The 55,184-nt window shown below is 72.5% G+C and carries 59 protein-coding genes and 1 riboswitch (2 of these 60 cut by a window edge); of the genes, 9 read left to right on the top strand and 50 right to left on the bottom strand.

Features of this window, described 5'->3' with window-relative positions:
* The 5 genes in view from carA to pyrR are tightly spaced (at most 5 nt apart) and all read right to left on the bottom strand, a layout consistent with a single transcriptional unit that may run on beyond the window.
* Positions 1–748 carry the 5' portion of a glutamine-hydrolyzing carbamoyl-phosphate synthase small subunit gene (carA, locus tag ACIP37_RS19720; RefSeq protein WP_363583144.1) on the bottom strand. 470 nt of this gene lie to the left of the window's left edge, so only the first 748 of its 1,218 coding nucleotides appear in the window; the start codon lies at positions 746–748; its stop codon lies off the left edge, out of view.
* Complete coding sequence (locus tag ACIP37_RS19715; protein ID WP_363583142.1) at positions 745–1,311, bottom strand: hypothetical protein; 567 nt, start codon at positions 1,309–1,311, stop codon at positions 745–747. Before ACIP37_RS19715 ends, carA begins: the two co-directional genes overlap by 4 nt.
* Complete coding sequence (locus ACIP37_RS19710) at positions 1,308–2,612, bottom strand: dihydroorotase (RefSeq protein WP_400803561.1); 1,305 nt, start codon at positions 2,610–2,612, stop codon at positions 1,308–1,310. Before ACIP37_RS19710 ends, ACIP37_RS19715 begins: the two co-directional genes overlap by 4 nt.
* Entirely contained in the window at positions 2,609–3,583 is a 975-nt protein-coding gene (locus tag ACIP37_RS19705; protein ID WP_363583140.1) for an aspartate carbamoyltransferase catalytic subunit, read from the bottom strand. The genes ACIP37_RS19710 and ACIP37_RS19705 overlap by 4 nt, the downstream gene beginning before the upstream one ends.
* Positions 3,584–3,588: 5 nt before the next feature.
* Positions 3,589–4,236, bottom strand: coding sequence for a bifunctional pyr operon transcriptional regulator/uracil phosphoribosyltransferase PyrR (gene pyrR / locus ACIP37_RS19700; RefSeq protein WP_363583138.1), 648 nt, complete (start codon positions 4,234–4,236; stop codon positions 3,589–3,591).
* A 330-nt stretch (positions 4,237–4,566) separates the two neighbouring features.
* Between pyrR and ACIP37_RS19695 the strand changes: the two genes are divergently transcribed.
* The gene (locus ACIP37_RS19695) at positions 4,567–5,070 is read left to right on the top strand and encodes a transcriptional regulator (RefSeq protein ID WP_031072501.1); all 504 of its coding nucleotides are present in this window, start codon (positions 4,567–4,569) and stop codon (positions 5,068–5,070) included.
* Between the two features lie 124 nt (positions 5,071–5,194).
* Here ACIP37_RS19695 and ACIP37_RS19690 read toward each other — a convergent pair whose 3' ends face one another.
* The 10 genes from ACIP37_RS19690 to rpmB form a co-directional block, all read right to left on the bottom strand.
* Entirely contained in the window at positions 5,195–6,136 is a 942-nt protein-coding gene (locus ACIP37_RS19690) for a hypothetical protein (RefSeq protein ID WP_363583136.1), read from the bottom strand.
* A 220-nt stretch (positions 6,137–6,356) separates the two neighbouring features.
* On the bottom strand, positions 6,357–7,184 hold the full coding sequence (locus ACIP37_RS19685; RefSeq protein ID WP_363583134.1) for a thioesterase family protein: 828 nt from the start codon (positions 7,182–7,184) through the stop codon (positions 6,357–6,359).
* A 159-nt stretch (positions 7,185–7,343) separates the two neighbouring features.
* A complete protein-coding gene (gene nusB, locus ACIP37_RS19680; RefSeq protein WP_063346766.1) occupies positions 7,344–7,781 on the bottom strand; it encodes a transcription antitermination factor NusB in 438 nt (145 codons plus the stop codon).
* A gap of 4 nt (positions 7,782–7,785) precedes the next feature.
* Positions 7,786–8,349, bottom strand: coding sequence for an elongation factor P (efp, locus tag ACIP37_RS19675; protein WP_350877845.1), 564 nt, complete (start codon positions 8,347–8,349; stop codon positions 7,786–7,788).
* A gap of 79 nt (positions 8,350–8,428) precedes the next feature.
* Positions 8,429–9,535, bottom strand: a complete 1,107-nt coding sequence (locus ACIP37_RS19670; RefSeq protein WP_363583132.1) for an aminopeptidase P family protein — start codon at positions 9,533–9,535, stop codon at positions 8,429–8,431.
* A 90-nt stretch (positions 9,536–9,625) separates the two neighbouring features.
* Positions 9,626–9,799 (bottom strand): 50S ribosomal protein L32, encoded by a 174-nt coding sequence (gene rpmF / locus ACIP37_RS19665; protein WP_063346769.1) that lies wholly within the window; start codon positions 9,797–9,799, stop codon positions 9,626–9,628.
* Positions 9,800–9,852: 53 nt separating this feature from the next.
* Positions 9,853–10,089, bottom strand: a complete 237-nt coding sequence (gene rpsR / locus ACIP37_RS19660; RefSeq protein ID WP_363583130.1) for a 30S ribosomal protein S18 — start codon at positions 10,087–10,089, stop codon at positions 9,853–9,855.
* A 12-nt stretch (positions 10,090–10,101) separates the two neighbouring features.
* Entirely contained in the window at positions 10,102–11,268 is a 1,167-nt protein-coding gene (locus ACIP37_RS19655; RefSeq protein WP_400844160.1) for a CobW family GTP-binding protein, read from the bottom strand.
* Between the two features lie 5 nt (positions 11,269–11,273).
* The gene (gene rpsN, locus ACIP37_RS19650; RefSeq protein ID WP_363583126.1) at positions 11,274–11,579 is read right to left on the bottom strand and encodes a 30S ribosomal protein S14; all 306 of its coding nucleotides are present in this window, start codon (positions 11,577–11,579) and stop codon (positions 11,274–11,276) included.
* On the bottom strand, positions 11,579–11,815 hold the full coding sequence (rpmB, locus tag ACIP37_RS19645) for a 50S ribosomal protein L28 (protein WP_363583124.1): 237 nt from the start codon (positions 11,813–11,815) through the stop codon (positions 11,579–11,581). The genes rpsN and rpmB overlap by 1 nt, the downstream gene beginning before the upstream one ends.
* A gap of 125 nt (positions 11,816–11,940) precedes the next feature.
* Between rpmB and rpmG the strand changes: the two genes are divergently transcribed.
* Positions 11,941–12,105: a 50S ribosomal protein L33 gene (gene rpmG, locus ACIP37_RS19640; RefSeq protein ID WP_363583122.1), complete on the top strand. Its 165-nt coding sequence runs from the start codon at positions 11,941–11,943 to the stop codon at positions 12,103–12,105.
* Positions 12,106–12,218: 113 nt separating this feature from the next.
* Here rpmG and ACIP37_RS19635 read toward each other — a convergent pair whose 3' ends face one another.
* A complete protein-coding gene (locus tag ACIP37_RS19635; RefSeq protein WP_363583272.1) occupies positions 12,219–13,331 on the bottom strand; it encodes a HoxN/HupN/NixA family nickel/cobalt transporter in 1,113 nt (370 codons plus the stop codon).
* A 29-nt stretch (positions 13,332–13,360) separates the two neighbouring features.
* Positions 13,361–13,575: riboswitch (cobalamin riboswitch) on the bottom strand.
* A gap of 81 nt (positions 13,576–13,656) precedes the next feature.
* Here ACIP37_RS19635 and ACIP37_RS19630 point away from each other — a divergent pair.
* Complete coding sequence (locus ACIP37_RS19630) at positions 13,657–14,040, top strand: metalloregulator ArsR/SmtB family transcription factor (protein WP_363583120.1); 384 nt, start codon at positions 13,657–13,659, stop codon at positions 14,038–14,040.
* Between the two features lie 54 nt (positions 14,041–14,094).
* Here ACIP37_RS19630 and ACIP37_RS19625 read toward each other — a convergent pair whose 3' ends face one another.
* From ACIP37_RS19625 to mltG (ACIP37_RS19590), 8 genes are all read right to left on the bottom strand, one after another.
* Positions 14,095–14,904 carry a DNA-formamidopyrimidine glycosylase family protein gene (locus ACIP37_RS19625; protein ID WP_363583118.1) on the bottom strand — a complete coding sequence of 270 codons (810 nt, stop codon included), beginning with the start codon at positions 14,902–14,904 and terminating at the stop codon, positions 14,095–14,097.
* Between the two features lie 80 nt (positions 14,905–14,984).
* Positions 14,985–15,845 (bottom strand): AAA family ATPase, encoded by an 861-nt coding sequence (locus ACIP37_RS19620; protein ID WP_363583116.1) that lies wholly within the window; start codon positions 15,843–15,845, stop codon positions 14,985–14,987.
* Between the two features lie 79 nt (positions 15,846–15,924).
* Complete coding sequence (gene aroQ, locus ACIP37_RS19615; RefSeq protein WP_063350970.1) at positions 15,925–16,353, bottom strand: type II 3-dehydroquinate dehydratase; 429 nt, start codon at positions 16,351–16,353, stop codon at positions 15,925–15,927.
* Positions 16,354–16,361: 8 nt separating this feature from the next.
* Positions 16,362–17,471 (bottom strand): 3-dehydroquinate synthase, encoded by a 1,110-nt coding sequence (gene aroB, locus ACIP37_RS19610; protein ID WP_363583114.1) that lies wholly within the window; start codon positions 17,469–17,471, stop codon positions 16,362–16,364.
* On the bottom strand, positions 17,464–17,985 hold the full coding sequence (locus ACIP37_RS19605; protein ID WP_063346780.1) for a shikimate kinase: 522 nt from the start codon (positions 17,983–17,985) through the stop codon (positions 17,464–17,466). Before ACIP37_RS19605 ends, aroB begins: the two co-directional genes overlap by 8 nt.
* Positions 17,982–19,166, bottom strand: coding sequence for a chorismate synthase (gene aroC / locus ACIP37_RS19600; RefSeq protein WP_350877858.1), 1,185 nt, complete (start codon positions 19,164–19,166; stop codon positions 17,982–17,984). The genes ACIP37_RS19605 and aroC overlap by 4 nt, the downstream gene beginning before the upstream one ends.
* A 209-nt stretch (positions 19,167–19,375) precedes the next feature.
* Positions 19,376–20,206, bottom strand: a complete 831-nt coding sequence (locus ACIP37_RS19595; protein WP_400803590.1) for a shikimate dehydrogenase — start codon at positions 20,204–20,206, stop codon at positions 19,376–19,378.
* A 34-nt stretch (positions 20,207–20,240) separates the two neighbouring features.
* On the bottom strand, positions 20,241–21,716 hold the full coding sequence (gene mltG / locus ACIP37_RS19590) for an endolytic transglycosylase MltG (RefSeq protein ID WP_363627477.1): 1,476 nt from the start codon (positions 21,714–21,716) through the stop codon (positions 20,241–20,243).
* Here mltG (ACIP37_RS19590) and ACIP37_RS19585 point away from each other — a divergent pair.
* The gene (locus tag ACIP37_RS19585; RefSeq protein ID WP_400844154.1) at positions 21,678–22,190 is read left to right on the top strand and encodes a hypothetical protein; all 513 of its coding nucleotides are present in this window, start codon (positions 21,678–21,680) and stop codon (positions 22,188–22,190) included. The two genes, mltG (ACIP37_RS19590) and ACIP37_RS19585, sit on opposite strands and share 39 nt — an antisense overlap.
* 160 nt (positions 22,191–22,350) lie before the next feature.
* Here the strand turns inward: ACIP37_RS19585 and mltG (ACIP37_RS19580) are convergent, their stop codons facing one another.
* The 5 genes from mltG (ACIP37_RS19580) to ACIP37_RS19560 form a co-directional block, all read right to left on the bottom strand.
* Complete coding sequence (gene mltG / locus ACIP37_RS19580; protein ID WP_400844151.1) at positions 22,351–23,613, bottom strand: endolytic transglycosylase MltG; 1,263 nt, start codon at positions 23,611–23,613, stop codon at positions 22,351–22,353.
* Positions 23,614–23,706: 93 nt separating this feature from the next.
* Complete coding sequence (gene ruvX, locus ACIP37_RS19575; RefSeq protein ID WP_063346786.1) at positions 23,707–24,195, bottom strand: Holliday junction resolvase RuvX; 489 nt, start codon at positions 24,193–24,195, stop codon at positions 23,707–23,709.
* On the bottom strand, positions 24,195–26,864 hold the full coding sequence (gene alaS, locus ACIP37_RS19570; protein WP_400844147.1) for an alanine--tRNA ligase: 2,670 nt from the start codon (positions 26,862–26,864) through the stop codon (positions 24,195–24,197). The genes ruvX and alaS overlap by 1 nt, the downstream gene beginning before the upstream one ends.
* The gene (locus tag ACIP37_RS19565; protein WP_363583102.1) at positions 26,864–27,307 is read right to left on the bottom strand and encodes a DUF6167 family protein; all 444 of its coding nucleotides are present in this window, start codon (positions 27,305–27,307) and stop codon (positions 26,864–26,866) included. Before ACIP37_RS19565 ends, alaS begins: the two co-directional genes overlap by 1 nt.
* A 4-nt stretch (positions 27,308–27,311) precedes the next feature.
* Entirely contained in the window at positions 27,312–27,791 is a 480-nt protein-coding gene (locus ACIP37_RS19560) for a DUF948 domain-containing protein (protein ID WP_363583100.1), read from the bottom strand.
* Positions 27,792–28,043: 252 nt separating this feature from the next.
* Here ACIP37_RS19560 and ACIP37_RS19555 point away from each other — a divergent pair, with 252 nt between their 5' ends.
* Together ACIP37_RS19555 and ACIP37_RS19550 are read left to right on the top strand one after the other, a co-directional pair.
* The gene (locus ACIP37_RS19555) at positions 28,044–30,290 is read left to right on the top strand and encodes an ATP-binding protein (RefSeq protein ID WP_400844144.1); all 2,247 of its coding nucleotides are present in this window, start codon (positions 28,044–28,046) and stop codon (positions 30,288–30,290) included.
* A 56-nt stretch (positions 30,291–30,346) separates the two neighbouring features.
* Positions 30,347–30,667 (top strand): tetratricopeptide repeat protein, encoded by a 321-nt coding sequence (locus ACIP37_RS19550; protein WP_380377234.1) that lies wholly within the window; start codon positions 30,347–30,349, stop codon positions 30,665–30,667.
* Positions 30,668–30,777: 110 nt separating this feature from the next.
* On the opposite strand, the gene rpsD is transcribed toward ACIP37_RS19550, so the two are convergent.
* The 3 genes from rpsD to ppk2 all read right to left on the bottom strand — a co-directional run bounded on the left by rpsD (position 30,778) and on the right by ppk2 (position 33,956).
* Entirely contained in the window at positions 30,778–31,392 is a 615-nt protein-coding gene (rpsD, locus tag ACIP37_RS19545; RefSeq protein ID WP_063346792.1) for a 30S ribosomal protein S4, read from the bottom strand.
* Between the two features lie 324 nt (positions 31,393–31,716).
* A complete protein-coding gene (locus ACIP37_RS19540; protein WP_363583096.1) occupies positions 31,717–33,066 on the bottom strand; it encodes a replication-associated recombination protein A in 1,350 nt (449 codons plus the stop codon).
* Between the two features lie 50 nt (positions 33,067–33,116).
* Positions 33,117–33,956, bottom strand: a complete 840-nt coding sequence (ppk2, locus tag ACIP37_RS19535; RefSeq protein ID WP_363583094.1) for a polyphosphate kinase 2 — start codon at positions 33,954–33,956, stop codon at positions 33,117–33,119.
* A 209-nt stretch (positions 33,957–34,165) separates the two neighbouring features.
* Here ppk2 and ACIP37_RS19530 point away from each other — a divergent pair, with 209 nt between their 5' ends.
* Positions 34,166–35,122, top strand: a complete 957-nt coding sequence (locus ACIP37_RS19530; RefSeq protein WP_400803606.1) for a LysR family transcriptional regulator — start codon at positions 34,166–34,168, stop codon at positions 35,120–35,122.
* A gap of 4 nt (positions 35,123–35,126) precedes the next feature.
* Here ACIP37_RS19530 and ACIP37_RS19525 read toward each other — a convergent pair whose 3' ends face one another.
* The 4 genes from ACIP37_RS19525 to ACIP37_RS19510 form a co-directional block, all read right to left on the bottom strand.
* A complete protein-coding gene (locus ACIP37_RS19525) occupies positions 35,127–35,636 on the bottom strand; it encodes an N-acetyltransferase (RefSeq protein ID WP_363583090.1) in 510 nt (169 codons plus the stop codon).
* A 92-nt stretch (positions 35,637–35,728) separates the two neighbouring features.
* A complete protein-coding gene (aspS, locus tag ACIP37_RS19520; protein WP_363583088.1) occupies positions 35,729–37,510 on the bottom strand; it encodes an aspartate--tRNA ligase in 1,782 nt (593 codons plus the stop codon).
* The gene (gene hisS / locus ACIP37_RS19515) at positions 37,507–38,769 is read right to left on the bottom strand and encodes a histidine--tRNA ligase (RefSeq protein WP_063346798.1); all 1,263 of its coding nucleotides are present in this window, start codon (positions 38,767–38,769) and stop codon (positions 37,507–37,509) included. Before hisS ends, aspS begins: the two co-directional genes overlap by 4 nt.
* An 11-nt stretch (positions 38,770–38,780) precedes the next feature.
* The gene (locus ACIP37_RS19510; RefSeq protein WP_063346799.1) at positions 38,781–39,488 is read right to left on the bottom strand and encodes an MBL fold metallo-hydrolase; all 708 of its coding nucleotides are present in this window, start codon (positions 39,486–39,488) and stop codon (positions 38,781–38,783) included.
* A 274-nt stretch (positions 39,489–39,762) separates the two neighbouring features.
* Between ACIP37_RS19510 and ACIP37_RS19505 the strand changes: the two genes are divergently transcribed.
* Together ACIP37_RS19505 and ACIP37_RS19500 are read left to right on the top strand one after the other, a co-directional pair.
* Positions 39,763–40,605 (top strand): peptidylprolyl isomerase, encoded by an 843-nt coding sequence (locus ACIP37_RS19505; protein WP_363583084.1) that lies wholly within the window; start codon positions 39,763–39,765, stop codon positions 40,603–40,605.
* 265 nt (positions 40,606–40,870) lie between these two features.
* Positions 40,871–42,100, top strand: coding sequence for a DUF349 domain-containing protein (locus ACIP37_RS19500; RefSeq protein ID WP_400803612.1), 1,230 nt, complete (start codon positions 40,871–40,873; stop codon positions 42,098–42,100).
* A 62-nt stretch (positions 42,101–42,162) separates the two neighbouring features.
* Here ACIP37_RS19500 and ACIP37_RS19495 read toward each other — a convergent pair whose 3' ends face one another.
* The 14 genes from ACIP37_RS19495 to ACIP37_RS19430 form a co-directional block, all read right to left on the bottom strand.
* On the bottom strand, positions 42,163–44,580 hold the full coding sequence (locus ACIP37_RS19495) for a RelA/SpoT family protein (RefSeq protein ID WP_400330135.1): 2,418 nt from the start codon (positions 44,578–44,580) through the stop codon (positions 42,163–42,165).
* A 190-nt stretch (positions 44,581–44,770) separates the two neighbouring features.
* On the bottom strand, positions 44,771–45,322 hold the full coding sequence (locus ACIP37_RS19490; protein WP_363583080.1) for an adenine phosphoribosyltransferase: 552 nt from the start codon (positions 45,320–45,322) through the stop codon (positions 44,771–44,773).
* Positions 45,323–45,347: 25 nt separating this feature from the next.
* Positions 45,348–46,445, bottom strand: coding sequence for a protein translocase subunit SecF (gene secF, locus ACIP37_RS19485; RefSeq protein WP_363583078.1), 1,098 nt, complete (start codon positions 46,443–46,445; stop codon positions 45,348–45,350).
* Positions 46,446–46,449: 4 nt separating this feature from the next.
* Positions 46,450–48,240 carry a protein translocase subunit SecD gene (secD, locus tag ACIP37_RS19480; RefSeq protein ID WP_400803616.1) on the bottom strand — a complete coding sequence of 597 codons (1,791 nt, stop codon included), beginning with the start codon at positions 48,238–48,240 and terminating at the stop codon, positions 46,450–46,452.
* A 146-nt stretch (positions 48,241–48,386) separates the two neighbouring features.
* The gene (gene yajC / locus ACIP37_RS19475) at positions 48,387–48,794 is read right to left on the bottom strand and encodes a preprotein translocase subunit YajC (protein WP_363583076.1); all 408 of its coding nucleotides are present in this window, start codon (positions 48,792–48,794) and stop codon (positions 48,387–48,389) included.
* 259 nt (positions 48,795–49,053) lie between these two features.
* The gene (gene ruvB / locus ACIP37_RS19470; RefSeq protein WP_363583074.1) at positions 49,054–50,130 is read right to left on the bottom strand and encodes a Holliday junction branch migration DNA helicase RuvB; all 1,077 of its coding nucleotides are present in this window, start codon (positions 50,128–50,130) and stop codon (positions 49,054–49,056) included.
* A gap of 46 nt (positions 50,131–50,176) precedes the next feature.
* A complete protein-coding gene (gene ruvA / locus ACIP37_RS19465) occupies positions 50,177–50,788 on the bottom strand; it encodes a Holliday junction branch migration protein RuvA (protein ID WP_063346808.1) in 612 nt (203 codons plus the stop codon).
* Positions 50,785–51,327 (bottom strand): crossover junction endodeoxyribonuclease RuvC, encoded by a 543-nt coding sequence (gene ruvC / locus ACIP37_RS19460; RefSeq protein WP_363618240.1) that lies wholly within the window; start codon positions 51,325–51,327, stop codon positions 50,785–50,787. The genes ruvA and ruvC overlap by 4 nt, the downstream gene beginning before the upstream one ends.
* 165 nt (positions 51,328–51,492) lie before the next feature.
* On the bottom strand, positions 51,493–52,251 hold the full coding sequence (locus ACIP37_RS19455; protein WP_363583070.1) for a YebC/PmpR family DNA-binding transcriptional regulator: 759 nt from the start codon (positions 52,249–52,251) through the stop codon (positions 51,493–51,495).
* A gap of 80 nt (positions 52,252–52,331) precedes the next feature.
* The gene (gene pdxT / locus ACIP37_RS19450; RefSeq protein ID WP_063350971.1) at positions 52,332–52,949 is read right to left on the bottom strand and encodes a pyridoxal 5'-phosphate synthase glutaminase subunit PdxT; all 618 of its coding nucleotides are present in this window, start codon (positions 52,947–52,949) and stop codon (positions 52,332–52,334) included.
* Between the two features lie 90 nt (positions 52,950–53,039).
* Positions 53,040–53,951, bottom strand: coding sequence for a pyridoxal 5'-phosphate synthase lyase subunit PdxS (gene pdxS / locus ACIP37_RS19445; protein ID WP_063346811.1), 912 nt, complete (start codon positions 53,949–53,951; stop codon positions 53,040–53,042).
* 128 nt (positions 53,952–54,079) lie between these two features.
* A complete protein-coding gene (locus ACIP37_RS19440) occupies positions 54,080–54,580 on the bottom strand; it encodes a hypothetical protein (RefSeq protein ID WP_063350972.1) in 501 nt (166 codons plus the stop codon).
* A gap of 74 nt (positions 54,581–54,654) precedes the next feature.
* Positions 54,655–55,020 carry an isomerase gene (locus ACIP37_RS19435; RefSeq protein WP_363583066.1) on the bottom strand — a complete coding sequence of 122 codons (366 nt, stop codon included), beginning with the start codon at positions 55,018–55,020 and terminating at the stop codon, positions 54,655–54,657.
* A gap of 84 nt (positions 55,021–55,104) precedes the next feature.
* Positions 55,105–55,184, bottom strand: the 3' end of a protein-coding gene (locus ACIP37_RS19430) for a glycosyltransferase family 4 protein (protein WP_363583064.1). 1,105 nt of this gene lie beyond the right edge of the window; 80 of the gene's 1,185 nt are visible here — the last part of the coding sequence; its start codon lies off the right edge, out of view; it ends in the stop codon at positions 55,105–55,107.

Here is a 55,184-nt window from a genome sequence, read left to right as displayed (position 1 = left end):
CGTTGGAGAAGAACACGCCGTCCGGCTGGACCGCGTAGAGGTCCTCCAGGGTGGAGTTGGCCGGCAGCACGTGCACCTCGATGCCGCGCTCGGCCATCCGCTGCGGGGTCATCCCCTTGATGCCGAGGTCCAGCGCGGCGACGGTGAACTCCGCAGTGCCGATGGGCAGGGCTTCGCCGCCGGGACCGATCGCGGGCACGACGTACGCCTCGGTGGTGGCCACCTCGGCGCACAGGTCGGCGCCCTTCATCTCGGGCGACCGCTGCACCCGGGCGAGCAGTTCGGCCTGGTCGGTCAGCGCCTCGCCGGAGAAGATGCCGCAGCGCATCGCGCCGCGCTCGCGCAGGTGGCGGGTGAGCGCCCGGGTGTCGATGCCGCTGATGCCGACGACGCCCTGGCGGACGAGCTCCTCGTCCAGCGAGCGGGTGGAGCGCCAGTTCGACGCCACCCGGGCGGGGTCGCGCACGACGTACCCGGCGACCCAGATCCGCTTGGACTCGTCGTCCTCGTCGTTCCAGCCGGTGTTGCCGATCTGCGGGGCGGTCATCACGACCACCTGGCGGTGGTACGACGGGTCGGTGAGGGTCTCCTGGTAGCCGGACATGCCGGTGTTGAAGACGGCCTCGCCGAAGGTCTCGCCGGTCGCGCCGTAGGCCTCGCCGCGGAAGGTCCGGCCGTCCTCCAGGACGAGCACGGCGGGGGTGCGCTCCCGCCGTCGGCGCTGCGTGGTGGGGGCAGGTGCGGTCATTGAGCGGCCTCTTCCGTCTTCGTCTTCGTACGTGTTGCGAGTTGGGCGATCGCCTCGACCCAGGCGGCGTGCTCGTCCGGGTGGTCGGCCCGGAAGCCCGAGTCCAGCTCGGTGCCCTCGTGCGTCCAGGTGACGACGAGCAGCCCGGCCGGGACGACCTTGCCGGCGATCCCAGAGTCCGTGCGGGCACCGGTCAGGTGTCCGGCCGGGATCCAGAGGTCGACGTCACCGGGGCGCCGCACCAGCAGGCCGTCCTCGCCGAGGGTGAGGTCGGCGCGGCTGCGGGTGCCCAGGCCGTGCGCGACGACGCGGTCGAGCCAGTTCCCGGCGGTGGTGGAGCCGTGGTACCGCCCGCTGGTCTCCAGGATGGTCCGCCCGGCGCCGGCCGGCACGGCGGGCAGCGGCGGGATGCCGGACTGGAGGGTGCGCCGCCAGTTCCAGCCCTGCCGCATCAGCCAGTAGACGAGCCCGATGACGATCAGCAGGCCGACGGCCCAGCCGATGTACCCGGGCCAGTTGGTGACCTTGGCCTGCTCCTGGGCGAGCGCGGCCGGGCCGGTCACGCCGCCCCACCCTGCTCGGCCAGCTCGCCGGCCAGCACGGTGGCGCGCCCGCGCAGGAAGGTGGCGTGCACCCGTCCGGGCAGGTCAAGGCCCTTGTAGGGGGTGTTGCGGCTACGGGTGGCGAAGCTGTCCGGGTTCACGGCACCACGGTACGCGGGATCGAACAGCACCAGGTTGGCCGGCTCACCGACCGAGACGGGACGGCCCTGTCCGGCGAGACGGCCGATCCGGGCCGGGCGGTGCGACATGCGGTCGGCGACGCCCTCCCAGTTCAGCAGGCCGGTGTCCACCATGGTCTGCTGCACGACCGACAGCGCGGTCTCCAGGCCGACCATGCCCATCGCCGCGACGGCCCACTCGCAGTCCTTGTCCTCGTCCGGGTGCGGCGCGTGGTCGGTGGCGACGGCGTCGATGGTGCCGTCCGCGAGCGCCTTGCGCAGCGCCTGGACGTCCTCGGCGGTGCGCAGCGGCGGGTTGACCTTGTAGACCGGGTCGTAGGAGCGGACCAGCTCGTCGGTGAGCAGCAGGTGGTGCGGGGTGACCTCGGCGGTGACGTCCCAGCCCTTGGCCTTGGCCCAGCGGATGATCTCGACCGAACCGGCGGTGGAGACGTGGCAGACGTGCAGCCGGGAGCCGACGTGCGCGGCGAGCAGCACGTCCCGCGCGATGATCGACTCCTCGGCGACGGCCGGCCAGCCGCCGAGCCCGAGCTCGCCGGAGACCTGGCCCTCGTTCATCTGGGCGCCCTCGGTGAGCCGCGGCTCCTGGGCGTGCTGGGCGACGACGCCGTCGAAGGCCTTGACGTACTCCAGGGCGCGGCGCATCAGCACCGCGTCGTCCACGCACTTGCCGTCGTCGGAGAAGACCCGCACGTTCGCGGCGGACTCGTGCATCGCGCCCAGCTCGGCGAGCTTGTTGCCCTCCAGGCCGACGGTGACGGCGCCGACCGGCTGCACGTCGCAGTAGCCGGCCTCCTGGCCGAGCCGCCAGACCTGCTCGACCACGCCGGCGGTGTCGGCCACCGGGGTGGTGTTGGCCATCGCGTGCACGGCGGTGAAGCCGCCCATCGCGGCGGCCCGGGTGCCGGTGAGCACGGTCTCGGCGTCCTCGCGGCCGGGCTCGCGCAGGTGGGTGTGCAGGTCGACGAGACCGGGCAGCACGATCAGGCCGCCGGCCTCGATCTCGATGTCCGCCTCGACCGCCAGGTCGGTGCCGATCGCCTTGATCACACCGTCGGCGAGGTGGAGGTCCTGCGGGGCACCGCCGAGGATCTGGGCGTTGCGGATCAGGTAGGTGGTCACTGAGCGGTCTCCACGGAGTCGGTGCGGGCGTCGTTGAGGGTGGCTCCCCCGAGCAGCAGGTACAGGACGGCCATCCGGACCGACACGCCGTTGGCGACCTGCTCGACCACGGTGCAGCGCGGCGAGTCGGCGACCTCGGCGGTGATCTCCATGCCGCGCACCATCGGGCCGGGGTGCATCACGATGGCGTGCTCGGGCAGCTGGGACATCCGGGTGCCGTTCAGGCCGTAGCGACGGCTGTACTCGCGCTCGGTCGGGAAGAACGCGGCGTTCATCCGCTCGCGCTGCACCCGCAGCATCATCACCGCGTCCGTCTTGGGGAGCACGCGGTCCAGGTCGTAGCTGACCTCGCAGGGCCAGTTCTCGATGCCGATCGGCAGCAGCGTCGGCGGGGCGACGAAGGTCACCTGGGCACCGAGGGTGGTCAGCAGGTGCACGTTGGAACGGGCGACCCGGCTGTGCAGGATGTCGCCGACGATGGTCACCCGGCGCCCGGCGAGGTCGTGGCCCAGCCCGGCGTTGAGGTGGCGGCGCATGGTGAAGGCGTCGAGCAGCGCCTGGGTGGGGTGCTCGTGGGTGCCGTCACCGGCGTTGATCACACTGCCGTGCAGCCAGTCGGACTGGGCGAGACGGGCCGGCGCGCCCGAGGCGTGGTGCCGGACGACGACCGCGTCGGCGCCCATCGCCTGGAGGGTGAGCGCGGTGTCCTTGAGGCTCTCGCCCTTGGAGACGGAGGAGCCCTTGGCGGAGAAGTTGATGACGTCGGCGGAGAGCCGCTTCTCGGCGACCTCGAAGGAGGTCTTGGTGCGGGTCGAGTCCTCGAAGAAGAGGTTGACGACGGTCCGGCCGCGCAGCGTGGGCAGCTTCTTGACGGCCCGTCCGGAGAGCTGGGCCAGCTCCTCGGCGGTGTCCAGGATCAGCAGCGCGTCGTCGCGGGTGAGATCGGCGGCGGAGACGAGGTGGCGCTTCACGCGGGTTACTCCGAAAGGTGCGGTTCGGACGGCTGGGAGGCCAGGGCCTGCGAACCCTGTTCATCGCGCGCGGAGCGCGACGCATCGGTGTAGTCGCGGTCGCCGACCAGCACGGCGTCCACGCCGTCGCTGTCGGACAGGCGCACCTGCACGGCCTCGCGCAGCGAGGTGGGGAGGTTCTTGCCCACGTAGTCGGCCCGGATCGGCAGCTCGCGGTGGCCGCGGTCGACCAGGACGGCGAGCTGGACGGCGCGCGGGCGGCCGATGTCGTTCAGCGCGTCGAGCGCGGCCCGGATGGTGCGGCCGGAGAAGAGCACGTCGTCGACGAGGATGACGAGCTTGCCGTCGATGCCGCCGGACGGGATCTCGGTGTGCTCCAGGGCGCGGGCGGGCTTGAGCCGCAGGTCGTCCCGGTACATGGTGATGTCCAGGGCACCGAGCGGGATCTCGCGCCCGGTGATCTGGGCCAGCCGGCCGTGCAGGCGGCGGGCGAGGTGGACGCCCCTGGTGTGGATGCCGAGCAGCACGACGTCCTCTGCGCCCTTGGCGCGCTCGACGATCTCGTGCGCTATCCGGGTGACGACCCGGGCGATGTCCGTGCCGTCCAGCACCTGGTGCGGCGGTCGCGGCGTCGAATCTTGGTGTGTGGTCATGCCGAAGCGGACCTCCTTCCCCGCCTCACTGGACGGGCCTTAAAGGATGTCTGGGACTGCCCCCGCCGACCGGGCGTGGGCTTCGAGCCATCCTAGCAGCGGGCCGGGAGGCAACCGGACACGCACCATTCCGCTTCGCCGGGTTCACGCCCCGGACGCGCCGCGGATGCGGGCCATTCGCACGACTGCCCCATTCGGCTTGACGCAGCTACCTTACTCTACGTAACCTCACAGTGAGTTACGAGACGGACGTCGAACCCACCGGTAACGGCGTCGGCAATCGTCCGTGACCCACCACTGAACGCGAAGCAATCTCGTCCGGGGAGATCAATGTCCAGCGACTACGCGAAGCAACTCGGAGGCAAGCTCCGAGCGATCCGCACTCAGCAGGGTCTCTCCCTGCACGGTGTCGAGGAGAAGTCCCAGGGGCGCTGGAAGGCAGTCGTCGTCGGCTCGTACGAGCGCGGCGACCGTGCGGTCACCGTGCAGCGGCTGGCCGAGCTGGCGGAGTTCTACGGCGTCCCGGTGCAGGAGCTGCTGCCCGGCGGCACCCCCGGCGGCGCGGCCGAGCCGCCGCCGCGCCTGGTGCTCGACCTGGAGAGACTGACCCAGGTCCCGTCCGAGAAGGCCGGCCCGCTGCAGCGCTACGCGGCGACGATCCAGAGCCAGCGCGGCGACTACAACGGCAAGGTGCTGTCGATCCGCCAGGACGACCTGCGCACCCTGGCGGTCATCTACGACCAGTCGCCGTCGATCCTCACCGAGCAGCTGATCTCCTGGGGCGTGCTGAACCCCGACGCGCGCCGCGCGGTGCGCGAGGAGGAGGCGAGCTGACGCTCGCCGCACCGGCTCCCGCCGGCTCGGTCCGCGGTCCGGGCCACGCCCCGGGCCGTGCAGAAACGTCACGGCGCGGCACCCCGCATCCCGGGGGCCGCGCCGTCGCGCGTCCACGGCCGGCTCAGCAGACCGTCCCCAGGCTGTAGCCGGGCTGCGCCGCCACGCCGTCCAGCCGCACCGGCCCGGCAGCCGGCGCCCAGTCCTGCCCGCCGCTCGACCAGGCCCAGGAGGCCGGCAGGAAGTGCTCGTCGGCGGCTCCGCCACGGGCACCGCCCGCCGCCACCGAGCCCTGCGAGCCGTGCAGCACCGCCACCCCCGGCAGCTCCAGCGCCAATCCGGCGCACAGCACCGCGCAGACCAGCTCCAGGTCCTCGTCGTTGATCCGGACCACGCCGTCCTCCCACTGCAGCACCCGGGCCGCCGCGGTCAGCCGCCCGCCCGGCGCGTCCACCCGCAGCCGCAGCTCGTACACCCCGGCGCCCGCGCCGACCAGCATCCGGCGGAACACCTCGGCGCCGCGCTGGCGGGCGGCGCGCACCCAGCGGGCGTGCTCCTCGTCGACCTCGCCCGCAGCCCCGGACAGGCCGCCGTCCAGCAGCAGGTCGGCGTGGCAGAGCGTCAGCCCGTTCTCCCGGGCCCGGACCAGGCGCGGCACGAAGTCCCCGGCCAGTTCCTCGCCCTGATAGGCCAACAGCTGGGTCTGCAACGGCGGATTGACCAGGTAGCGGTCGCGGGCGAGCGGCTCGGCCGGGTCCAGCCCGTGCAGCACGCAGAACTCCGCGAAGTCCTGCGGGTGGAACATCCGGGCCCGCACGGTGTCGAAGCGCTCCAGGGCGTCGGCCAGCAGCTCGGCGGTCTCGGCCAGGTAGTGCTCGTGGTCGGCGGCGTTCGACAGCCCCCAGGCACGGGCCCGGGCGAAGTCGGCCGCGCTGGTCAGGATCCCGATGACGAACGCCTGCTCGGCCCCCTCGACCCGCCGCCGCTGGTGCGGCGCCCGCACCGTGGGTCGCGGGCCGCCGGCGGTGCAGTCGGAGTTGCGGCGGGCGCGGCCGTTGCGGCTCATGCGCCCACCTCGCTGCGCTCGGCACGGGCCTGCGCCCCTGCGCGCCTCTCGGTGGTTCGCTCGCTGCGCTCGCTCACGGGATGGCTCCTGGCATCGACGGGTACCGTCGGCGGGTGACGGTCAGCGGCCGGCTCGCCGCTGACCGTCTATCTCCCCATCCGCGCGCGCCGCACACGTACGGCGTGTCACAGGAATGTAACCGACGGTAAGACGATGTGATTCACGCCGTCCGCGGCACCCGGGCGAGCTGGCGGGACTGCGCGACCAGGCGGCCGGACTCGTCCCAGACCTCGGCGTCCTCCTCGAAGTACCCGCCGGCCACGTTGCGGGTGGCGTGGGTGACCCGCAGCCAGCCCGGGACCGGCCTGGCCCGCAGGTGGACGGTCAGTTCGACGGTCGGGGCCCACCCGGGCAGGCCCAGGTCGAAGGTCACCGGCGGCAGCGCGTCGGCGACCAGCAGGAGCAGCAGCGGGTCGGGATCGCGGCCGTCGGCGAGCCGGAACCAGCCCTGGATCCGCCCGTTGCCGGACGGCTGCCCGAGCGCCCAGCCGATGGTGGCCGGGTCCAGCCGCAGGTCGAAACGCTCCAGCAGCTCGGCCTGGGCGATCAGCTCCCGGGGCGCGTGCTCGACGCCGACGCACTGGTCCGGCGGCGGCAGCTGCGGCGGCACGGCGCTGGTGCGCACCTCGCCGTCGGCGGTGGAGAGGTCGCCGTGGCTGGCGACCACCCGCAGCCGCTCCACGCCGTCCTGGCTGAGCGAGGCGGTGCCGGTGGAGAGCCCGCGGCCGGTGCGCAGCACCTCGGTGCGGACGGTGGCTGGGCCGGGCGTGGAGGCGGACAGGTAGTAACCACTGATCGACACCGGGTCGGGGTGGTCGCCGTGCTCCAGCGACAGCGCGTGTCCGGCGACGGCGAGCAGCAGCCCGCCGTTGACCCCGCCGCCGATCTGCCAGCCGGCACCGAGTTCGGCCTCGTAGCGGCCGGGCTCGTCAGGGTGCCGGGTCAGGGCGATGCCCTGGTCGAACTCGCTGCGGGTCGCGGTGGTCATGGGGGTGGCCTGCCCTTCACTGCGGGTTTCCGAACGCCAAGTTACTGGCGAGTAGGGCACCACCTTACGCCGCCCGGGTGAAACGCGCGACGGCCGCCGGACCCGGAATCCGGGTCCAGCGGCCGTTCTGCGGGTCTCACCACCGCCGGTGGTCGGGACCTACCGGCGGATGCTCGGCTTCAGCTCCAGGAAGCGGGCGAGCAGGCCGTTGACGAAGGCCGGGGAGTCGTCCGTGGAGAACTCCTTGGCGATCTCCACGGCCTCGTCCAGGACGACCGCGTCCGGGACGCCGTCCTCCCAGATCAGCTCGTAGGCGCCGAGCCGCAGGACGTTGCGGTCCACGATCGGCATCCGGTCGAGGGTCCAGCCCACCGCGTACTGCGAGATCAGGTCGTCGATCCGGCGAGCGTGCTGGACGTACCCCTCGATCAGCTCCATGGTGTACTCGCCGACCTGCGGGGTGCCCTCGTCGGGCTTCGGCTCGCGGGCGCGGGCCACCCAGTCCGCGAGGACCCGCTGCGGGTCGACCCCGCGGTGGTCGGCCTCGAAGAGGATCTGGAAGGCCCGGGTGCGGGCCTTGCTACGTGCGGCCGACACGGACTTACTTCACCCGGCCGAGGTAGCTGCCGTCGCGGGTGTCGACCTTGATCTTCTCACCGGTGACGATGAAGAGCGGCACGGCGATCTCGGCACCGGTCTCCAGCGTGGCCGGCTTGGAGCCGCCGGTGGAGCGGTCGCCCTGGACGCCCGGCTCGGTGTGGGAGATCAGCAGCTCGACGGAGGCCGGGAGCTCGATGTACAGCGGGGAGCCCTCGTACATGGCGACCAGGGCCTCGAAGCCCTCCAGCAGGTACTTGGAGGCGTCGCCGACGACGGCCGGCTCGACCACGATCTGGTCGTAGGTGTCCGTGTCCATGAACACGAAGTTCTCGCCGTCCTTGTACGAGAACTGCATGCCGCGCTTGTCGACGTTGGCGGTCTCGACCTTGGTGCCGGCGTTGAAGGTCTTGTCGACGACCTTGCCGGTCAGGACCTCCTTGAGCTTCGTGCGCACGAAGGCCGGGCCCTTGCCGGGCTTGACGTGCTGGAACTCGACGACGGACCAGAGCTTGCCGCCCTCCAGCTTGAGGACCATGCCGTTCTTGAGATCGTTCGTGGAAGCCACGGGCGCACTTACTCCTGGATATAGCTGTCAAGGAACCAAGGCTTGCGTCCTGCCGCCGACGGCCGACGGGCGGCCGCGGTCACAGGGCGAGGAGCTCCTTGGTGGTGATGGTGAGCAGCTCGGGCCCGCCCTCCTCTGGGGGACGCACCACGAGCGTGTCCTCGATCCGGACACCGCCCTTGCCCGGGAGGTGGACCCCTGGGCCGACGGTGACCGGCACGCGGCTGTCCAGTTTACCCATGTCCGACGGACCGAGGCGCGGCGCCTCCCGGATCTCCAGCCCGATGCCGTGGCCCACCGGGTGCGGGGAGGTCTCGGTGTGGCCGGCCGCCTCCAGGATCTGCCGCGCGGCCCGGTCGGGCACGTACTGCTCCACGCCCGGCCCGAGTGCCTCCCGGGCGGCCCGCTGGGCCCGGAACACCAACCGGTGCAGCTCCACCTGCCAGGGCGCGGGCGCGGCGCCGATCACGAAGGTCCGGGCGGTGGAGACGCCGTAGCCCCGGTACTGGGCGCCCATCACCACGGTGAGGAAGTCGCCCTCCTCCACCCGGCGGTCGGTCGGCTGGTGGGCGGGCTGGCCGGAGTGGCTGCCGGTGCCGACGGACACCGGGTAGGCCGCCCGGTCCGCGCCGTGGTCGATCATCCGGCGTTCCAGCTCCATCGCCAGGTGCCGTTCGGTGCGGCCGACCAGGATCGACTCCAGCAGTTCGCCGAGCGCCTGGTCGGCGATCTCGGCGGCGATCCGCAGGTCGGCGATCTCGTGCTCGTCCTTGACCACCCGCAGCCGCTCGACCACCTGCCCCAGGTCGGCCAGCCGGGCCCCCTCCGCCAGGCCCGCCACCGCGCGGTGGCGGCTGACGGTCAGGTCGTGCTCCTCCACCGCCAGGTCCGCCACGCCCAGTCGCACGGCGGCGGCGGCCGCCGCCAGGGCGGTGTCCGCCGAGGCCGCCACCGGTACCTGGGTGACGTCCGGCGCGATCAGGTGTTCCCCGGTGTCGTCCGCCGGCAGATCGTCCGGCACTGCCAGCAGCACCCGCTCCCGGGTCAGCAGCAGCGTCGCCCCGCAGGGCGCGCAGCCCGTCAGATACCGCACGTTCGCCGCCCGGGTGATCAGCGCCGCATCGGCCCCGGCCGCACTGCAGTGCTCCCTCACCCGCTCCCGCCGACCCGCGTACGCATCAGACATGCGTCGAGCCTACGAACCCCCACTCCGATCCGCCCGCCGAGCACCCCCGACAGGGCGCGCCCCCACCCCCGCACGCCCCCTCCGTGGTCGCTACGCCCCCTCCGGGTCGATCAGGCCGCGGCGGTAGGCGGGGACCAGGTTCTGGGGGACGAGCAGTTCGCGGCCGTTGAGGGTGATCGGGACGAGCTTCGGGGCCTTGCCCTTCCACTGGGCCCGGCGGTGCCGGGTGTTGCTGCGGGACGTCTTGCGCTTGGGGACGGCCATCGGGGGCTCCTTGTCGGGTGGTGACGGTGGTGGCGGTGGTGACGGTGGTCCGGTTACCGGGTGGTGCCGGCGGCGTACGGGAGGAGGGCCATCTCGCGGGCGTTCTTGACGGCCCTGGCCACGGCGCGCTGCTGCTGGACGGTGAGCCGGGTGACGCGGCGGCTCCGGATCTTGCCGCGGTCGGAGACGAAGCGCCGCAGCAGGTCGGTGTCCTTGTAGTCGATGTACTCGATGCCGGCCGTGAACAACGGGTTCGGCCGGGCCTTGGGCGGGTTCGGTCGCTTACGCACAGTGACGGCTCCTCAGTGAACGGGGTCGAGCAGGTCCCGGAAGGCGTCCGGCAGGGCCTTCCAGCCGGGTTCGCCCGCCGCGAGTTCGGCGTCGGTGAGCAGACAGGAGTCGAGCAGCCCGGTGACGCCGTCGACGTCGAGGCCCTCCGCGGTGAAGCTGAGCTGCTGCACCCGGTCGCCGTGCAGAGGGTGCCAGTCGAGGGCGGCGGCGGCCCGGCGGGCGGGCGGGTAGAGCTCCCAGGCGGCGTCGGGCAGGGAGGTGAGCCAGGGGCCGCACTCCTCGACGGCGAGGTTGGCCCCGGCGGCGTCCCAGGCGAGCATCAGGTCGGGCCGGTTGGCCAGCCAGAAGCGGCCGCGGCTGCGCTGGGCGGCGGGGACGAGCAGTTCCAGCGCCCGGTGCAGCCGCTCGGGGTGCAGCGGGCGTCGGCGCTCCCAGACCAGCGTGGTGACGCCGGCCTCGTCGCTCTCCTGCGGGAGCAGCGCGATCGCCGGGTTGACCCGGTCGCGGGCGGCGGCGACGTCGAAGCCGCCGAGGGCGGCCCGGGTGAGCGCCCCGGTGCCGAGCCGGACGACCCGGGCGGTGGGGTGGAGCTGGCGGAGCAACGCGAGCCCGGGCGCGTGCGCCGTCGCGCGCGGGACGGCGAGGGTGGTGGCGTACTCGACCTGGTGGGCGAGCGCCTCCGCGCGGGTCCGCTGGTCCTGGACGGCGGTGTGCTCGCCGTGCTCCACCAGGTCGTCGGAGACGGAGAGTTCGCCGATCAGCCGGTCCGGGTCGACGGCCGTGACCACGCCCGCGAGTTCGACGGCGTCCTCCAGGTGGCGGCCGTCCGCCTCTCCCCCGGCGATCACCTCGACGGCCGGGTGCGGGTCGCTACCGCCCCACAGTTCGACGATCGCGAGCCCGTACCGGCCTTCGTCGGCGATCCGCAGCAGTCGCGGCAGCAGGTCCTCGCGCAGGGCGCAGCAGGGGCAGTCGTTCACCAGCGGGACGTCGGCGGCGTCGAACCCGCCTCCCGCGTCGCGCAGTTCACGGTGGACGACGCCCTGCGAGGCCTCCCGCAGGTCATGGTGGAGGACCACCGCGTCCACCGCTGCCGCCGCCAACTCCCGGACGGCGGCGCGGCGTTCGTCGGCGTGCAGTCCGGCGACGACCACCACGGGCAGTTTGATCCCGTCCACGCCGCTCACCAGCTGGCCTTGCGGACGCCGGGCAGGTGGCCGGCGTGGGCGTGAACGCGGAGGTTGACCCGGGAGAGGCCGAAGGCGCGCAGGTAGCCACGGGGGCGGCCGTCGACGGCGTCGCGGTTGCGGATCCGGGTGGCGCTGGCGTCGCGAGGCTGGCGGGCGAGTTCGGCCTGGGCGTCCGCGCGTTCGGCGGGGGCGGTGCCGGGGTGGGCGATGATCCGCTTGAGCTCGGCGCGGCGCTCGGCGTACCGGGCCACGACGGCGCGGCGCTGCTCGTTCTTGGCGATCTTGCTCTGCTTGGCCATCAGACCTTCCCCCCTCGGGCGCGGATGCGGGCGACGGCGGCCTCGATGCCGATCGTGTCGATGGTGCGGATGCCCTTGGCGCTGAGGGTGAGCCGGACGTACCGGCCCTCACCGGGCAGCCAGTAGCGCTTGTGCTGGATGTTGGGGTCGAAGCGACGGCGGGTGCGGCGGTGCGAGTGCGAGATCGCGTTGCCGAATCCGGGTTGGCGGCCGGTGAGTTGGCAGTGGGCGGACATGGGTGCTCCCTGGCGTCCGGGAATGGGCGGGACGGAGCTCACGTTACACCAGATGAAAATGACTTCCATTTCGGTGTACGGTTTCGCCTCAGCCCCGAACACCCCGCCAACCCGGGAGGACACCCATGGCCCGCAGCGAACTGCGCCCCGTCATCAAGCTCCGCTCCACCGCCGACACCGGCTACACGTACGTGACCCGCAAGAACCGCCGCAACGACCCGGACCGGATGGTCCTGCGCAAGTACGACCCGGTCGCGCGCCGGCACGTCGACTTCCGCGAAGAGCGCTGAACCCCGCCCGCCCGACGACCGGCACCGGCCCGCAGCGACGAAACGGCGCCTCCCCCCGGGATCCCGGGGGAGGCGCCGTCGCTGATCGCTGCCGTCGCTGATCGCAGCCGTCGCTACTCGGCGGCCACCCAGCGCTTCTCCACCCGGGCCAGCTTCCAGTAGGCGATCGCCGCGGCCCAGACCACCACGAACAGCCCGGCGATCGCGTAGCCGACGTTGTCCAGCGAGATGCCCGCGATCCAGCCGGTGACCGGGTCGGTCAGATCGAGCTTCTCGTGCAGCACGCCGACCAGTTCGATGGTGCCGATGACGAAGGCCACCGCGATCGACAGCCCAGTGATCGTCAGGTTGTAGTACACCTTCCGGACCGGGTTCGCGAAGGCCCACTGGTACGCGAAGTTCATGAACGTCCCGTCCAGGGTGTCGAACAGGCTCATCCCGGCCGCGAACAGCAGCGGCAGGCAGACGATCGCGTACCAGGGCAGCCCGGCCGCCGCGCCCGACCCGGCCATCACCATCAGGGTGACCTCGGTCGCGGTGTCGAAGCCCAGCCCCAGCACCATGCCCACCGGGAACATCTGCCCGGGCCGGGTGATCGACCGGGTCGCCCGGTTCAGCACCCGGGCCATGAAGCCGCGCGAGTTGAGGTGCTCCTCCAGCTGCGCCTCGTCGTACGACCCGGCCCGCATCGCCCGGAACACCTTGAGTATGCCGAGCAGCGCGGCCAGGTTGAGCGCGCCGATCAGGTAGAGGAACGCGCCGGAGGCCGTCGTGCCGACCATCCCGAGCCACTTGTGGGTGGCCGAGTCGTCGTCCATCAGCGTGCTGGCCAGCTGCGCGCCGCCCGCCACCAGGGCGGCCATCAGCACCACCATCGAGGAGTGCCCGAGGGCGAACCAGAAGCCGACCGAGACCGGCCGCTTGCCGTCCGCCATCAGCTTGCGGGTGGTGTTGTCGATCACCGCGATGTGGTCGGCGTCGAAGGCGTGCCGCATGCCGAGGGTGTACGCGGTGATCCCGAGGCCCACCCCGAAGACCTGGGTGCCGACCGCGTAGTTGTGGGGCGCGACCAGGAAGACGAGCGTCCCGAAGGCCACCACGTGCATGGCCAGGATCACCCCCATCAACCCGGCCGTGCGGACGGTGTCCTCGCGCTTCCAGCGGAACGTGGGCAGCACGGACGGTGTCGCCGGCGCCTCGGCGGCGGCGGTTTCGGGCAGGGTCATTCGGGTCACGCTCCAGCACCTCGTGGAAACACTTCGTGAGATGCCGTGGCCGGTCTCCTGGCTTACGGGGGTCCCGTACCCGCCTTCCCAGGTGCGCGAGGCTCCCAGTGGCGTCGTGGGTACGGACGTCTCTCCATCGTCGACGATCACGATGGCCCGATCACAGTGGCGAGGGCCGCTCCGGACTGGGACCCCTGAGGATCCGTCACCGGTCTTCCCGAGCACCACGGCGGGGAACACCGTAGGGGCCAGGACCCACCCTTGCAAGGCTGCGCACCTGCGCAGGTGTCCAGGATCACAGGCCCCCTCCTGCAACAATGTGCGCATGCATCTCGTACCGGCCGACCGCGCGGGCCACCGCACCATCGACGGACACCGGGTCTGCGAGGCCATCGCCGCGATCGGCGACCCCGCGCACGTCCGCACCTGGGCCGAGCGGTTCTCCCTGCTCGCCGACCCCGGGCGGCTCGCCCTCCTGCTCGCCCTCCACCGGGCCGGCCCGCTCGCCGTCTCCGACCTCGCCGTCGCCACCGGCATGCGCGACCCCGCCGTGTCCCAGGCCCTGCGGCTGCTCCGCACCGCGGGCGTGGTCACCGGGGACAAGGACGGGCGGATCGTGCGCTACCGGCTCGTGGACGAGGCCCTGCGCCCCCTCCTCGACGCGTGCGCCGCCGCCGAACACCACGAGCCCAGCGCGGCCGTCGTCTGACCGGCTCCTCCGGAGGACGCGCCGGGGCCCGGCCGGAGCAACCCTCGAACGCGGTCAGGCCGCCTGGCAGGCGGGGCACCAGAAGAGGTTGCGCGCGGCGTGCTGCTCCGTCCGGACCTCGGTGCCACAGACCAGGCAGGGCATCGCGGCCCGCCGGTAGACGTACACCTCGCCGCCGTGGTCGTCGACGCGCGGCGGGCGGCCCATCGCCTCGGGGGTGTGCTCGGGGCGGACGGTGTCGATCCGGCCCGCGCCGACGCCCTCGTGCATCAGGGCGACCAGGTCGGCCCAGATCGCGTCCCACTCGCCCCGGGTGAGGTCGCGGCCGGCGCGGTGCGGGTTGATCCCGTGGCGGAACAGCACCTCGGCCCGGTAGACGTTGCCCACCCCGGCCAGCACCTTCTGGTCCATCAGCAGCGCGGCGACGGTCGTCCGGCTGGCCGATATCCGGCGCCAGGCGGCCTGCGGGTCGGCGTCGGCGCGCAGCGGGTCGGGGCCCAGCCGGGCGGCGACGGCGTCCTTCTCCGCGCCGGTGACCAGCGCGCAGGTGTTGGGGCCGCGCAGGTCCGCGTAGCCGTCGTCGTTGGCCAGCCGCAGCCGGACCAGGCCGACCGGCTCGGGCGCGGGCCCGGTACCGAAGGCGAAGCCGCCGTAGAGGCCGAGGTGGACGTGCACCCAGGCGCCCTCCTCGAAGCCGAGGAACAGGTGCTTGCCGACGGCTTCGGCCGCGGTGAGCAGCTGCCCGTCGATGGCCTTGGCCTCGTCGGCGAACCGGCCCTGCGGGCTGGACACCTCGACCGGACGGCCGCCGAAGGCCTTCCGGTTCTCGGCGGCGAGGCGGTGGATGATGTGGCCTTCCGGCACGGGCGTCAGCTCCCCCGGGGTGGTTCGACAGGACCCGCACATCATCGCAGCCGGCACCGACACCGCCGGATCGTCGCAGGTCAGCGCACCGGCATGCCCATCAGCCGGGCCAGGATGACGCGGTCCAGCTCGGCGGCGGTGCCAGCCACGTCCAGGTACGAGTTGTCGATGATCGGCAGCCCGGAGTTGTACCAGCCGGCCATCCGGCCGTGGATCCGCGCCACCTCCTCGTCACCGAGCCGCCGGGTGCCGCCGCGCCGGGCGTTGCGGTGCAGCACGGAGTCCAGGCTGGGCAGCAGCACGACCGGGATCATGCCGGGGCCGATGTGCCGCTTCCAGCCGCCGAGGCCGATGGCCGGGCGGTCCGGGAAGACGGCGTCGTCGATGATGCAGGAGATGCCGTTGGCGAGGTAGTTGCGGCAGGCGAAGCCGCAGGTGCGGCGGGCCAGCCGGTACTGCGCCTCGGAGGCGTTGTTCCAGCCGGACTGCGGGTTGGCGAAGCCGGACTGCACCCACTCGCGGACGTCGTCCAGGCTGATGTGCGCGGTCGGGCTGGGCCGGCGCTCGGCCCAGTACCGGGCGACGGTGGTCTTGCCGGCCCCGGCCGGGCCGATCAGCAGGACGGCGATCGGACTGGTGGGCGCGTGCCGCTGCGGCGGGTGGGCGGGGAGTTGCACGGGCGTGCCGGAGGGCAGCACGAAGTGCCCGGTGGACCCGACGGGGACCGGCGCGCCGGGCGCGGGTGCGGCCGGGGCGGGCGCGGCAACAGGAGCGGGAGCGGGCGGCACCGGAGCGGCCGGAACCGGCGGCGCGGCGGCGGGAACAGGAGCCGGAGCGGGCGGCACCGGCGGCGGCACGGCGGCCCCCGACGGCTGCGGCCCCGGCGGAGCGACGGGACGCGGCGGGACCTGCCCACCCCCGGCGTACTGCGTCACGGTCACCTCCCGACACCTCTCAGCGGGGAGACTACACGGCGGCCCGGCGGCGGGCACAGTCCGCCGCCGGGCCGCTGACCAGGCGTCAGCGCGTGGTGAGTTGCTCGGCCAGGGCGCGCAGGGCCAGCTCGTACGAGCCGAGCCCGAACCCCGCGATGGTGCCGGAGGCCACCGCGGCGATCACCGAGGTGTGCCGGAAGGTCTCCCGGGCGTACGGGTTGGAGATGTGCACCTCGATCAGCGGCGCGGTGCGCTGCGAGGCGGCGTCCCGCATCGCGTACGAGTAGTGCGTGAACGCGCCCGGGTTGATCACCACGGGCACCTTGCCGTCGGCCGCCTCGTGCAGCCACTCCACCATCTGCTGCTCGGAGTTGGTCTCGTGCACCTCGACCTCGAAGCCGAACTCCTTGCCGAGCGCGGTGCAGCGCTCGACCAGCCCGGCGTAGGAGGTGGCGCCGTAGACGTCCGGCTCGCGGCTGCCGAGCCGCCCGAGGTTGGGGCCGTTGAGCACCATGACCCTGGTCACGCCGAGACCTCCGCGTAGGCGGCGACCAGCAGGGACGGGTCGGGGCCCTCCAGGACGGAGGTCTTGCCGAGGCCGTCCAGGACGATGAAGCGGATCAGGTCGCCGCGCGACTTCTTGTCGATCTTCATGGCGTCCAGCAGCTTCGGCCAGGCGTCCGCCTGGTAGCGCAGCGGCAGGCCGACGGAGGCCAGCACGGTGCGGTGCCGGTCCGCCGTCTCGTCGTCCAACCGGCCCGCCAGGCGGCCGAGTTCGGCGGCGAAGACCATGCCGATGGAGATCGCGGCGCCGTGCCGCCACTTGTAGCGCTCGTTGCGCTCGATGGCGTGGCCGAGGGTGTGGCCGTAGTTGAGGATCTCGCGCCGGCCGGACTCCTTGAGGTCCCCGGAGACCACGTCGGCCTTGACCTGGATGGCGCGGCGGATCAGCTCGACGGTGTGCGTGCCGTCCGGGGTCTTGGCGCCCTCCGGGTCGGCCTCGATCAGGTCGAGGATGGCCGGGTCGGCGATGAAGCCGCACTTGATGACCTCGGCGAGGCCGGAGACGTAGTCGTGCTTGGGCACGGTCGCCAGGGTGTCGAGGTCGGCCAGCACGCCCACCGGCGGGTGGAAGGCGCCGACCATGTTCTTGCCCTCGGCGATGTTGATGCCGGTCTTGCCGCCGACGGCCGCGTCGACCATGCCGAGCAGCGTGGTGGGCATGGAGATCCAGCGGACGCCGCGCAGCCAGGTCGCGGCGACGAAGCCGGCCAGGTCGGTGGTGGCGCCGCCGCCGAGGCCGACGACGACGTCGCTGCGGGTGAAGCCGGTCTGCCCGAGCACCGACCAGCAGTACGCGGCGACCTCGGCGCTCTTGGCGTCCTCGGCGTTGGGCACCTGGAGCGCGATCGCCTCGTAGCCCTCGCCGAGCAGGTCCTCGCGGATGGCGTCGGCGGTGGCGGCCAGCGCCTCGGGGTGGATGATCGCGACCCGCTTGGCGCCTCTTGTCCCCAGACTGGGGGGACTGATCAGCGCCGACAGCTCGCCGAGCAGCTGGTGCCCGATCAGCACGTCGTACGGGTCGTGGCCGGCGCTGCCGCCGACGTGAATCCTGACGATGGGGTCAGTCATGGGGGGTCTTCAGCTCCAGTGCTTCCAGTACGGCGTCCGCGACCTGCTCGGGGGTGCGGCCGGCGGTGTCGACGACGGCGGTGGCCACCTCCAGGTAGAGGGGCCGGCGGGCCTCCATCAGCTCGCGCCAGCGGGCCCGCGGGTTGATGGCCAGCAGCGGGCGCGGGGCGTCCAGGCCGACCCGCTTGACCGCGTCCGCCAGCGGGACCTCCAGGAAGACGACCGGCAGCTCGCGCAGCAGGGCGCGGGTGGCCTCGGCCATCACCGCGCCGCCGCCGAGTGCCAGCACGCCGTCGTGCTCCGTGGCGCCCGTGCGCACGGCCCGGACCTCCAGCTCGCGGAAGTGCGGCTCGCCCTCGTCGATGAAGATCTCCGGGATGGGCTTGCCGGCCAGCGCCTCGATGTCGGCGTCGGTGTCCCGGAAGCCGACGCCCAGGCGCTCGGCCAGGGCCCGCCCGACGGTGGACTTGCCACTGCCGGGCGGGCCGACCAGCACAACGACCGGAACGGTCATCGGATGATCAGGTTGTCGAGGTAGCCCTGCACGTTGCGGCGGGTCTCGGAGACGTGGTCACCGCCGAACTTCTCGTTCACCGCGTCGGCCAGCACCAGCGCGACCATCGCCTCGGCGACGATCCCGGCGGCCGGCACGGCGCAGACGTCCGAGCGCTGGTGGTGCGCCTTGGCCGGCTCGCCGGTGCGCACGTCCAGGGTCTGCAACGCCCGCGGCACGGTGGCGATCGGCTTCATGGCGGCACGCACCCGCAGCACCTCGCCCGTGGTCAGGCCGCCCTCGGTGCCGCCGGAGCGGCCGGATGTGCGCTTGACGCCCTCGGGGGTCGGGACGATCTCGTCGTGCGCCTGCGAGCCGGGCACCCGGGCCAGCTCGAAGCCGTCGCCGACCTCGACGCCCTTGATCGCCTGGATGCCCATCAGCGCGGCGGCCAGCCGGGCGTCCAGCCGGCGGTCCCAGTGCACGTGCGAGCCCAGACCCACCGGCACGCCGTACGCGAGCACCTCGACCACGCCGCCGAGGGTGTCGCCGTCCTTGTGGGCCTGGTCGATCTCGGCGACCATCGCCTTCGAGGCGTCGGCGTCCAGGCAGCGGACCGGGTCGGCGTCCAGCCGCGCCTCGTCCGAGGGCAGCGGCAGCACACCGGCCGGGGCCTTGGCGGCGGCCAGCTCGACCACGTGGCTGACGATCTCGATCCCGCAGGTCTCCTTCAGGTACGCGCGGGCGACGGCACCGAGCGCGACCCGGGCGGCCGTCTCACGGGCGCTGGCGCGCTCCAGGATCGGACGGGCCTCGTCGATCGAGTACTTCTGCATGCCGGCCAGGTCGGCGTGGCCGGGGCGGGGGCGGGTGAGCGCCTCGTTGCGGGCCAGACCGGCCAGCACCTCGGGGTCGACCGGGTCGGCCGACATGACCTGCTCCCACTTCGGCCACTCGGTGTTACCGACCATGACCGCCACCGGGCTGCCCATGGTCTCGCCGTGCCGGACGCCGCCGAGGAACGTCACCTCGTCCTGCTCGAACTTCATCCGTGCGCCGCGACCGTAACCGAGCCGGCGGCGCGCCAGCGCGTCGGCCACCACCGCGGTGGTGACCGGTACACCGGCGGGCAGGCCTTCCAGCGTCGCGACGAGTGCGGGGCCGTGCGACTCCCCCGCCGTCAGCCAGCGCAACGTACCCAACGGAGCTCCTTCATCAGCGGACCGGCCTCGGCACCTGCCGGGGCCCGCCCGGGCGTGCCTTTTCCCCTGAATCCTTTCACGTCCCGGCGGCACCCGGAGGCCCAGTCCGCGTGACGGACGGCAACCGGCCAGTCGGCGGGACGGTGGTCGGCACGATTCCGGCCACCCGGCCGGGCGGTGGTCGGCGCGATCCGGCCACCGGCCCGGCCTCAGCGCCCGGCGAGGGCCTTCTCGCCCGCCTCGCGCATCGCCGCCAGCGGCCCCGGCGCCCGCCCGGTGAAGGCCTCGCTCTGCAGCACCGCCTGGTGCACCAGCAGGTCCAGCCCGCCCAGGACGGTCGCCCCGCGCGCGGCGCAGGCCTCGGCCAGCGCCGTCGGCCACGGGTGGTACAGCACGTCGAACAGCGCCCCCGGCGCGGCGGGCAGTGCCCCGGCGAAGGCGTCGGTCGCACCGACCGGCGTGGTCGAGACGGTCAGCGGCCGCGCCAGCGCCTCCGCGCCGCGCTCCCAGTCGGCGGTGCGCACGGCGACGCCCAGCCGCTCGCCCAGCTCGGCCATCTCCCGGGCCCGCTCCGCGCTGCGCACGTAGACGGTCACCTCGCCGGTGCAGACCTGGGCCAGCGCCGCCAGCGCCGAGGAGGCGGTGGCCCCGGCACCCAGCACGGCCGCGGCCGGCACCTCGGTGATGCCCCGCTCGCGCAGCGCGTTCACCAGCCCGGGGACGTCGGTGTTGTCCCCGGTGCGCCGCCCGTCGGCGGTGAACACCACGGTGTTCACCGCGTCCACCGCGCGGGCCGTCGCGCTGACCTCGTCCAGCAGCGGGATGATCGCCCGCTTCAGCGGCATGGTCAGCGACAACCCGGCCCACTCGGCCTCGTCCAGCCCGGTGAGGAAGCCGGGCAGGCCGGCCTCGTCGACCTCGAAGCGGTCGTAGCGCCAGCCGTCCAGCCCGAGCGCCGCGAAGGCGGCCCGGTGCAGGTCCGGCGAGAGCGAGTGGGCGATCGGCGAGCCGAGGACGGCGGCCCGGTGCTTGCTGGTCAACGTTGCTCCTCCGTGAACGGCGGTGCGGTGGCGGCTACTTGGTGGTGCAGTGGAGGCCGACCTTGTCGAAGCCCTGGCCCGCCGCCCGGCAGTACGCCTCGACGTTGGCCGCGTGCTCCTTGTCCGTCTCGGCGAAGAGGGTCTTGATCGGGGACATCGCGATGAAGTACAGCCACTTGCCGTCCGCCGGGTTGAGCACCGCCTTGAGCGCGTCGTCGCCGGGGTTGGAGATCGGCGTCGGCGGCAGACCCGGGTTGATGTAGGTGTTGTACTTGTTGGACCCGTCGTTGATGTCCTTCTTGTCCAGGTCCTTGCGGCCCAGCGAGTACTGCAGCGTGGTGTCCATGCCGAGCGTGTGGCGCACGGCATCGCTCGCCAGCCGGTTCTGGATGGTCCTGGCCATCTTGCCGAAGTCCTCGACGTTGTTGCCCTCGCGCTGCAGGATGCTCGCCTCGATGACCACCTCGTACGCGTTCTTGAGGCCCGCCTTGGACGCGTCGGCGTCCAGCGTCGCGTACTTGTCGGTGGCGTTCTTCACCATCTGCTTGAGCAGGTCCTCGGGCTTCATGCCGTCGGCGATGTTGTACCGGGTCGGCCAGAGGAAGCCCTCGACGTTGCCGTTCGCGTACGCCGGCAGGCCGAGACTGCCGACCTGGGCCTTGGCGACACCCGCCGTGGTGCCCTGCGGCAGCTTCAGCTTCCCGTCGATCAGGGTGTAGATGTCCGCGGCGGTCTTGCCCTCGGGGATGACCAGCGCCGCACCGCCGGCCCCGTTGAGCAGCTCGCTCAGCGCGGTGGCGGCCGGCAGCTCCTTCTTCAGCGAGTAGAAGCCCGGCTGGATGGTCGTGCACTTCGGCTCGGCGGAACAGACCTTGCCGAAGGCGTCGACGCTCTTGACCACGCCGGCGTTCTTCAGCGCCAGGCCGATCTGACCGCCGACCGCACCCGACTTGACCTCGACCTGGACGGGGCTGCCGCCCTCGCCCGTGAAGTCCGGCGGCGGGCCGAAGTGGTCCTGGTAGAAGCCGTAGCCCCACCAGCCGGCCCCGCCCAGGGCGCCGACCAGCACCAGCGCGACCAGCAAGCAGGCCCCGCCGTTGCGGCGGCCGGACTTCTTGCCCTTCTCCTTGCGCTTCTTCTGCGCGTCGCGGGAGGAGTCCTCCTCGCCGAGGAAGCCATCCTGCTCGGCGTGGCCGTCCTCGTCGCGGTGCTCGGCGTCCTCGTGGTGGCCGTCCTCCTGGAAGCCGTCCGGGTGGCCGTCCCACTCGTCGGTCTCGGGCGCGTGCCCGCCGACCGGGTCGGCGCCGGCCTCCAGCGCGGCGGCCTCGGCCTCCCAGTCGATGCCGTCCGGGCCGGGGCCGCTGACGGGCGCGACCGGCTCGGGCTCCGGCGCCGCGCGACGCCGCCGCCCGGGCTGCGCGCCCTGCTGCGGGATGCCCGGCTGCTGCTGCGCACCGGGCTGCTGAAGCTGTTGGGGCTGCTGCGGGGCCATCCCCTGCTGCTGCGCCATGCCCTGCTGCTGCGCCATACCCGGCTGCTGCTGACCGTCCGGGAACCCCTGCTGCTGATACCCCTGCGGGTACCCCTGCTGCGGCATCTGCTGCATCTGCTGCTGTTGCTGCGGGTACCCCTGCTGCGGGTAGCCCTGCTGCTGCATCTGCTGCTGGGGCACCTGCTGCTGCGGGTACTGCTGCTGTCCGCCCGGGAACCCCTGCTGCTGATACCCCTGCGGGTACCCCTGCTGCGGCATCTGCTGCATCTGCTGCTGCGGATACCCCTGCTGCTGCATGTCTCCGTACGGCTGCTGGACCGGCTCGCCCTGCTGCTGGGGATACTGCTGGACCGGCTCGCCCTGCTGGGGATACTGCTGCCACTGGCCGTCCTGCTGGCCGGGGACCGGCTGCTGGCCGCCGTACCCGGGGTCACCGGGGTGCCACGGCTCAGAGCCCTGGGGGCCGTAGCCCCGACCCAGATCGGTCATTGATCCCCTTAACCGACGAAGACGGCCGGAGGATCGGACCGGCCGTCCGGGACGCGGTCCCGGCTGATTCTCGAACCGGCGTGCTAGCGCAGCGCCTGGGAGGAGACGTTACCGTACCGCACACGTGCCCCCGGCAGGGCGGACGTGCCGTCAGTGTCCGACCTCACCCGCCCGTGCTCGGCTCGGGCGCCGGCGCCGGCGGCCCGGAGGCGGGGGCGGACGCGCCGGCCGAAGCCGACGGCAGGGCCGAGGCACTCGGCTTCGCCGACGCCCGGTTGGCGTTGAACTCGGCGACGTTGCGCTGCTGCACGTCGAAGCTGTCGGTGAAGCGGGTGTCCCCCGGTTTCACGGTGACGAAGTAGAGCCAGTCCCCCTGCGCCGGGTCCAGCGCCGCCATGATCGCCTGCCGCCCCGGGTTGGAGATCGGCGTGGGCGGCAGCCCGGGGTGCAGGTAGGTGTTGTACGGGGAGTCCAGCCGGGTGTCGGTGACGGTGGTGTTCAGGGTCGACCGGCCGAGCGCGTAGTTGATCGTGGAGTCGAGCTGCAGCGGCATGCCCTTGGCGAGCCGGTTGTAGATGACCCGCGCCACCTTGCCCATGTCCTCGTTGTTGTCGGCCTCGCCCTGGACCATGCTGGCCACGGTGACCAGCCCGTACAGGCTCTGCCCGAGGTTCTGCGCGACGACGTTCGCGTCGTCCCGGCTGAACTCCTTGCCGGCCCGCTCCACCATCTGTTTCAGCAGGTCGATCGCGGTGGTCCCGTCGGTGACGCTGTACGTCGCGGGGAAGAGGTAGCCCTCGGGGCTGCCCTTGGCGAAGTCCGGCAGGCCCAGTTCGGCTCCCTGCTCCTGGGCGGTGCGCTGGGTGGTGCCCTCCGGCAGGCGCAGCTTGTGGTCGATGGCCACGTAGATCTGGTAGCCGCGCCAGCCCTCGGGGATGGTCAGGCCGTTGGCGTTGGCCGGGTCGATCAGCACGGTCAGCGCGGCCGCGGCCGACATCCGCTGCTTCAGGGTGTAGGTACCGGGCTGGATCCGCCCGGCAGCCGCGGCGCTGCCCTTGGCCGCCCGGGTGAAGGCGAGCGAGCTGGCCACCACCCCGTTGCGGACCAGGGCGGACGCGATCTGGGACAGGCCCGCGCCCTCCGGCACCGAGACCTGGACGCTGCCGGTGCCCTGCCCCGCGTAGTCGGCGGCGGCCGGGGGTGTGCGCTGCCCCTGGAGCCAGGCGTACCCGGCGAGGCCCGCCCCGCCGAACACCGCGACCAGGGCGAGCGCGGTGAGCGCGCAGGCCAGTCCGTTACGCCGTCGGTGCGGATCGGGTGCATCGGGGCGCATGCGGGGCGCGCCCGGCGGCCGGCCCTCCGGCTCCAGCACCGGCGCACCCAGGTGCCCGGGCGTGAGCCCCGGGTGGAAGTCCTGGTCGGTCATGGCTCGCGTCCCCTCGGCAGTGCCGAAACGTTCGAAGGGGTCCGTGCGGACGCGTCCGCACGGACCCCTCGACGGGACGTTAGATCAGGCCGGTCAGCCGACCGCCTCGACGCTCTCACCAGGCGGGTTCCCGCTCACCCGTTCGGACTCAAGGGCGGTCTGCAGGATCACCACCGCGGCGGCCTGGTCGACCACCGAGCGGCCCTTCTTCGCCTTGACGCCCGAGGCGCGCAGCCCGTGGGTGGCGGTGACGGTCGACATCCGCTCGTCGACCAGCCGGACCGGCACCGGGTACAGCCGGTTGGCCAGCCGCGTCGCGTAGGCGCGGACCTTCTCCGCCGCCGGGCCCTCCTTGCCGCTCAGCGAGCGGGGCAGCCCGACGATCACCTCCACCGCGTCGTACTCCTCGACGATGGCGGCGATCCTGGCCTGCGACTTCACCCCGGCCGGAACGGTCTCCACGGGCGTGGCGAGCACCCCGTCGGGGTCGCAGGACGCGACCCCGATCCGGGCGTCACCGACGTCGACGGCGATCCGCCGCCCCCGCCGGAAGGGCCGCTCCACCTGAGGCTCCTCGACCATCAGCTGGCGCGCTCCGCGACCAGGCCGCGCACCGCGGCGACGGCCTCGCCGACCGCAGCCGGGTTGGAGCCGCCGCCCTGGGCGACGTCGTCCTTGCCACCACCGCCGCCGCCGAGGGTCTTTGCGGCGACCCGGACCAGCTCGCCGGCCTTGATGCCGCGGGCGCGGGCGTCCTCGTTGGTGGCGATCACGGTCAGCGGGCGGTCGTTCGCCACGGTGAAGGCGGCGACCACGGCCGGGCGCGAGCCGAGGCGGCCTCGCACGTCCAGCACCAGCTTGCGCAGCTCGTCCGCGCCCACGCCGTCGGCGACCTGCGCGGCGACCACCGAGATGCCGTGCACGTCCTCGGCCGAGTCGGCCAGACCCGCCGCGGCGGCCAGCACCTTCTCGGCGCGGAAGCGCTCGATCTCCTTCTCGGCGTCCTTGAGCTTGGCGAGCATGCCCGAGATCTTCTCCGGCAGCTCCTCCGGGCGCCCCTTGACCAGCTCGGTCAGCTGGGAGACCACGGTGTGCTCGCGGGCCAGGAACTTGTACGCGTCGACGCCGACCAGCGCCTCGACGCGACGCACGCCGGAGCCGATCGAGGACTCGCCGAGCAGCTTGACCAGGCCCAGCTGGGCGGTGTTGCCGACGTGCGTGCCACCGCACAGCTCCTTGGAGAAGTCACCGATGGTGACGACCCGGACCTCGTCGCCGTACTTCTCGCCGAACATCGCGATGGCGCCGGCCTTGCGGGCCTGATCCATCGTCATGACCTCGGCGGTGACGTCGAGTTCGCGGCCCAGCACGTCGTTGATCTTCTGCTCGACGTCGACCAGCACGGTGCCCGGGACGGCGGCGGGCGAGCCAAAGTCGAAGCGGAAGCGGCCGGGGGCGTTCTCGGAACCGGCCTGGGCGGCCGTCGGGCCGAGCGCGTCACGCAGCGCCTGGTGGGTCAGGTGGGTGGCCGAGTGGGCGCGGGCGATCGCCCGGCGGCGCTCGGTGTCGATCGTGGCGTACGCCGAGGCGCCGAGCACGACCTCGCCGAACAGCACCCCGCCGGAGTGCACGATGACACCCGGGACGGGCTGCTGCACGTCGCGGATCTCCACCACCGCGCCGGACTCCAGCCGGATCCGGCCGTGGTCGGCGAGCTGGCCGCCGCCCTCGGCGTAGAACGGGGTGCGGTCGAGGATGATCTCGACCTCGTCGCCCTCGGAGGCGGCCGGCGCCGGAACGCCGTCCACCAGCAGGCCGACGACGCTGGCCTCGCCCTCGGTGAGGTTGTAGCCGGTGAAGACGCTCGCGCCGGACTTGTCGGCGACCTCGCGGTACGCGGCGACGTCGGCGTGGCCCATCTTCTTGGCCTTGGCGTCCGCCTTGGCGCGGTTGCGCTGCTCCTGCATCAGACGGCGGAAGCCGGCCTCGTCCACCTGGAGGCCCTGCTCCTCGGCCATCTCCAGGGTGAGGTCGATCGGGAAGCCGTAGGTGTCGTGCAGCTTGAAGGCCTGGTCCCCGGAGAGGACCGCGCCACCGGCCTGCTTGGTCTCGGTGACCGCGGCGTCCAGCAGGCTGGTGCCGGCCTTGAGGGTCTGCAGGAAGGCCGCCTCCTCGCCGACGACGACCGTCTCGATGCGCTTGCGGTCGCTCTCCAGCTCCGGGTACTGCGGAGCCATCGCCTTGATGGCGATGTCGGTGAGGTCCTTGGCCACCACGCCGGTGGCGCCCAGCAGGCGCATGTTGCGGATGGCGCGGCGCAGGATGCGGCGCAGCACGTAGCCGCGGCCCTCGTTGCCGGGGGTGACGCCGTCGCCGATCAGCATCAGCGCGGTGCGGATGTGGTCGGTGACCACGCGCAGCGAGACGTCCGACTTGAGGTCGGCACCGTAGGTGTGGCCGGTGAGCTCGGCGGCGCGGTCGAGGATCATCCGGCTGGTGTCGATCTCGAAGAGGTTGTCGACGCCCTGGAGGATGGCGGCGAGGCGCTCCAGGCCGAGGCCGGTGTCGATGTTCTTGCTCGGCAGGTCGCCGAGGATCTCGAAGCCGTCCTTGCCGTCGCCGTGGCCGCGCTCGTACTGCATGAAGACCAGGTTCCAGATCTCCAGGTAGCGCTCGCCGTTGACGGCCGGGCCGCCCTCCTCGCCGTACGCGGGGCCGCGGTCGTAGTTGATCTCCGAGCACGGGCCGCAGGGGCCGGGGACGCCCATCGACCAGAAGTTGTCCTTCATGCCGAGGCGCTGGATGCGCTCGGACGGGACGCCGATGACGTCACGCCAGATCAGCTCGGCCTCGTCGTCGTCCTGGTAGACGGTGATCCAGAGCTTCTCCTTCTCCAGGCCGTAGCCACCGTCCGCGACGGAGCTGGTGAGCAGCTCCCACGCGAACTTGATGGCGCCTTCCTTGAAGTAGTCGCCGAAGGAGAAGTTGCCGCACATCTGGAAGAAGGAGCCGTGCCGGGTGGTCTTCCCGACCTCCTCGATGTCCAGGGTGCGCACGCACTTCTGGACGCTGGTGGCGCGCGAGAACTGCGGCTTGACCTCGCCCAGGAAGTAGGGCTTGAACGGCACCATGCCAGCGTTGACCAGCAGCAGGGTGGGGTCGTCGGCGACCAGGGACGCCGACGGAACGACGGTGTGGCCGCGTTCCTCGAAGAAGCGCAGCCAGCGGCGGCGGATCTCAGCCGACTCCATTATTGGTCCTTCCGGTTCGGGGTGCCGCCCCGCTGCGGCAGGGCGCGGCGGGGCGTTTCTTCAATGGCTCGGGTGGTGGTGCGGGCCCCACGGGATACGGGGCGGGGGCCGGACGGGGGCAGGGCGGCGGCCGGGCTGCCGGGCGCCGCCGAGATAGCTCGGTACTGCGGCTCGCCGCGCAGGACCCGGCGGGTGCTCCCGGGCTCGACGACGGCGGTGCCGTGCAGTCCGAGGTCGTCCTTCAGCTGCTCCTCGCGCTCGGCCATGCCGGCCCGCACGTCCTGGGCGAACTGCTTGGCCAGGTCGCCCAGGTGCAGCGCACCGCGCGTGGCGGTGCCGGAGAGGCTGTCCGGGGTGAGCCGGTGCACGGCCTCGTTGGCCTTGTTCATGGCCCACACGGTCGCACCGGCGCCGACCGCCATCCAGAAGACGCGTCGCACCATACCGTCAGCCCCTCACCGCGCGCCGGACCCGGGAGAACAGGCCGTTCCTGGGCGCGGTCGCGGCGCGCACCTCGGCCCGGATCAGCCGGGCCAGCTCCTCGCGCTCGCCGCTCTGCGACGGCACGGACGGCTGGCCGCCCTGCTGCTTGGCGACGGCCTTGCGGACGCCGTAACTGAAGGCCGCGACCTTCACCAGCGGCCCGCCCAGGGTGGCGGCGACGGTGGAGGAGAGCGCGTTGGCGTTGGCGGCGGCGTCCTGCACGTTGGCGGTGATCTCGTCCACCCGCTCCAGCTGCTGGTTGGCACTGCGCACGGCGGCGCCCGCGTCGCTCAGCAGCGGGACGGCCTGCTCGGTGACGGCGGAGACGAGGACAGTGGCCTCCTTCAGCACTCGCGAGAGGCGGACCAGCACCACGGCGAGCAGGGTGACCAGGACCGCCCAGAACACGGCGACGAGCAACCCGGCCAGCTCTCCCACGGACACCTTTGCGCGCTCCCTCGCCTTGCTGTTCTCCAAACGGAACCCTATCGCGCCCACGCCCGGTTTCCGGACCGGGTTGTCGCCGGGCCCCGGGGTCCGCCGTCGCGTCGGCCACCGGCCGAACCGGTCGGATGTGCGAACCGCGCGCGTAACCTACCGGCCGGTCACCTCGTTCTGCCAGGCGGGCCGTCGCCCGTACGGCCCGACGAACGTCCGGGCCCCGACGGTCCGGGCCAGGAACACGGGGAGCAGCGCTTGGCCGGCGACTGGAGAGCACAGTCCGGGGAACCCGCGGCGCGGCCGCGCGAGCCGGAGCCCGGTCGGCTGCCGGCCGAGGTGACGGGCTTCGTCGGGCGGCAGCGGGAGCTGGCCGAGCTGGCGGGCCTGCTGGCCGGCGCCCGGCTGGTGACGGTGACCGGGCCGGGCGGGGTGGGCAAGAGCCGACTGGCCCTGCGCGCCGCCGCCCGGGCGGCCGGCGCCTTCCCGGACGGCACCTGGCTGGTCGAGCTGGCCCCGGTGCAGGACCCGCTGCTGCTCGGCCGCGCGGTGCTGGAGGCGCTGCGGCTGACCGACGGCACCGCCCGCCCGCCGCTCGACCTGCTCACCGAGCGGCTGTCCGGCCGGTGCACGCTGCTGGTGCTGGACGGCTGCGAGCACCTGGTGCAGGCCTGCGCCGAACTGGCGGACGCGCTGCTGCGGGCGCTGCCCAGCCTCCGGGTGCTGACCACCAGCCGCGCCGCGCTGCGGGCCTCGGGCGAGCACCTGCTCACCCTGGCCCCGCTGCCGGTCGACCCGCGGCCGAGCGGTCCGAGCAATCCGGGCGGTCCGAGCGATCCGGGCGGACTGCCGGACGCGGTGCGGCTGTTCGCCGAGCGGGCCCGGGCGGTGCTGCCCTCCTTCGCGCTGACCGAGGCCGACGCCGAGGCGGTGAGCCTGCTCTGCCGCCGTCTGGACGGCCTCCCTCTGGCGGTGGAGCTGGCGGCCGGGCGGCTGCGCGCGCTGTCGGTGGAGCAGATCACCGCCCGGCTGGACGACCGGTTCCGGCTGCTCACCGGCGGCTCCCGGACGGCCCTGCCGCGGCACCGGGCGCTGCGCACCACGATCGGTTGGAGCCATGAGCTCTGCACCGTGCAGGAACGTTTACTCTGGGCCCGCCTGTCGGTCTTCGCCGGCAGTTTCGACCTGGAGGCCGCCGAGTACGTCTGCGCCGGTGACGGCCTGGAGGCCGAGGACGTGCTCGACCTGCTCGACGAACTGGTCGGCAAGTCCGTGGTGCTGGGCGAGGACAGCGCCTTCGGCGTCCGCTTCCGGCTGCTGGACACCCTGCGCGACTACGGCGGCCAGTGGCTGCGGGCCGCCGGCCAGGAGCAGCGGCTGCTGCGCCGCCACCGCGACTGGTACCTGGGCGTGGCCACCTGGGGCGAGGTCGAGTGGTTCGGGCCCCGGCAGGCCGAGACCGCCGAGCGCACCGAACTCGCCCACCCCAACCTCCGCGCGGCGCTGGAGTTCTGCCTCGCCGAGCCCGGCGAGGAGCAGATCGCCCTGCTGCTGGCGGGCACGCTGTGGTTCTACTGGGTCGGCTGCGGCCACCTCGGCGAGGGGCGGCACTGGCTGGACCGCGCGCTCGCCCTGGACCGCGAGCCGACCGAGGCCCGCGCCAAGGCCCTCTGGGTGACCGGCCATCTGGCCACCCTGCAAGGCGACCTGGAGACGGCCCGCCCGGCACTGGAGGAGTGCCGCCGCCAGGCCCTGGACACCGGCGACGACCGGGCGCTCGCCTACGCCGTCCACCGGCAGGGCAGCGCGGCCCTGATCGGCGACGAGCCGGACCGCGCCGCCGAGCTGTTCGAGGAGGCGCTCTGGCACTACCGGACGATCGGCGAGCTCAACAGCAACGTCGTGCTGGCCATGGTCGAGCTGGGCCTCGCGCACCTCTTCCAGGGGGATCCGGAGAGCGGGGAGCTCTGGTTCGGCCAGGCCCGCGAGCTGTGCGAGGAGCACGGCGAGCAGTGGGCGTACGCGTACGTGCTGTACGCGATGGCGTACGCGCACTGGATGGACGGCGCCGTCCGGGCGGCCCGCGCCCTGGCCCGGGAGGGCCTGCGGCTGAACCACCTGTTCCACGACCTGCTGGGCATCGCGCTGGCGATCGACCTGCTGGCGCTGCTGGAGACCGAGCCGGGCGGCCCGGGCGCGCCGGGCGACCTGGGCGGGGCCCGGGTGCTGCAGGGCGCCGCGCACCGGATCTGGGGCGCGGTCGGCCTGCCCTTCCTGGGCTCGCGGTCCTTCTTCGGCCCGCACCAGGAGTGCGCGGAGCGGGCCCGGGCGGGGCTGACCGCGCAGGAGTACGAGCGGTGCTACCAGGCCGGGGCCCGGCTCGACCTGGACGCGGCGGTCTCCCGGGCGCTGGGCGGCAGCGGGTCGGCGGGCGGCCCGGAGCCCGGGTCCGGGCCCTGCTCGGTGCCGTCTGCACCGACGCCCGCACCGGCCAGGAATAGCTGAAACTTGCCGATTGCTTGAGGAGGCAAGGAACCACCCGGAAGGAGCACCCCGTGGCCGTGACCACCGCCGCCGACGAGTACCGCCTCGCGACGTTCCACTTCGAGTCCAAGGCCTACGCCGACGCCGCCCGCATGCTGGAGGGCGTGCTGGCCGAGGAGCCGGCCAACCTCTCGGTCCGGCTGCTGCTGGCCCGCAGCTACTACCACTCCGCCCAACTCGGGCGCGCCGAGGCCGAGTTGCTCCGGATCCTGGACACCGACCCGGCCGAGGACTACGCCCGGCTGATGCTCGGCCGCACCCTGGAGCGCCAGGGCCGCGCCGAGGAGGCCCGCCCCCACCTGCGGCTGGCCGCGGCGATGACCGGCGAGAACCGCTAGGTCCTGTCCGACCGGCACCAGGAGCTGCCACCGGAAAAGGGGCGAGCCCCCGCCGCCTCGAAAGGCGACGGGGGCTCGCTGAGGTACCGCAGATGCGGAACCGCCGCGGGTCAGCGCGAGTAGTACTCGACCACCAGCTGCTCGTCACAGATCACCGGGACCTCCTTGCGCTGCGGCGCACGGTCCAGGCGGAAGGCCAGGGCCTTCAGGTTGACCTCGAGGTACTTCGGGGTCTGGCCCTCGCCCGCGTAGCCACCCTCACGGGCGACCTGGAACGGGACCTTCTCCTTGCTGCGCTCGCGGACGGTCACCACGAAGCCCGGCTTCATCTGGTACGACGGCTTGTTGACCTTGCCACCGTTGACCTCGATGTGGCCGTGGACGACCATCTGGCGGGCCTGGTAGATGGTGCGGGCAATGCCCGAACGCAGCACCAGCGAGTCCAGACGGGTCTCCAGCTCGGCGACGAGCGCCTCACCGGTCTTGCCCTCGGCCTTCTTCGCGCGGTCGAACGCGCGCGCCATCTGCTTCTCGCTCAGGTCGTACTGGGCGCGCAGACGCTGCTTCTCGAGCAGACGGACCTTGTAGTCCGAGTTCTGCTTGCGACCACGGCCGTGCTGGCCGGGCGGGTACGGGCGGGCCTCGAAGTACTTGACGGACTTCGGGGTCAGCGGCACGCCGAGCGCACGCGCGATCTTGACCTTGGGACGCTTCTGGTTCGCCATGAACCAAACCTTCCTTGCTTACGAATACGGCTTCACCAGGTGTTGACGGAGGTCGCATCTCGCGACCCGGAGACAACCCATCGCCGAGGCGATGCGGTCAGCCGCTCTCCGGAGCCGGGCACAAAAGTGCTGGTCACACGGAACAGCCCGGAAACCCGGGCCGTCCGCGACACCGAAACGGTGCGCGACGCTCCTGGTGCGGGCCTCCCGGAGGAGGCCTACGGCCGATGCCCCGCTGGTGTGGCCGGTCGGTGGGGTCTCCCCCGCCGCCGTCCCGGGACGTGGCACTCCGACCGATTGTACCGGGTGCTCGACCGCCCCTTCTCACTCGCCCCTGAGCCGGCCCCGCGTCCACTCCACGACGTCCGCGTAGCGGGCCTCGCCGCCGCGCCGGGTCGGCTGGTAGTAGTCCTTGCCGTGCACCGCGTCCGGCGCGTACTGCTGGGCCGCGATGCCCTCCGGCAGGTCGTGCGGGTACTGGTAGCCCCGGCCGTGGCCGAGCTTGCCCGCGCCGCCGTAGTGCGCGTCCCGCAGGTGCGGCGGCACCGCGCCCGCGAGCCCCTGCCGGACGTCCGCCAGCGCCGCGTCGATCGCCAGGTAGGCCGCGTTGGACTTGGGCGCCAGGGCCAGCGCGATCGCCGCCTGGGAGAGGATGATCCGCGCCTCCGGGAAGCCGATCAGGGCCACCGCCTGGGCCGCCGCGACCGCCGTCTGGAGCGCCGTCGGGTCGGCCAGGCCGACGTCCTCGCTGGCCGAGATCATCAGCCGGCGGGCGATGAACCGCGGGTCCTCCCCCGCCTCGATCATCCGGGCCAGGTAGTGCAGGGTGGCGTCCACGTCGCTGCCCCGGATCGACTTGATCAGCGCGCTCGCCACGTCGTAGTGCTGGTCGCCGTCCTTGTCGTAGCGCACCGCCGCCTGGTTGACGGCCGTCTCCGTGGTGGCCAGCGTGATGCTCGCCTCGCCCTTCTCCAGCGCCGCCCCGGCCGCGGCCTCCAGCGTGGTGAGCGCCCGCCGGGCGTCACCCCCGGCGAGGCGCACCAGGTGGTCCTCGGCCTCCGCCGTCAGGTCCAACGCGCCCCCCAGGCCGCGTTCGTCGGCCACCGCGCGGCGCAGCAGGGCGCGGACGTCCTCGTCGGTCAGCGACTCCAGGGTGAGCAGCAGCGAGCGGGACAGCAGCGGGGAGATCACCGAGAAGTACGGGTTCTCCGTGGTCGCCGCGATCAGGGTGACCCAGCGGTTCTCCACGGCCGGCAGCAGCGAGTCCTGCTGGGCCTTGGAGAAGCGGTGGATCTCGTCCAGGAACAGCACCGTCTCCCGGCCGGACATGCCGACCGCCCGCCGGGCGCCGTCGATCACCGCCCGGACCTCCTTGACCCCGGCGGTGATCGCGGACAGCTCGACGAAGCGGCCCTCCACGGCCTGGCTGATCACGTGCGCGAGGGTGGTCTTGCCGGTGCCGGGCGGGCCCCAGAGGATCACCGAGCTGGTCGCCGCCGGCCCGCGCGAGCCCGAGACCAGCCGCCGCAGCGGCGACCCGGGCTTCAGCAGCTGCCGCTGCCCGGCCACCTCGTCCAGGGTGCGCGGACGCATCCGTACGGCCAGCGGCGCCCGGCCGGGCTCCCTGCTCTGGCGTTCCTCGGCGGCGGCGGTGAAGAGGTCCGGTTCGTCCACACCGGAAGCCTATGCGAGGCCGCCGACACACCCGCCGGAGCGAGCCGGCCTCATCGCGCCCGGGCCGCCCGCCGATCGAGGCGGGCCGCGTGGTCCGGGACGTACTTCTGCAGGTCGCGCGGGGGCCGCTGGTAGCCGCGCGGGGCCGGGCGGGGCGGCAGGTCGATCTGCGGGGCGGTGATCTCGCGGTACGGCACGGTGGAGAGCAGGTGGGCGATCATGTTGATCCGGGCCCGCCGTTTGTCGTCGCTCTCCACCACGTGCCAGGGCGAGTCCGGGGTGTCGGTGTAGACGAACATCTCGTCCTTGGCCCGCGAGTAGTCCTCCCAACGGGTGATCGACTCGACGTCCATCGGGGAGAGCTTCCAGCGCTTCATCGGATCCTCCAGCCGGTCCCGGAAGCGCCGTTCCTGCTCGGTGTCGCTCACCGAGAACCAGTACTTGCGCAGCAGGACGCCCTCCTCGATCAGCATCCGCTCGAAGGTCGGGCACTGGTGCAGGAACTGCCAGTACTGCTCGTCCGTGCAGAAGCCCATGACCCGCTCGACGCCGGCCCGGTTGTACCAGCTGCGGTCGAACAGCACGATCTCCCCCGCGGCCGGCAGCTGCTCGACGTACCGCTGGAAGTACCACTGGGTCTTCTGCCGCTCGGTCGGGGTCGGCAGCGCCACGACCCGGGCGATGCGCGGGTTCAGGTACTCCGTCACCCGCTTGATCGCGCCGCCCTTGCCGGCGGCGTCGCGCCCCTCGAAGACCACCACCAGCCGGGCGCCCTCGACCCGCACCCACTCCTGGAGCTTCACCAGTTCCTGCTGGAGCCGCAGCAGTTCCCGCTCGTACGGCTTCCTCGCGAGTCGTTCCGGCTTCGCGGTCCGCTGCTCCTCGGCCACCTGGGGTCCTCCGTCCGGCTGCTGCTGATGAGCACTCACCGTAGGCGCTGGAGGCCGCCCCCGCAGGTCGGCGGACGGGTGGGCGGCAGCGGCGGCCCCCTGAACCGCCGCTGCCGCGCTCCCCCGTCCGGTCGGCGTGAACGCCGAACGACCAACCTTGACCCACACCTGCCGGACGGGTCCAATATCCGGTTCCATAACCTTGGGGCATGGATGTCGACACCCGCCTGCTGCGCAGCTTCGCCGCGGTCTGCGAGGAGGGTCAGCTGACCGCCGCCGCGGCCCGGCTGTTCGTCTCCCAGCCGACGCTCACCAAGCAGATCCGCCAGCTGGAATCGCTGCTCGGGGTCGCGCTGTTCGAGCGCTCGCGGCGCGGCATGGCGCCCACCCCGGCCGGGCGGGCGCTGGCGGACTACGCCGGGGCGATGCTGGCCGGCTGGGAGGACGCGCTGCGTGCCACCCGGGCGGCCGCCGCCGAGCAGGGCTCGGTGCTGCGCGTGGGGTTCGAGGGCGGCATCATCAACCTGATGACCCGCAGCACCGTCGCCGACTTCGCCCGGCGGATGCCCGGCTGGCAGGTGGAGCTGCGGCAGAACAACTGGTTCGACCCGACCTCGGGCCTGGCCACCGGCGAGATCGACCTGACGCTCTGGCACGGCCCGGCGTGGCTGGTCGAGCACTACAACGTCGCCGTGCTCGGCGAGGAGGCGCGGGTCGTGGCGCTGCCGACCGGGCACTGGCTGGCGGACCGGGCCGAGCTGTCCGTCGAGGACCTGCTGGACGAGCCGTTCGTGGCGATACCGCACGAGGCCGGGCACTGGCGCGAGTACTGGCTGGCGGGCCGGGAGCGGGGCGGGCGTCCGGTGCGGATCGGCGCGGTGGCGCACAACACCGACGAGTGGCTGGCCGCGGTGGTGTGCGGTCAGGGCGTCGGCTTCGCACCGGAGACGATGAGCCGGCTGGCCGTACGGGATGACGTCGCGTACCGGCCGGTGCGGGGGCTCAGCCCGAGCCTGGTCGGGCTGTACTGGCCGAAGGACCGCGAACTCACGCCGGCGATGGCCGCGTTCGTGCGCAGCTGCCGGGTCACGGTCCCCTTCGGCCGGCTGGGATCGTCGGGTGGGACGGAGCCCCGGGTGGGAACGCGGTCGGTGGAGCCGACCTGACGGTCTACACCGCCACGAAGGCCTCGGGGTAGCGGCAGAGCCCGCGCGGAGCGCCGTCGTACCCGGGCAGCGGCAGCGCCTGGAAGTAGGCGTCCGGCACCTCGAACGGCCCGCTGACCTCGTGCCGACCGGCCGCGCTGAAGCCGAACCGCCCGTAGTACTCCGGGTCGCCGAGGACGACCACGAGCTTCTCCCCCGCCTCCTCGGCCGCCGACAGCGCGGCCCGGACGACGAGTTCGCCGACGCCCTTGCGCTGCCACTCGGGCGCGACGGCGACCGGCGCGAGCGCGAGGCCCGCGCCGTCCTCGCCGACCCGCAGCCGGGTCAGCAGCGCGTGCCCGATCACCAGCCCGGTCTCGTCGACCGCGACCAGCGACAGCCCGGGCAGCCAGGCCGGATCGCGGCGCAGCGCATCGACCAGGTCCGCCTCGTCGGGGCCGGGGAACGCGGCCATGTGGACGCGTCTGGTCGCCGGGGCGTCATCCGGACACTCGACCCTTGTGATCACCTGCATGAGTCAACCCTCCTTGTGTCACACGTCATTGTGGACCGGCCCCGGACGGTGGGTGGACCGTCCGGGGCCGTTGAAGGTTAGCGGATCCGGTGTCAGGCCTCGGACTTCGCGGCGTCCTCGCGCAGCTTCGGCTTGGCGTCCACGCCGGCCTCCCGGCGCTGGGCCGGGGTGATCGGGGTCGGGGCGCCGGTCAGCGGGTCACCGCCGGTGGACGTCTTCGGGAAGGCGATGACGTCGCGGATGGTGTCGTACCCGCCGAGCAGGGTGACGATGCGGTCGAGGCCGAAGGCGACGCCACCGTGCGGCGGCGGGCCGTAGTTGAAGGCGTCCAGCAGGAAGCCGAACTGCGAGGCCGCCTCCTCCTCGGAGAGGCCGATCGCGTCGAACGCCCGCTTCTGCACGTCGCGCTGGTGGATACGGATCGAACCGCCGCCCAGCTCCGAGCCGTTGAGGACCAGGTCGTAGGCGTTGGACAGGGCCGAGCCCGGGTCGGTGTCGAAGGTGGCGAGCGACTCGGCGGTCGGGGCGGTGAACGGGTGGTGCACCGCGTGCCAGCCCTGGAACTCGCCCTTGTCGTCCTCGATCGGCTCGAACATCGGGAAGTCGACGACCCAGAGGAAGGCCCACTGCGACGCGTCGATCAGCTCGCAGCGGCGGCCGATCTCCAGACGGGCGGCGCCCAGCAGCTCCTGCGAGGGGCGCTGCTTGCCGGCCGCGAAGAAGATCGCGTCGCCGTTCCTGGCACCCGCGGCGGCGGCCAGGCCGGCCAGGTGCTCCTCGGACAGGTTCTTGGCGACCGGGCCGCGCAGCTCGCCGGTCTCGGCGTCGATGACGACGTAGGCCAGGCCGCGGGCGCCGCGCGCCTTGGCCCAGTCCTGCCAGGCGTCGAGCGCCTTGCGGGGCTGCGAGGCGCCGCCGGGCATCACCACGGCGCCGACGTACGGGGCCTGGAAGACGCGGAACTCGGTGCCCTTGAAGTACTCGGTGAGGTCGGTGAGTTCCTGTCCGAAGCGGACATCCGGCTTGTCGGAGCCGTAGCGGGCCATGGCGTCCGCGTAGGTCATCCGGGGCAGCGGGTTGGGGAGCTCGTAGCCGTGCACCTCGCGCCAGATCGAGCCGACGATCTTCTCGCCGAGGGCCAGGATGTCCTCCTGGTCGACGAACGAGGCCTCGATGTCGAGCTGGGTGAACTCCGGCTGCCGGTCGGCGCGGAAGTCCTCGTCGCGGAAGCAGCGGGCGATCTGGTAGTAGCGCTCCATGCCGGCCACCATCAGCAGCTGCTTGAACAGCTGGGGCGACTGCGGCAGCGCGTACCAGTGGCCGGGCTGCAGGCGGACCGGGACGAGGAAGTCGCGGGCGCCCTCGGGGGTGGAGCGGGTGAGGTACGGCGTCTCGATGTCGAGGTAGTCGTTCTCCTCCATCACCCGGCGGATGATGTTGTTGACCTTCGAGCGCAGCCGCAGGCCCTTGGCCGGGCCCTCGCGGCGCAGGTCCAGGTAGCGGTAGCGCAGCCGGACCTCCTCGTTGACCGTGCCCGGCTCGTACTCGGCGACCGGGAAGGGCAGCGGGGCGGCCTCGGAGAGGACCTCGATCTCGCTGACGACGACCTCGACCGCGCCGGTCGGGATGTCCGGGTTCTCGTTGCCGTCGGGGCGCACCCGGACGTCGCCGACGACCTTGACGCAGTACTCGGCGCGAAGGCCGTGCACCGAGTCGAGGTCGCGGACCACGATCTGCACGGTGCCGGAGGCGTCGCGCAGATCGATGAAGGCGACACCGCCGTGGTCGCGGCGGCGGGCGACCCAGCCGGCCAGGGTGACGGTGGTGCCTGCGTGCTCCGGGCGGAGCGTGCCCGCGTCGTGCGTGCGGATCACAGCTGCTTCTCCTTCAGGGTGGTGACGAGTGCGTCGAGGGCGACGGGGTTCTGCTCGCCGGTGGTCAGGTCCTTGAGCTGGACGACGCCGTCGGCGAGGTCCCGGTCCCCGGCCACGAGGGCGAAGCGGGCGCCGGACCGGTCGGCGGACTTCATGGCGTTCTTGATGCTCTTGACGCCGAAGGCGAGGTCGGTGGCGACGCCGGCCCGGCGCAGCTCGACCACCTTGGCGAACAGGACGTTCTTGGCCTCCTCGCCGAGCGCGACGGCGTACACGGAGGTCGCGGCGGGCAGGTCGAGGACGATGCCCTCGGCCTCCATCGCCAGGAAGGTGCGGTCCACGCCGAGGGCCCAGCCGACGGACGGCAGCGCCGGGCCGCCGATCATCTCGGACAGGCCGTCGTAGCGGCCGCCGCCGCCGATCGCGGACTGGGCGCCGAGGCCGTTGTGCACGAACTCGAAGGTGGTGCGGGTGTAGTAGTCCAGGCCGCGGACCAGCTTCGGGTCGTCGACGAAGGCCACGCCGTTCGCGGTGAGCAGCTCGCGGACCTTCTCGTCGTACGCCTTGCACTCCTCGCACAGGTAGTCGCGCAGCTTGGGCGCGTCGACCAGCTGGGCCTGCACCGACTCGCGCTTGTCGTCCAGGACGCGCAGCGGGTTGATGTCGGCGCGGCGGCGGGTGTCCTCGTCCAGGTCCAGGCCGGCGAGGAACTCGACCAGGGCGGCGCGGTAGACCGGGCGGCACTGCTTGTCGCCGAGGCTGTTGAGCAGCAGCGAGTAGTCGCGCACGCCCAGCGAGCGGAAGGCGTCGTCGGCGAGGATGATCAGCTCGGCGTCCAGGGCCGGGTCCTCGGCCCCGATCGCCTCGGCGCCGACCTGGGAGAACTGGCGGTAGCGGCCCTTCTGGGCGCGCTCGTAGCGGTAGTACGAGCCGGAGTACCAGAGCTTGACCGGCAGGTTGCCCTGCTTGTGCAGGTTGGCCTGGAGGGCGGCGCGCAGCACCGAGGCGGTGCCCTCCGGGCGCAGCGCGAGCTCGTCGCCGCCGCGGGTGGTGAGGTTGTACATCTCCTTGCTGACGATGTCGGTGGACTCGCCGACGCCGCGGGAGAAGAGCTTCACGTCCTCGAAGACCGGGGTCTCGACGTAGCCGTAGCCGGCCCGGCGGGCGGGCGCGGCGATGCGCTCGCGGATCGCCAGGAAGGTCGCGGAGCTGGGGGGCAGCAGGTCGTAGGTGCCCTTGGGGGCGGTGAAGGTGCTCAACTTCTCTTCCGTCACATTCCTCGTCGCGGGAAAGCCTGGGCGCCGGCCGCCCCTGCTGCCTGTCGGAGGTAGGGGTTGGTGGCGCGCTCGTGGCCGATGGTGGTCTGTCCGCCGTGGCCGGAGAGGACCACGGTGGTGTCGTCGAGGGGCAGACACACCCGGGCCAGCGACCGCATGATCGCCTCGCTGTCCCCGCCCGGGAGGTCGGTACGCCCGATGGAGCCGGCGAACAGCAGGTCGCCCGAGAACAGCACCGGGGGGAGGTCCTCGGCACCGGGCGTCCGGAAGGTCACCGACCCCCCGGTATGGCCCGGGGCGTGGTCCACGGTGAGCTGCAGGCCGGCGAGCTCCAGCACGGCGCCGTCGGTGAGCTCGCGCACGTCGTCGGGCTCGCCGACGGTGAGCTCGCCCATCAGCTGGGTGCCCAGGGCGCGGCCGAGGGCCTTCTCCGGGTCGGACATCATGTACCGGTCCTCGGGGTGGATCCAGGCCGGGACGCCGCGGGCGCCGCAGACCGGGACCACCGAGGCCACGTGGTCGATGTGGCCGTGCGTGAGCACCACGGCGACGGGCTTGAGCCCGTGCTCGCGGACCATCTCCTCGACACCGCGCGCCGCCTGGTGGCCGGGATCGACGATGACGCACTCCTCGCCCGCCGCCGGGGCGACCAGGTAGCAGTTGGTGCCCCAGGCTCCAGCGGGGAATCCGGCGATGAACACGCGCGTCCTTCGTGATGCGGTCGGCAGTGGCGGCTACGGTCGCGGCGGCCGGGTCGGATGCAGCCACCAGTCATGCAGCAAACCAGTGAGGTAAAGGCAGCCTACCGGCGGTGCGGGTGCGGTTGCGAACCAGATAGGGGTGGCGCGCGCGGTTCGCACTGACAGGTTCACCGCGTTCTTACAGGCCCGGTCCCTACACTTGGCCGCCGATGGATGCGATGATCCGCTTCGGTACCCATCCACTTTCCCAGCACATCCGTAGGAGACACGGCCGGTGGTCAGCAGCGAACAGCGGCGGCGGCAGCTCGCCCGAGAGAAGTACGAGCGCCAGATGGAGCGGCGGGTCGCCGCGCGGTCCGCGCGCAGGCGCCGCAACACGATCCTGGGCGCCGCGCTCGCCGTCGTGGTGCTGGCCGGCGGCGGTGCGCTGGTCGGCACCGGCGCGTTCGGCTCGGACAAGGACAAGTCGGCTTCGGCCGCCTCCTCCGCCCAGGCCGCGCCGAGCCAGAGCGCCGAGCCGACCACCCCGACCCGCAAGCCGGTCGAGGGCTGCGCCGATCCGGCGCCGGGCGCGCCGAACGGCAAGCAGTGGCAGGCCGAGCCGGCCATGGCGATCGACGCGGGCGGCTCGTACACCGCGACGCTGGACACCAACTGCGGCAAGGTGACGCTCGCGCTCGACGCGGCCAAGGCCCCGCACACGGTGAACTCCTTCGTCTTCCTGGCCGGGGAGAAGTACTTCGACCACACCAAGTGCCACCGCCTCACCACCGACGGCATCTTCGTGCTCCAGTGCGGCGACCCGACCGCCAGCGCGACCGTCCCGGGCGGCACCGGCGGCCCCGGTTACAAGTTCGCGGACGAGAACCTGACCGGCGCGACCTACCCGGCGGGCACCGTGGCGATGGCCAACTCCGGCCCCGGCACGAACGGGAGCCAGTTCTTCCTGGTCTACAAGGACACCCAGCTGCCCCCGAACTACACCCCCTTCGGCAAGATCACCGGGGGCCTGGACGCGGTGCAGAAGATCGCCGCCGCGGGCACCCTGGAGGGTGCCCCGGACGGCCACCCGATGGCCGACGTCACCTTCAACTCGGTGACCACCGCGAAGAGTTGACATCTCCCGGGGCCGCCCGCAAGGGGCGCCCGAAGCGCCTCGGCGCGGCCCCGGCCCGAAATCGCCCGGCCCGGATGCGGACAGCACCGGGGCTGGTCGCCTATGTTGGCGTTGTATCAGGGTGCCCGCACCCGCCTGGCCGTCACCCTCGGCAGCAAGTCACGGCGGACGGGGACGGCGGACTCATCGGTCCGCCGCACATCAACTGTGGACGACGGACGCGCGCCGCCCCGGCGCGGGCGCGACGTCATGTGGAGGACGCGCTATGAGCAGCGACCCGTGGGGCCGTGTCGACGAGCAGGGCACGGTCTACGTCAGGACGGCCGACGGCGAACACGTCGTGGGTTCCTGGCAGGCCGGCTCGCCCGAGGAGGCCCTCGCCTACTTCGAGCGCAAGTACCAGGGCATCGAGGTGGAGATCGGCCTGCTGGAGAAGCGGGTGCGCACCACCGACCTGGCCGCCAAGGACGCCCAGGCCGCGCTGGACCACCTGCGCGCCCAGGTGACCGAGGGGCACGCGGTCGGCGACCTGGCCGCCCTGGCCAAGCGGCTGGACACGCTCGCCGGCGAGATCGAGAGCCGGCGCGAGGAGCGCAAGGCCGCCCGCGCCAAGGCCCAGGACGAGACCCGCACCGCCAAGGAGACGCTGGTCTCCGAGGCCGAGCAGCTCGCCGAGTCCACCCAGTGGCGGGAGGCCGGGGACCGGCTGCGCGCCCTGGTGGACACCTGGAAGGGCCTGCCCCGGCTGGACCGCAAGAGCGACGACGAGCTGTGGCACCGCTTCTCGCACGCCCGCTCGGTCTTCTCCAAGCACCGCAAGGCGCACTTCGCGACCCTGGACGCCGAGCGCGAGCAGGCCCGGCAGACCAAGGAGGCGCTGGTCGCCGAGGCCGAGGCGCTGTCCTCGTCCACCGAGTGGGGCGACACCGCGGCCGCCTACCGCGACCTGATGGCGCGCTGGAAGTCCGCCGGCCGGGCCCAGCGGGACATCGAGGACGAGCTGTGGGCGCGGTTCCGCGGCGCGCAGGACGTCTTCTTCCAGGCCCGTTCCGCGGTGTTCAGCGAGCGGGACGCCGAGCAGGTGGCCAACCAGAAGCTCAAGGAGGCGCTGGCCACCGAGGCCGAGTCGATCCTGCCGATCACCGACCTGAAGGCCGCCAAGGCGGCGCTGCGCGAGGTCAACGAGCGCTGGGAGGCGATCGGGCACGTGCCGCGCGACGCCCGTCCGAAGCTGGACGGCCGGCTGAACACGGTCGAGCGGGCCATCCGCGAGGCCGAGGACGCCGAGTGGAGGCGCTCCAACCCGGAGGCCAAGGCGCGCGCCGCCGGCATGGTCGGCCTGTTCGAGGCGAAGGCCGACAAGATCCGGGCCGATCTGGACAAGGCCCGCGCCGCCGGCAACGCCGGCCGGATCGCCAAGCTGGAGAACGAGCTGGCCGGCGTGCAGACCCTGCTGGAGCAGGCGCACCGCAGCCAGGAGGAGTTCAGCGGCTGATCCGCCGAACGCGCGAGAGAGGGCCCCGGGATCTCCCGGGGCCCTCTCTCGCGCTCGGGGCGCTACTTGCGGGCCGAGGTGACGCGGTAGACGTCGTAGACGCCCTCGACACCGCGCACGGCCTTGAGCACGTGGCCGAGGTGTTTCGGGTCGCCCATCTCGAAGGTGAAGCGGCTCATCGCGACCCGGTCGCGGGAGGTCTGCACCGCCGCCGACAGGATGTTGACGTGCTGGTCTGAGAGCACCCGGGTGACGTCCGAGAGCAGCCGGGAGCGGTCCAGCGCCTCGACCTGGATGGCCACCAGGAACACCGAGGACTGGGTGGCGGCCCACTCGACGTCGATCATCCGCTCGGGCTGCTGGCTCAGCGACTCGACGTTGACGCAGTCGGCGCGGTGCACCGAGACGCCGTTGCCGCGGGTCACGAAGCCGACGATCGGGTCGCCCGGCACCGGGGTGCAGCAGCGGGACAGCTTGACCCAGACGTCCTCGACGCCCTTGACGATCACGCCCGGGTCGCCCTTGGCCCGGCGGCGCGCCGCCCGGCGGTTGTCGTGCGTCGGGGTCGCGGTCTCGGCGAGGTCCTCGGTGGCGCCCTCCTCGCCGCCGAGCGCCTGGACCAGCTTCTGCACGATGTTCTGCGCGGTGACGTGGCCCTCGCCGATCGCGGCGTAGAGCGAGGAGATGTCGGGGTAGCGCATCTCGTGGGCCAGGGTGACCAGCGAGTCGCCGGTCAGGATCCGCTGGATCGGCAGGCCCTGCTTGCGCATCGCCCGGACGATCGCCTCCTTGCCGTGCTCGATCGCCTCCTCGCGGCGCTCCTTGGAGAACCAGGCGCGGATCTTGTTGCGGGCGCGCGGCGACTTGACGAAGCCCAGCCAGTCCCGGGACGGTCCGGCGTTCTCCGCCTTGGAGGTGAACACCTCGACGGCGTCGCCGTTCTCCAGCGTCGACTCCAGCGGCACCAGCCGCCCGTTGACCCGGGCCCCTATCGTCCGGTAGCCCACCTCGGTGTGCACCGCGAAGGCGAAGTCGACCGGGGTCGCGCCGGCCGGCAGGGCTATCACGTCGCCCTTGGGCGTGAAGACGAAGACCTCGTTGCTGGCCAGGTCGAAGCGCAGCGACTCCAGGAACTCGCCCGGGTCGGCGGTCTCCTTCTGCCAGTCCAGCAGCTGCCGCAGCCAGGCCATCTCGTTGACGGCGCCGGCCTTGTCGTCCTTGCGGACCTGGGTCGGGGTGTCGGTGCGGACCTTGGACGCGCCGGCCACGGCGCGCTGCTTGTACTTCCAGTGCGCGGCGATGCCGTACTCGGCCCGGCGGTGCATGTCGAAGGTGCGGATCTGGAGTTCGACGGGCTTGCCGCCGGGGCCGATCACCGTCGTGTGCAGCGACTGGTACATGTTGAACTTGGGCATCGCGATGTAGTCCTTGAACCGCCCCGGCACCGGGTTCCACCGCGCGTGGATGGTGCCCAGCGCCGCGTAGCAGTCGCGGACGGTGTCGACCAGGACCCGGATGCCCACCAGGTCGTAGATCTCGGCGAAGTCCCGGCCCCGGACGATCATCTTCTGGTAGACCGAGTAGTAGTGCTTCGGCCGGCCGGTGACGGAGGCGGTGATCCGGGCGCCGCGCAGGTCCCCCTGGACCTGGTCGATGACGGTCGCCAGGTACTCGTCCCGCTTGGGGGCGCGCTCGGCGACCAGCCGGACGATCTCGTCGTACATCTTGGGGTAGAGGATCGCGAAGGCGAGGTCCTCCAGCTCCCACTTGATGGTGTTCATGCCCAGCCGGTGCGCCAGCGGGGCGTAGATCTCCAGCGTCTCGCGGGCCTTCTTCTCCTGCTTCTCCCGCTTGAGGTAGCGCATCGTGCGCATGTTGTGCAGGCGGTCGGCCAGCTTGATCACCAGGACCCGCGGGTCCTTGGCCATCGCGACGACCATCTTGCGGACGGTCTCGGCCTGCGCGGCCTCGCCGAACTTGACCCGGTCCAGCTTGGTGACGCCGTCCACCAGCAGCGCCACCGAGTCGCCGAAGTCCTTGCGCAGGGTCTCCAGGCCGTAGTCGGTGTCCTCGACGGTGTCGTGCAGCAGCCCGGCCATCAGGGTCGGGGCGTCCATCCCCAGCTCGGCCAGGATGGTGGCCACCGCCAGCGGGTGGGTGATGTACGGGTCGCCGCTCTTGCGCTTCTGCCCGCGGTGCCACTTCTCGGCGACGGCGTAGGCCCGCTCGATGTCCCGCAGCAGCGCCGGGTCGGCCTTCGGGTCGTTCGCCCGGATCGACCGGAACAGCGGCTCCAGCACGGGGTTGAGCACGCTGGAGCGCTGGCCGCCGAGGCGGGCCAGGCGGGCGCGCATGCCACCCGAGGAGGAGCCGCGCCCGGTGGGGCCGGTCGGTCGCGAGGAGGTCGGCGCCGGGCGTGCCGGGGTGGCCCCCGAGGGCGTGGGACGGTTGTCGGGGGCGGCCGCTTCGGCCGTGGGCACAACCTCGTCGGGCAAGGACTCTCCTCGGGGCACCGGGGCCGACCCCTGCCGCGGCCCGTACGGTCGGACGCAACCGGGAGGGGGTGAATCTTCATGGTACCGAGCCGGGCGCCCCGGCGTTCATCCACCCGGGCCGGAAACGGAAGGGCGGCGGTCGGATGATCCGACCGCCGCCCTTCGTTCAGGTCCCTCAGACCGTGACCAGCGTCTCCAGCGGGGCGCCGTTCAGGTGCCCGGACAGCCGTTCCCGGCCGTCCAGGAAGCCCAGCTCCATCAGCACCACGACGCCCACCAGCTCGGCGCCGGCCTCCTTCACCAGGTCCAGCGAGGCGCCGATGGTGCCACCGGTGGCCAGCACGTCGTCCACCACCAGCACCCGCTCACCGGGCGCGAAGGCGTCGCACTGCACCTCCAGCGTCGCCGAGCCGTACTCCAGCTCGTACGAGCGCCGGAACACCTCACCGGGCAGCTTGCCCTGCTTGCGGATCGGCACGAAGCCGAGCCCGGCCGCGAAGGCCGCCGGAGCCGCCAGCACGAAGCCGCGCGCCTCCAGGCCCACCACCTTGGTCGCCCCGAGCTCCCGCGCCCGGTCCGCCAGCGCCCTGGTGAGGGCGCCGAAGGCCTCGGCGTCGGCCAGCAGCGGCGCGATGTCCTTGAACAGCACACCCGGCTTCGGGTAGTCCGGGACGTCCCGGATCCGGCTGTTCAACAGATCGGCCAGTGCGGTGTCGGCGGTGGTCACGGCGTGTCCTTACGATCGGGTCGGTTCAGCGCTTGGTGGACGGACGGCCCTTGGCACGCGTGGTGCCGGCCGCCCGGCCGCGCTGACCGACCATACCCGCAGGCAGGTCCTCGTCCGCGATCTCCTCGTCCGCCGGCACCTCGCCGGCGGCCTTGGCAGCGGCCGCGGCCCGGTGCTGCAGGACCCGCTTGCGCAGCGCCTTCATCTCCGGCTGCTCCTCCTTGAGCTGCGCCAGCAGCGGAGTGGCGACGCAGATCGACGAGTAGGCACCGGCCGCGAGGCCGATGAACAGCGCCAGCGAGATGTCGTTCAGCGTGCCGGCACCCAGGAGGCCACCGCCGATGAACAGCAGCGCGGCGACCGGGAGCAGGGCGACCACGGTGGTGTTGAGCGAACGCACCAGGGTCTGGTTGAGGCCCGCGTTGGCCGCCTCGCTGTAGGTGAGCTTGTTCTGCTTGGTGAGGTCCTTGGTGTTCTCCTTCACGGTGTCGAAGACGACGACCGTGTCGTAGAGCGAGTACCCGAGGATGGTCAGGAAGCCGATCACCGTACCGGGGGTGACCTCGAAGCCCACCAGGGCGTACACGCCGATGGTGATCAGGAGGTCGTGGATGAGGGCGACCAGGGCCGCCACCGCCATCCGCCACTCGAAGGCGATCGCCAGGTAGACCGTCACCAGGACCATGAAGATGATCAGGCCGGTGAGCGCCTTCGAGGAGATCTGCTTGCCCCAGCTGGGGCCGATCACCTGGGCCTCGACGGTGTCCAGCGGCACGGCCAGCTTCTCGGAGAGCTGAGCGCGGATCTCGTCCGAGCTCTTCGGCTCCTCGGTGCTGACCTGGATGCGGATCTTGCCGTTGTCGGTCGACTGCACCAGCGGGTGCGAGGAGACGATCTTGTCGGACGTCTCCTGCGCCTGCGAGACGGTCAGCCCCGGCTTGGTCACGGTGTAGACCGAGCCGCCCTTGAACTCGATGCCCAGGTGCAGGCCCATCGCCAGACCGATCGCCGCGATCAGCACGATCACGCCGGAGATGGAGTACCAGAGCTTACGGCGCCCGACGAAGTCGAAGCTGACCTCGCCCTGGTAGAGCCGGTGTCCCAGATTGGAGAAGCGTGACACGGTGTCAGGCCTCCTTCACGGCGGCAGAGGAGGGGCTACGGCGACGGCTGCTGCGCAGCGGCGGGCGGGCGCCCAGCCGCTTCGGGTCCAGGCCGGACCACGGGTGACCGTTGGCGAAGAACTTGCGCCGGGCCAGCAGCGTGATCACCGGCTTGGTGAAGAGGAAGATCACCACGACGTCCAGCGCGGTGGTCAGCCCCAGGGTGAACGCGAAGCCCTGGACCTTGCCGACCGAGACCACGTAGAGCACGGCGGCACAGAGGAAGGACACGAAGTCCGACACCAGGATGGTGCGCCGGGCGCGCGGCCAGGCCCGCTGGACCGCCGGGCGCAGCGGGGCGCCCTCGCGGACCTCGTCGCGGATGCGCTCGAAGTAGACGATGAAGGAGTCGGCGGTGATGCCGATCGCGACGATCGCACCGCAGACCGCGGGCAGGTTCAGCGCGAAGCCGATCCCGGCGCCGAGCAGGCTCATGATCGAGTAGGTCAGGGCCGCCGAGACGAGCAGACCGGCGATCGAGACCAGGCCGAGGCCGCGGTAGTAGACCAGCGAGTAGAGCACCACCAGCAGCATGCCGATCACGCCTGCGACCAGACCGGCCATGAGCTGGTCGCCGCCGAGCGCCGGGGAGACGGTGGTGATCTCGCCCTTGCTGAATTCCAGCGGCAGGGCGCCGTAGCCCAGCACGTTGGACAGGTCCTGCGCCTCGGCCTGGCTGAAGCGGCCGGTGATCACGGCACTGCCGCCGGGGATCACGTTCTTGACCTCGGGGTGCGAGACGACCTGGTTGTCCAGCACGATCGCGAACTGGTTGTTCGGCGGGGCCTGGGTGGCGAGCTGGCCGGTGACCTTGGTGAAGGCGTCGGTGCCGGCGCCGTTGAACTGCAGCTGGACCTGCCAGCCGGCACCCGTCTGGGTGTCGAGGCTCGGCTGGGCCTTGGAGACGTCCGAGCCCTTCACGGCGACGGGGCCGAGGACGAGCTTCTCGTAGTAGCCGTTCTCAGGCTTCTGCGAGCAGGCGACGACGGCCTTGTCCTCGGGGCCGGTCTGGGCCGCGCGGGCCTCCGGCTTGGTGCAGTCGAGGTTGGTGAAGGCCGTGGCCAGCTCCGGCGGCACGGTGCCCTGGGTCATCGCGGCGCTGACGTCCGCGGCGCTGGGCGGGGTGGCGGGCGCGGACGGCGTGGTGGCGGCGCTCGGGGCGGTGCTCGCGCCCGTCGCGGCGGCGCTCGGGCTGGCGTCGGCGGCCAGCGCCTCACCGGCCGGGCGGCCCTGCTTGCTGCCGCTCGCGCTGGGCGTGCCGGACGCGCTCGCGCCGGCCGAGGCGGTGGACCCGGCGGACGGGGCCGCGCTCGGGGTGCCGGTGGCCGAGGGGGAGCCGGTGGGCGCCGGCGGCGTGAAGCCGCTGGGCGCCACCGCCAGGACCGGGCGGAAGAACAGCTTGGCGGTGGTACCCACCTGGTCCGCCGCGTTCTGCTGGTTGCCGCCCTTGGGGATGTTCACGATGATCGTGTTGTCGCCCTGGGTCTGCACCTCCGCCTCGGAGACACCCATGCCGTTGACGCGGCGCTCGATGATCCCGGTGGCGATGTCCATGTTGGACTTGGTGATCGCCTTGGGGTCTGTCGACTTCGCGGTCAGCGTGATGCTGGTGCCACCGGCGAGGTCGATTCCGAGCCGGGGCTTGGTGTGGCCCGTCCCGAACATGAGGGCGACCAGTCCGACGGTGACGACCAGGATGAGGGCCAGCGCCCGCCCTGGGTAGCCGTCGCGCGGGCGCGACTTGGGTGTTGCCACCTTGCTCGTTTCTCCCTGTCCATGCCACTCCCCCAACCGGACCCCCGTCCGGCTTGTGGCGGGACGGGGGCATGGCGGTTCTGCGGCCCTGAGGTCCTGTGGGCTCGCGGCACTGGGCCGCGCGGCCGGGCTGGTGCCCGACCGTACTACTTGCTCGCGGGAGCCCCGCCCTCGACGTCGCCCTTGGCGCCGCCGTCCTTGGTGAGCGTCAGCGGCTTGTCCTCGACCGGCTCGGCGTCGGCGTCCTCGGCCTCCGGCTCGGCCAGCTCGTCATCGGCGGGGCGGCCGTTGATGATCGCGTCGTACTCCTGGGGGTCCAGGACAGCGGCGATCGCGCTCTTGGTGAAGTGGGTGACCACGCCGGGCGCGATCTCCAGCTCGATGGTCTCCTCGTTGACCGCCTTCACCTGGGCGTACAGGCCGCCGATGGTGCGCACCCCCGCCCCTGGCTCCAGCGAGGTCTGCATCTGCTGCATCTGCGACTGGCGCTTCTTCTGCGACCGGAACATGAGCACGATCGCGATGATCGGGAGGAGAAGGATGATGAAGTTCACTGCAGCCAGGGTCCTTTACGGGCCGCCGACCGGCGGCCTGTGTGGTATTGGTCGGCCCGTCAGGTGAGCGGGGCGGTCCGGCGGAGTCTAGGCGACCCCGAACTGATCGGACAACGCCAAGCATCGCATCCTGCCGCCAAAAGTGGCGACCCTCCGCCTGCACAGTTTCCCCGGACTTCGCCCCCGGCTCGCACGCGGGCCACTCACCGGGGTGGCGCATCGGACGCCTCCCGGGAACCGGCGGGCGGCGATCACCCGTTCAGCCCTCGTCGGCCCGGAGGAGTTCGGATTGCGCGGGCACGGCGCCCCGGTTGGCCTGGACCGGCGGGGTCAGCCCGAGGTGCTGCCAGGCCGCCGCGGTGGCGATCCGGCCGCGCGGGGTCCGGGCGAGCAGGCCCTCGCGGACCAGGAAGGGCTCCGCCACCTCCTCGACCGTCTCGGACTCCTCCCCCACCGCGACCGCGAGAGTCGACAAACCGACCGGTCCGCCGCCGAACAGCCGCAGCAGCGCGGTCAGCACCGCGCGGTCCAGCCGGTCCAGACCGCGGGCGTCCACCTCGTAGACGTCCAGCGCCCGGGCGGCGATCTCCGCGGTGACCTGGCCGTCGTGCCGCACCTGCGCGAAGTCGCGGACCCGGCGCAGCAGCCGGTTGGCGATGCGCGGCGTCCCCCGCGAGCGGCCGGCGATCTCGGCGGCGCCGGCCGGGTCGATCTCCACGTCCAGCAGGGTGGCCGAGCGGCGCACCACCCGTTCGAGCTCGGCCGGGGCGTAGAACTCCATGTGCCCGGTGAAGCCGAAGCGGTCGCGCAGCGGGGGCGGCAGCAGGCCGGCCCGGGTGGTGGCGCCGACCAGGGTGAAGGGCGGCAGTTCCAGCGGGATGGCGGTGGCGCCCGGGCCCTTGCCGACGATCACGTCGACCCGGAAGTCCTCCATCGCCATGTAGAGCATCTCCTCGGCCGGACGGGACATCCGGTGGATCTCGTCGAGGAAGAGCACCTCGCCCTCGGCGAGCGAGGAGAGGATCGCCGCGAGGTCCCCCGCGTGCTGGATCGCCGGACCGGAGGTGATCCGGATCGGGGCGCCCAGCTCGGCGGCGATGATCATGGACAGGGTGGTCTTGCCCAGCCCGGGCGGCCCGCTGAGCAGCACGTGGTCGGGCGCGCTGCCGCGCTTGCGGGCCGCCTGGAGCACCAGGGACAGCTGCTCGCGCACCCGCTCCTGACCGATGAACTCGTCCAGCACCTTGGGGCGCAGCGCCGCCTCGACCGCCTGGTCCTCCCCGTCGGCGGCGGCCGTCACCAGCCGGTCGCCCGGGTCCGAGTCGTACGGACTCATCAGCACATGCTCCAAAGTCGACAAGAGGACAGATCGCCAGATGGCTTTAGCGGGATCGGTTGAGGCCGCGCAGGGCGAGCCGGAGCAGTGCGCCGACGTCCGGCGTCTGCTGGGCCTCCGCCTCGGGGGTGACGGCCACGACCGCCTCGTCCGCCTCGCGCGGAGCGTAGCCGAGACCGGTCAGCGCCGAGTGCAGCTGCTCGCTCCAGGGGGCCGGACCGCTCGCGATCGGCTTCTGCGCCGGCACCGCGCCGTGCGGGGCTCCCAGCTTGTCCTTGTACTCCAGCAGCAGCTTGGCGGCCTTCGCCTTCCCGATGCCGGGCACGGCCACCAGCGCCTTCTCGTCGCCGCCGGCCACCGCGGCCCGCAGCGCGTCGGGGCTGTGCACCCCGAGGATCGCCTGCGCCAGCTTCGGGCCGACGCCCGGCGCGGCCTGGAGGATCTCGAAGACGGCGCGCTCGTCGTCGTCCGCGAAGCCGAACAGGGTCAGCGAGTCCTCCCGGACCACCAGCGAGGTCGCGAGCCGGGCGGGCTCACCCAGCCGGAGCCCGGCCAGCGTGTTCGGCGTGCACTGCACGGCCATGCCGACCCCGCCGACCTCGACCACGGCGAGTCCGGAGGAGATGGCCGCCACGGGCCCTTGCACGAAGGCGATCACCGGCTGCTTCCTTTCAGGGGGGTGGCGCGGGCCGCCCGTACCGCGGCCTCCAGGCGGTTGACCGCCCCGCCGCGCCAGATGTGGCAGATGGCCAGCGCCAGCGCGTCGGCGGCGTCGGCGGGCTTGGGCGGGGCGTCCAGCCGCAGCAGGCGCTGCACCATGGCCGTGACCTGCGCCTTGTCGGCCCGGCCGGAACCGGTGACGGCGGCCTTGACCTCGCTCGGGGTGTGCAGGGTGACCGGGATGCCGCGCCGGGTGGCGCAGAGCATCGCGACCGCGCTGGCCTGGGCGGTGCCCATCACCGTCCGGACGTTGTGCTGGGCGAACACCCGCTCGACGGCGACCAGCTCCGGCTCGTGCTCGTCGAGCCAGGCCTCCATGCCCTGCTCCACCAGCAGCAGCCGCCGCCCGATCTCGTCCTCGGCGGGGGTGCGCACCACGCCGACCCCGACCATCCGCAGCGGCCGCCCCGGCGCACCCTCGACCACGCCGATCCCGCACCTGGTCAGCCCCGGGTCCACGCCCAGTACCCGTACCACAGCCCCGCCTCTCGTTGGTCGCCGCCCGCCTCCGGGCGCTCCGGCCCGGGCACGCCCTCCGGCCCACGGCGGGCGACCTGCGAAGGCTACCGTCCGGGTCCGACAGCGCCCGCAAAGACACCGGCCCGGCGGTCGGAAGACCGCCGGGCCGGGGAGTGAGAACGATCACTCGGCGTCGAGCTGCGCACCGACCTCGTCGGAGATGTCGAAGTTGGCGAAGACGTTCTGCACGTCGTCGCTGTCCTCCAGCACGTCGATCAGCTTGAGGATCTTGCGGGCGCCGTCGACGTCCAGCTCGACCTGCATGCTCGGGAGGAAGTTGGCCTCGGCCGAGTCGTAGTCGACGCCGGCGTCCACCAGCGCGGTGCGCACGGCGACCATCTTGGCGGCCTCGGAGACGATCTCGAACGAGTCGCCGAGGTCGTTGATCTCCTCGGGCTCCTGGTCGAGGACGACCTCGAAGAGCTTGTCCTCGTCCACGCCGTCAGCCTTGGGGACGATCACGACGCCCTTGCGGGTGAACAGGTACGACACCGAGCCCGGGTCGGCCATCGAGCCGCCGTTGCGGGTCATCGCGACGCGCACGTCGGAGGCGGCGCGGTTGCGGTTGTCGGTGAGGCACTCGATCAGGACGGCGACGCCGTTCGGGCCGTAGCCCTCGTACATGATGGTCTGGTAGTCGGCGCCGCCGGCCTCCAGGCCGCCACCGCGCTTGACGGCGCGGTTGATGTTGTCGATCGGGACCGAGCTCTTCTTCGCCTTCTGGATGGCGTCGTAGAGGGTCGGGTTGCCGGCCGGGTCGGGACCGCCGGTGCGCGCCGCCACCTCGATGTTCTTGATCATCTTGGCGAAGAGCTTGCCGCGCTTGGCGTCGATCACGGCCTTCTTGTGCTTGGTGGTAGCCCACTTAGAGTGGCCGGACATTCGCCAGCTCCTTTACGTCGCCAAAGGGAAATGAAACAGATGAGATCTTACCGGTGTCGTCACCGGAAAGGCGCACACGGTCAGCGCCGCCCCAGGTGCTCCTCGACCATCGCGACGAAGTAGGCGTGCACGCGGTGGTCGCCGGTGAGCTCCGGGTGGAAGGAGGTCGCCAGCAGGTTGCCCTGGCGCACGGCCACGATCCGGCTCTCCGGACCGTCCGCGGCGGGCAGCTCGGCCAGCACCTCGACACCCGCGCCGACGCCCTCGACCCAGGGGGCCCGGATGAAGACGCCGTGCACCGGCGCGTCGCCCAGGCCCTCGAAGGCGACACCGGACTCGAAGGACTCGTTCTGGCGGCCGAAGGCGTTGCGGCGCACGGTCATGTCGATGCCGCCGACGGTCTCCTGGTCGTCCCGGCCGTCCAGGATCTTGTCGGCCAGCATGATCATTCCCGCGCAGGTGCCGTACACCGGCATCCCGGCGGCGACCCGCTCGCGCAGCGGGTCCATCACGCCGAACAGCAGCGCCAGCTTGGACATGGTGGTGGACTCCCCACCGGGGATCACCAGCGCGTCGACCTCGGCCAGCTCCTCGGCACGGCGCACCGGGCGGGCGAGCGCGTCTGCCTCGGCCAGCGCGACCAGGTGCTCGCGGACGTCACCCTGGAGGGCGAGGACGCCGATGACTGGAGTGCTCACGGTCTTCAACCTCGTTAGATCGTTCTACGGATGTACGTGACGCGGCCCGCCGCGCGCCGAGGCGCTGCGACGGGCCGGCACAAGGGGCGACTACCAGCCGCGGTTGGCGTAGCGCTCGGTCTCCGGCAGGGTGTCGCAGTTGATGCCGACCATGGCCTCGCCGAGGTTGCGGGAGGCGTCCGCGATGATCTTCGGGTCGTCGAAGAAGGTGGTGGCCTTCACGATGGCGGCGGCGCGCTTGGCCGGGTCGCCCGACTTGAAGATGCCCGAACCGACGAAGACGCCCTCGGCGCCGAGCTGGCGCATCAGCGCGGCGTCGGCCGGGGTGGCCACGCCACCGGCGGAGAACAGCACGACCGGCAGCTTGCCGAGCTCGGCGACCTCCTTGACGAGCTCGTACGGGGCGCGCAGCTCCTTGGCGGCGGCGTACAGCTCGTTGTTGTCGAAGCCGCGCAGCTTGGCGATCTCGTTCTTGATCTGGCGCAGGTGGCGGACGGCCTCGACGACGTTGCCGGTGCCGGCCTCGCCCTTCGAGCGGATCATGGCCGCGCCCTCGGCGATGCGGCGCAGGGCCTCGCCCAGGTTGGTGGCGCCACAGACGAAGGGGGTGGTGAAGGCCCACTTGTCGGAGTGGTTGACCTCGTCGGCCGGGGTCAGCACCTCGGACTCGTCGATGTAGTCGACGCCGAGCGACTGGAGGACCTGGGCCTCGACGAAGTGACCGATCCGCGACTTGGCCATCACCGGGATGGAGACCGCCTCGATGATCTCCTCGATCATGTTCGGGTCGGACATCCGGGCCACGCCGCCGTCCTTGCGGATGTCGGCCGGAACCCGCTCCAGCGCCATGACGGCCACCGCGCCGGCGTCCTCGGCGATCTTGGCCTGCTCGGCGTTGACCACGTCCATGATCACACCGCCCTTGAGCTGCTCGGCCATGCCGCGCTTCACCCGGGCGGTACCGATCTGCGGCTGGTCTGCGGTGGTGGGGGTGGTGGACACGTGAGACCTCACTCGAAGATGAACCAGTGCTATCGCCCTATGGTAGGCGGAACGGGTGACGCAACCATGCGCCACCAAGTCCAGCCCGGACGACGGGATGCGACAAACGGGCCGTATCCGAGCACAGCCTAGGCGGGTGCCCCTTCGGGCGTGAGCGCGGGCGGCGGGGCATCGTCCATCTCGAACGCCAGCGGGAACGGGGCCTTCCCCGCCAACCGGAAGTACCGCACCAGACGGTGTTCGCGCACCGCCCGCGCCGCCCGCACCGCGTCGTTGTGGAACCGGCGCGCCATCGGCGCCCGGCGCACCGCCGCCGTCAGGTCGCGCACCGCGTCCTCCCCGCCCGGCTCCGCCACCAGCGCCGCCACCTGCTCCGGCTCGGCGAAGACCGCCCGCAGCGCCAGGCTCAGCTGGCTCTCCGCCACCTCACGCTGGTCGTCCTCGGCCTGCCGGGCCGCGTGCGCCGCGTCCAGCAGCAGCAGCGAGGCCGCCGGGTCCAGCAGCGAGGACGTGGCCAGCTCCATCGCCACCGAGGCCCGACGGACCAGCTGCGCGTCCAACGCGGCCCGCGCCGCGTCGATCCTGGCGTGCAGCCGGTCCAACCGACCGGCCGTCCAACTCAGGTACATGCCGAAGAGCACCACGGCCACGCCGGCCCAGATCCAGGTAGTCACGGGGCGCAACGCTACCGGGTGTCACCGGCTCAGCCCTCCGCGCTCGCGCTCCGGTAGGACCCGCGGTCGATGTCGGAGACGTTCACCGCGGTGTGCAGCCGGGTGCCCGGCGCCGGCGCGACGTGCTCCGCCAGCAGCGCCAGCACGCCCTCGCTGAGCGCCGCCTTCGCCTCCGGCGTACGGCCCGGGAAGATCTGGAACTCGACGTACACCTGCGCGGCGGCCCCCTCGCCCTCCCCCACCACGAAGTCGTCGTTCTGCCGGAACAGCGTCTTGCACGCCTCCGGCTTCGCGTCGATCGTCCCCACCGCGAGCCGGTTGATCGCCACGCCCAGCGCCCGGCGGTCGAAGGAGCCGGCCAGGCTCGGCGAGTAGTCGACGGAGATCTGCGGCATCGGTGCCCCCATGCGTCGTGCCCGAATACGGTCGACCGACCCTAACGCCGCCGACACCCCGGAAAAGTCCCGGGCCCGCCGGCCTCAGTCCCGGGCCAGCCCGAACCGGCCGCGCCGGCCGCCGCGCACGTCCTCCTCGACCACCGCCGCGGCCCCCGCCGCCA

It is taken from the genome of Kitasatospora sp. NPDC088861 (assembly GCF_044750105.1).
Classification (GTDB): domain Bacteria; phylum Actinomycetota; class Actinomycetes; order Streptomycetales; family Streptomycetaceae; genus Kitasatospora.
The sequence above is the reverse complement of the archived record's forward strand: the minus strand, read 5'-3'. Positions and strand labels throughout refer to the sequence as shown.

What these genes read in the sequence shown, in the direction of transcription:
- rpmG (WP_363583122.1), top strand. Translation starts at nt 11,941, where the DNA reads ATGGCCCGCAGCGAACTGCGCCCCGTCATCAAGCTCCGCTCCACCGCC.
- alaS (WP_400844147.1), bottom strand. Translation starts at nt 26,864, where the DNA reads ATGGAGTCGGCTGAGATCCGCCGCCGCTGGCTGCGCTTCTTCGAGGAA.
- pyrR (WP_363583138.1), bottom strand. Translation starts at nt 4,236, where the DNA reads ATGACCACACACCAAGATTCGACGCCGCGACCGCCGCACCAGGTGCTG.
- ACIP37_RS19455 (WP_363583070.1), bottom strand. Translation starts at nt 52,251, where the DNA reads ATGTCCGGCCACTCTAAGTGGGCTACCACCAAGCACAAGAAGGCCGTG.
- ACIP37_RS19605 (WP_063346780.1), bottom strand. Translation starts at nt 17,985, where the DNA reads ATGACCGTTCCGGTCGTTGTGCTGGTCGGCCCGCCCGGCAGTGGCAAG.
- mltG (WP_363627477.1), bottom strand. Translation starts at nt 21,716, where the DNA reads ATGGCGCAGCAGCAGGGGATGGCCCCGCAGCAGCCCCAACAGCTTCAG.
- aroQ (WP_063350970.1), bottom strand. Translation starts at nt 16,353, where the DNA reads ATGGTGCTCAACGGCCCCAACCTCGGGCGGCTCGGCAGCCGCGAGCCG.
- ACIP37_RS19435 (WP_363583066.1), bottom strand. Translation starts at nt 55,020, where the DNA reads ATGCCGCAGATCTCCGTCGACTACTCGCCGAGCCTGGCCGGCTCCTTC.
- ACIP37_RS19500 (WP_400803612.1), top strand. Translation starts at nt 40,871, where the DNA reads ATGAGCAGCGACCCGTGGGGCCGTGTCGACGAGCAGGGCACGGTCTAC.
- ACIP37_RS19525 (WP_363583090.1), bottom strand. Translation starts at nt 35,636, where the DNA reads ATGCAGGTGATCACAAGGGTCGAGTGTCCGGATGACGCCCCGGCGACC.
- ACIP37_RS19630 (WP_363583120.1), top strand. Translation starts at nt 13,657, where the DNA reads ATGCATCTCGTACCGGCCGACCGCGCGGGCCACCGCACCATCGACGGA.
- ACIP37_RS19670 (WP_363583132.1), bottom strand. Translation starts at nt 9,535, where the DNA reads ATGTCTGATGCGTACGCGGGTCGGCGGGAGCGGGTGAGGGAGCACTGC.
- ruvB (WP_363583074.1), bottom strand. Translation starts at nt 50,130, where the DNA reads ATGAGTCCGTACGACTCGGACCCGGGCGACCGGCTGGTGACGGCCGCC.
- ACIP37_RS19635 (WP_363583272.1), bottom strand. Translation starts at nt 13,331, where the DNA reads ATGACCCTGCCCGAAACCGCCGCCGCCGAGGCGCCGGCGACACCGTCC.
- ACIP37_RS19695 (WP_031072501.1), top strand. Translation starts at nt 4,567, where the DNA reads ATGTCCAGCGACTACGCGAAGCAACTCGGAGGCAAGCTCCGAGCGATC.
- ACIP37_RS19565 (WP_363583102.1), bottom strand. Translation starts at nt 27,307, where the DNA reads ATGGTGCGACGCGTCTTCTGGATGGCGGTCGGCGCCGGTGCGACCGTG.
- rpmF (WP_063346769.1), bottom strand. Translation starts at nt 9,799, where the DNA reads ATGGCCGTCCCCAAGCGCAAGACGTCCCGCAGCAACACCCGGCACCGC.
- ACIP37_RS19685 (WP_363583134.1), bottom strand. Translation starts at nt 7,184, where the DNA reads ATGACCACCGCGACCCGCAGCGAGTTCGACCAGGGCATCGCCCTGACC.
- ACIP37_RS19440 (WP_063350972.1), bottom strand. Translation starts at nt 54,580, where the DNA reads ATGTACCTGAGTTGGACGGCCGGTCGGTTGGACCGGCTGCACGCCAGG.
- rpsN (WP_363583126.1), bottom strand. Translation starts at nt 11,579, where the DNA reads ATGGCCAAGCAGAGCAAGATCGCCAAGAACGAGCAGCGCCGCGCCGTC.
- aroB (WP_363583114.1), bottom strand. Translation starts at nt 17,471, where the DNA reads ATGACTGACCCCATCGTCAGGATTCACGTCGGCGGCAGCGCCGGCCAC.
- rpmB (WP_363583124.1), bottom strand. Translation starts at nt 11,815, where the DNA reads ATGTCCGCCCACTGCCAACTCACCGGCCGCCAACCCGGATTCGGCAAC.
- ACIP37_RS19530 (WP_400803606.1), top strand. Translation starts at nt 34,166, where the DNA reads ATGGATGTCGACACCCGCCTGCTGCGCAGCTTCGCCGCGGTCTGCGAG.
- mltG (WP_400844151.1), bottom strand. Translation starts at nt 23,613, where the DNA reads ATGACCGACCAGGACTTCCACCCGGGGCTCACGCCCGGGCACCTGGGT.
- rpsD (WP_063346792.1), bottom strand. Translation starts at nt 31,392, where the DNA reads ATGGCGAACCAGAAGCGTCCCAAGGTCAAGATCGCGCGTGCGCTCGGC.
- ruvX (WP_063346786.1), bottom strand. Translation starts at nt 24,195, where the DNA reads ATGGTCGAGGAGCCTCAGGTGGAGCGGCCCTTCCGGCGGGGGCGGCGG.
- ACIP37_RS19690 (WP_363583136.1), bottom strand. Translation starts at nt 6,136, where the DNA reads ATGAGCCGCAACGGCCGCGCCCGCCGCAACTCCGACTGCACCGCCGGC.